This is a genomic window from Pseudomonas sp. ICMP 460 (assembly GCF_002723595.1).
Taxonomy (GTDB): domain Bacteria; phylum Pseudomonadota; class Gammaproteobacteria; order Pseudomonadales; family Pseudomonadaceae; genus Aquipseudomonas; species Aquipseudomonas kitaguniensis.
In genome coordinates this window covers 172,610-228,740 of the sequence record NZ_LKBR01000057.1, presented here as the reverse complement: position 1 = coordinate 228,740, position 56,131 = coordinate 172,610, and the positions used below count along the sequence as shown (strand labels likewise).

The window sequence follows — 56,131 nt, the reverse complement described above, 5'->3', positions numbered from 1 at the left end:
GCTTTTTTCTCAAACCGCGCTAGAACTTCTGCCCACATCGATTTCGTTCCCCTGACTGGCGTTTTGGGGGATTTTATCAAAGACCTTGAAAGGGCTGGCTTTTACAGCGAGTCACTTTTGAAAGGACCCAAAAGTAACCAAAAGGTCCTCGCCCCACCACTCGGTGCCTCGCTTAGGCTCGGCATGCCCGCCCACAGGCTTGAATCCGTGGGCCGCCGCGATGGGCCATCCTTGGCCCAGCGCGGCTAACCCGGCGTCCTGCCGGGTTACCCACGGATTCAAGCCTGCGTGCGGCCATCGTGGTTTAACGGGGCGCTTCTCAGATCAAAAGCAGATCAAAAGCAAGAGCACGGCGGCCTGAAAGCCGACCTGAGTGGTTGAAGCAGGTCAAGGGCGGGTTTGCATGCACAGCAGATATGCTTTTTTTGCTTTTTTTGCTTTTTGTGGGAGGGGGCTTGCTCCCGATAGCGGTGGATCAGTCACCTGATACAGTGACTGACACTCAGCAATCGGGAGCAAGCCCCCTCCCACAATTGTTTTTGCGCAGTGCTGGTTACACCACCAGCGACAGCAGCATGATAAAGATCAGCGCCACCACCGACAGGATGGTCTCCATCGCCGTCCAGGTCTTGAACGTCTCGGCCACGGTCATGTTGAAGTACTGCTTCACCAGCCAGAAACCGGCATCGTTGACGTGAGACAGGATCAACGAACCCGCGCCCGTGGCCAATACCAGCAGCTCACGGTTGACCCCCGGAATCAAACCCACCACCGGCACCACAATGCCCGCGCCGGTAATCGTCGCCACCGTGGCCGAACCGGTAGCGATACGAATCACCGCCGCCACTAGCCACGCCAGTAAAATCGGGTTGATCTGCGCGTTCACCGCCATGTGGCCGATCACGTCGCCGACGCCGCTGGTGACCAGCATCTGCTTGAAGCCACCGCCGGCACCGATGATCAGGATGATCGCAGCGGTGGGCGCAAGGCTGGCGTCGAGCAACTTGAGGATCTGCTTGGAATGAATGCCCTGGCGATGGCCAAAGGTGTACAGCGACAGCAGCAACGCCAACAGCAATGCGGTGATCGGGTGACCGATCATGTCCATCCAGTTACGTACTACGTGGCCGTCCGGCAGGCCGATGTCGGCGAAGGTTTTCAGCAGCATCAGGAACACCGGCAGCAGCACGGTGATCAAGGTGATGCTAAAGCTCGGCAGGTTTTTGTGTTCCGACTCGCGGGCCAGTTGGTCGACCAGTTCCTGGGACGGGTTGCCTGGAATGTATTTGGCGATAAACGTGCCGAAGATCGGGCCGGCAATAATAGCGGTTGGCAGTGCGACGATCAGGCCGTACAGAATGGTCTTGCCGATGTCTGCGCCAAACACACCGATGGCCAGCAGCGGGCCAGGGTGCGGCGGCACCAGGCCATGCACCGCCGACAGGCCGGCCAGCAGCGGGATACCGATTTTAATCAGCGATACGCCGGTGCGCCGCGCAACGATAAACACCAGCGGGATCAGCAATACAAAGCCGATCTCGAAGAACAACGGAATGCCCACCAGGAACGCGGCGAACATCATGGCCCACTGGACTTTTTCCTTGCCGAAGGCGCGGATCAGGGTCTGCGCGATCTGATCGGCGCCGCCGGATTCGGCCATCATCTTGCCGAGCATCGTGCCCAGCGCGAGGATGATGCCGACAAAGCCGAGCACCCCGCCGAAACCGTCCTGGAAGGCCTTGATGATCTTGTCAACGGGCATGCCCGAGGTCAGGCCAAGAAAGCCGGCCGCAATGATCAGTGCAATGAACGGGTGAACCTTGAACTTGGTGATCAGGACGATCAGCCCGATGATAGTAACCACTGCATCTAGCAGCAGGTAGGACTCGTGGGACATGCCAAACATGGGGGGTCTCTCCTGTTTGTTGTTGTTATTAAAGCGGGTATTCAATTTTTCGCCGGGGATAGCGCTATCTTTTCCGGCAAAAAATTATTTGGATGGTTCAAAACCGTGTTGCTGCCACCAGGCATTGGTTTGCTCAGCGAGCGCCTCGACGCTGTCTTCGCTGGCGTTAAGCGCCAGGGTCAGCGGCTCGCCCACAGGCGATTCCAGGGTGGCGAACTGGCTGTCGATCAGGCTGGCCGGCATAAAATGGCCGGGCCGATGCGACACGCGGTCGGCCGCCACGGCACGGGTCAACTCCAGGAATACAAAGCCCAGGCCCGGCGCAGCTTCACGCAGGTGGTCGCGGTATTTCTTTTTCAGCGCGGAGCAGGTGAGTACCGGGTGTTCACCGGCCTTGAGCGCGCGGCGCAATTCATCGCAGAGGATGTCGAGCCAGCCGGCACGGTCGTCGTCGTTAAGCGGGTGGCCGGCGCTCATCTTTTCGATGTTCGCGGCGGGGTGAAAGCTGTCGCCTTCAATCGCGGTGGCGCCGTTCAGGTGGCACAGGGCTTCGCTGACGCTGGACTTGCCACAGCCGGAAACACCCATGATGACCAGGGCGGTAACAGGTTGACTCATGAAACACCTCAGGACGCAGATAGCGCTACCTTTGCAGGCGGTAAGACGCGTGCAAAAACAGGCTTTTCCCGCGCCGTCTTGTCATTTTTATGGAGTGACGCGTGCATCCTCTCCAATCATTTGAACCGGATCAGGCAACCCAACGTTCAAGTATTTGCAGCCATTTGGAGACAGCGCTACCTTAGTGCCTCGATTTTTGTTTGGCAAGCCGCCTGATGACCTCCAAGAACGATAAAAATACGCGCACTACCGGTCGCCCTACCCTTAATGAAGTCGCCCGCCTGGCCGGCGTCAGCCCAATTACCGCCTCCCGCGCCTTGCGTGGCATCAGCACCGTGGCCACCGAGCTGGTGGAAAAAGTGCAACTGGCCGCCGCCGAACTCAACTACGTGGTCAACCCCGCCGCCCGCGCCCTGGCGTCGGCGCAAAGCCACTCGGTGGTGGTGTTGGTGCCCTCGTTATCCAACCTGCTGTTTATCGAAACCCTCGAAGCTATCCATCAAGTGCTGCGGCCCAAAGGTTTCGAAGTGCTGATCGGCAACTCTCACTATTCGCGCGACGAAGAAGAAAACCTGCTGCGCAACTACATGGCCTACCAGCCACGCGGTTTGCTGCTGACCGGGTTTGACCGCACCGAAAGCGCGCGACGGATGGTCGAAGCGAGCAATGTGCCGTGTGTGTACATGATGGACCTGGACCCCAACGCCGGCGTGAACTGCGTGGGTTTCTCGCAGTTGAATGCGGGTGAGACGGCAGCGGCGCATTTGCTCTCGCGTGGGCGCAAGCGCTTGGCGTATATCGGCGCGCAGCTGGACCAACGCACGCTGCTGCGCGGTGAAGGCTTTCGCCGTGCGCTGCAACACGCCGGCCTGTATGACCCGGCGCTGGAACTGCTGACACCGCGCCCGTCCTCAGTCGGTCTGGGTGGCGAGCTGTTTTTGCAACTGCTGGCCGCCCACCCGGACGTGGACGCGATTTTTTTCGGCAACGACGACCTGGCCCAGGGTGCGCTGCTCGAAGCCATGCGCCACGGCATCAGCGTGCCGGAGCGGGTGGCGGTGCTGGGCTTCAACGATTTGCCGGCGTCAGCATTTATGGTGCCGCGCCTGAGCAGTATCAGCACGCCGCGTGAGGCGATTGGGCGGCGCGCGGCGGAGCATTTGCTGACGATCATGGCAGGCAACAAAATCGCCAGACCGGTGGTAGACATGGGGTTTGAGTTGCAGGTGCGCGAGAGTACTTGAGCCGCTGATTGCCTCGCTCCGCGTGGGAAGGATCAGGCGAGCGTAGGACGCCAGTAGGACGAATCTGACATTACGGTAAACACCTTGCTCCTTTGCCTACGCTTACGTCGGACCCCACCGGCTTTCGCCCTGGGGGGGCGAGCCACTAAGGTTCGCCGGTCGCTGAATTTCTCGGTGATAGGGTGTTAGTTGCCTGACGCTTGGTCAACCTTAGTGCGCGAGCCTCCCCCATGATCACAGAAATTGAAAGCCCGCCAACCACGCTTTTCACAGTCACCCCCGACACAACCACTGAGACGTTGCTGATCAACAGCTACGAAACCGTGTGCTCGGTGCGCACCTTGTTGCTCGACCTGTCTGATGACCTCACCGGAAAACACCGCGATGTGGCCTTGGCGATTCACCAACTGAGCGAGCTGAGCGTATTGCTGGTGGGCCAGGCGATGGACCAGCACACACCACGCCTCTAAAGCGTGTGGATGGTTGCCACACTCTGCCGCGTACGCCGATGCAGGCTCCGTGCTACTGCGTAGTTGTTTTTCGCATTATGTGGTTACAATTAAAAAAGCAGTGATAAGCTCCCAGCGCCAAGCCGCAAGGCCACGCGGTCCGTTCTGGTTTGGTTTGGTTTGAAACGTCCAATGTGCACCTGACCGAAGGTTTCCCATGTCGACACTCACTCCCTCTGCCATGGACGGCATCGACCCAACCCGTGCCGCGCACATCAGCGCGCGCATTGACCGCCTGCCCGCCGTCGCCACCCTCTGGCGCCTGGTGGCATTGCTCTCGATCGGCGGCTTTTTCGAGCTGTATGACCTGTTCCAAACCGCTTACATCAGCCCCGGTTTAATCAGCGACGGGATTTTCCACACCGGCGGCGAGGGCGTATTTGGCTTCTCCGACCAGGCAGCGTTTGCCTCGGCGACCTTCCTCGGCCTGTTCCTCGGCGCCAGCTTGCTCAGCCCGATTGCCGACCGTTTCGGGCGGCGGGCGATTTTTACCTTTGCGTTGATCTGGTACACGATCGCTACGGTGCTGATGGGCATCCAGACGTCCGCGCTGGGCGTTATCTGCATGCGCTTTCTGGTCGGCATCGGCTTGGGTATCGAGCTGGTAACCATCGACGCCTACTTGTCGGAACTGGTGCCCAAGCGCATGCGCAGCTCGGCCTTTGCCTTTGCGTTTTTCATCCAGTTTTTGTCGGTGCCTTCGGTGGCGTTGATGTCGTGGTGGCTGGTGCCCCAAGCGCCCTTCGGGATCTCTGGCTGGCGTTGGGTGGTGCTGAGCAGTGCGGTGTTTGCGCTGTTTATCTGGCAACTGCGCAAGCGCCTGCCGGAATCACCGCGCTGGCTCGCGCAAAAAGGCCGTTTTGATGAAGCCGGGCACATCGTCGACACCTTGGAAGCGCGTTGCCAAAAAGACCATGGCAAGCCCTTGGATGAGCCGGAACCCGAAGCCGTCAGCGTGCACAGCAGCGGCCGTTTTGCCGATATATGGCAACCGCCCTACCGGCGCCGGGCATTGATGCTGATTGTGTTCCATGTGTTCCAGGCCATCGGTTTTTTCGGCTTCGGCAACTGGTTGCCAGCGCTGCTCTCGGGCCAGGGCCTCAGCGTCACCCATAGCTTGATGTACGCGTTTATCATCACCCTCGCCTACCCACTCGGGCCGTTGCTGTTCGTGAAGGTGGCCAACCGCTTTGAAAACAAATGGCAAATCGTCGGCTCGGCCATGGGCTCGATGATTTTCGGCAGCCTGTTCGCCCTGCAAACCACGGCAGTGGGGCTGGTGATTTGCGGGGTGATGATCACCTTTTGCAACGCCTGGCTGAGCTTCAGTTATCACTCATACCAAGGCGAATTGTTCCCGACCAATATCCGCGCGCGGGCGGTGGGGTTTTGCTATTCGTTCAGCCGCTTGTCCACGGTGTTCAGCAGTTTATTGATCGGTTTTATTCTCGAACATCTGGGCACCCCGGGCGTGTTGGCATTTATCGCCAGCAGCATGTTGATCGTGATCATCACCATCAGCTGGTTCGGGCCGCGTACGCGTAACCTGGCGTTGGAAAATATCGCCCACTGACGGCAAGGGTTGGCCGCCTGCGCGACAATAGTTGCCGCGACGGTCACGCCGTCCTCAATAAAACCGGGAGTCTGGCGCCCGGCATGCTATTTGCTCGAACTGTGTTACCGAACATATTCGCAGGTGACCGACCATGCTGGTTAACAACAACACTCAAGCCGTGTCGACGATCGAAAAGCTCAAGCGCTCCGACATGGACCCGGCCAATGCCGCCGCCAGTACGTTGTACAGCGGTGCCGTGCAGGCGGCGCAACAAAGCATCAGCGTGCCGATCGCACAGAAGGACCTGAACAAGGCCGGCGATCGCATCGATGAAGCGTTCGCTAAAACCCGCGTGCAGTTGCAAGCCACGACGGCGGCGGCCACGGCAACCACGGAGGTACCGGCAACCGGTTCGGCCACCAGCACCGCGCGCACCGACTTCAGCGACTACATGAAGCTGTCCCCGGCCGAGCGCATCCGCGAGCAACTGCTCAAGGAACAGGGGTTGACTGAGGTACAAGTGCAGGCAATGCCGCAGGAAAAACAGGACGCGATTGCCAAGCAAGTCGCCGAACGCGTGAAGCAGCAACAAGAACAGCAGGTAGCTGCGAAAACCGCTGACCCACAGGCGCAAGCGCTGAAACAAACACTGGCCGCGCTCTGAACCCGTAGCCGTTGAAGGGTGGCGCCAGACCGGCCACCCTTGCTCAACCAATATTTACAACAGCTTGCCTGGCTGATCCGTTGGGGCGCTGAACATCTGCTTCATCTCGGCCGAAAACGGCACATTCAAGTTCAGCGTCTTGGCCACAATCGGCGACTCGAACCATTTCACGTAGAGTGTTTTGGCTTCCCCTGATGCCATCAAGCCCTTCAGGGTGGTGTCCACCCTACGTTTCAAGCCGGGGTTATTTTTCGGCATGATCAACGCCAGGTGCTCAACCACCAGCACCTCCTGCAGAAACTGATAACGCGCAGGCTCGGCGGCGCTCGCCATCAGCGGGGCAACCACCACTTCATCAAACACCAGGCTATCGGCCTGTTTGTCGACCAACAACTTGAAGCCCTCGGCCAGGTTCCTGGCATGCACTTTTTTAAGGCTCCAGCCTTCGCGCTGTTCAAGCTGCCTAACCACCTCACCCACGGTGGTACCGTCAACAATCACCACGGATCGGCCATTGAGTTGCTGCAAGGTGTCGAGCTTTTCGCCGACCCTGCTGACCACTTTAATCGAGGCGGCGAAAGTTGAAACGCTGAAATCGACCTGCTTCTCACGCTCCAGCGTATGGGTGGTTGAGCCACATTCGAGGTCCACCGCACCGCTGCTGACGGCCGCGATACGGTCTTTGAAACGCAAGGGTTTGAAGCTCAAGGCCAGCTCATCAAGCTTCAAGCTCTGCTTCAGGTCATTGGCGATACGCCGACACAAATCGATGGAATAGCCCACCGGTTCGCCGGCCAGGGCTTGATAAGAGAACGGCAGGGCTTCCGCTGGATAACCGATCACCAATTGTTTGTTTTCGCGGATTTTGTTCAACACCGCATCGTTTGCAACCACGCCAGCCGACAGCATGCATAACGACAGGAATAAGGCACCTTGCAACTTCATAGTTCGTCCCACTCAGTGAAATAACCTGAGTGTTTATACGTAGCGCTTGGGGGGCAGCTCTGTAGGGTTCGTCTGAATGCGTAAACGGGGCGCCAAGGCTCGCTGCCAGGCATTCGTCGACAGCGAGCCGAAGCAAGACTATTGCAGTTGCAAGGTCGAATTGAACTGACTGATCGCATCCACCACGTGCCGAGAACCTTCCTGGATCTCCAGAATCACCTGCCCCGCTTCGTTCGCCAGCTCCACCCCAAGCCCCGTGCGGTTCAGGCTCGACTGCATGCTCGACACCGCGCTCAACGACAGGTCGTGGTTTTTGCGCACCACCTCCACAATCTCGACGGTGGCCAGGCTGGTGCGCGCCGCGAGGCTGCGCACCTCGTCGGCTACCACCGCGAACCCGCGCCCATGCTCGCCTGCCCGCGCCGCTTCGATGGCCGCATTGAGCGCGAGCATATTGGTTTGCTCGGCAATGCCGCGGATGGTCTGCACGATGGTGCCGATGATGTCCGATTGCTTGTTTACCGCGTCGATGCTCTGTGCGGCATGGTTCAGGTCGTGGGAAATTTCTTCGATGATCTGCACCGTTTGCTGCACCACCTCCGAGCCTTTGCGTGCGCAGGCATCGTTTTGCACTGAGGTGGCGTGGGCAGAATCGGCGGCGGTGCGCAACGTAGTGATTTGGTCGGTGATGTCAGTGGCAAATTTCACCACTTTGTACAGGCGCCCACTGGCGTCGAAAATCGGGTTGTAAGACGCTTCCAGAAACAGCGTTTTGCCGTATTTGTTTTTACGTTCGAAACGATGGGAGTGGTATTCACCGCGGTTGAGCGAGGCCCAAAATGCCTTGTAAGCCGGGGATTCGACTTCGCTGCGTGGGCAGAAAATACTGTGGTGTTGGCCAATGATTTCATCCAGTGAGTAATTCACCGTCCTCAGAAAATTCTCGTTGGCGTTGAGAATCTGGCCCTGAGGCGTGAACTCGATCACCGCCATGGAGCGGCTGATGGCGTCGATCAGGCTCTGGTTTTCATGCTCATGGTGAACCCGTGCGGAGATGTCCGAGGCTATTTTGATCACGCTTTGCACGTGGTTGTCGCTGCCCAGCACCGGCAGGTAGCTGGCTTCGAGCCACACTTCCTGGCCGCGCTTGTTCAAGCGCATGAAGGTGCCGCTGAATGCCTCGCCCCGCGCAAGGTCGCGCCACAGCTGGGTGTAGGCCTCGGTGTGGGTGTAAGCCTCGTCGCAAAAGAGCCGATGATGTTTGCCGCGAACCTCGTCCACGCTGTAGCCCATGGCTTTGCAAAAGTTGTCATTGGCGTCGAGTACCACGCCATTGCGGTCGAACTCGATCATCGCCAGGGAGCGGCTGATGGCGGCGAGTTTGGCGTTGGTCTCGGTGAGGGCACAGGAAAAACGTTCGATTTGTTGCAGGTCGGATTTGTGATGGCGGCTAAACATGGTCAGATCACCCTTGATTCCCGGCGCCCGGAAGGCGGATTCCATTCATATTTTGGACAGTGCTGACAAACCTGTAACGGCACACAACATCCGAAACGCTGTATGGGCTGAACGTTATCTACAGTTATGGGTGAGCATAGACAGGCCCATGCGCTATGCAAGACCACTAGTCAGGCGGCTTTTTCAACACTGTGCCGATGGCGGCAGAGGGATACGGGAAGGGTTTTCAAGCGATCAACAGCAACCGGGTGGCCGTTGATGGGTAATCGGTCGCTCAGAGCAGGTGGTTTCTGCTCTGAGCAGTGAGGCGGGAAAATCTTGCAGATGGTTGGGTTCCAACCGTGTTACTCAGTGGCCGAACAGGCCTGTCTCGGCCTTTTTGGTCTTCTTGTCGGCGCGTTTTTCATCGGCGGTCTTTGCCGGTTTTTTCTTCGCGGCTTTCTTTGAATCCATACCTTTGGCCATGATGCATGCTCCACTTGCAGGGGGATGTAGCAGTGGGTATACCACCTATTGCCGGGCAGAAGGCGCTTATAATCTTTGGCCCTTGATAACGCTCGCTTGAAGACCATGCCCGAACTGCACATCGAACCGCTGGCAGAGCCGCTGTGGCCGCTGCTGAACAAGTTTTACCGCAGCCATGATTCGTCAATGAAGGCCATGAAAGGCGGGCGTTTATGGGTGGCTCGCGACAGCCAAATTGTGGCCGGCCTGTGCCTGAGCCCGGTGGTGGGCGGCCAGTGGCTGACCGGGGTGTTTGTCGACCCGGCCTATCGCGGCCAAGGGGTGGCAGCGCGCATGATCACGCAGGCCGCGGCCAGTGTGGACGGTACGCTGTGGCTGTTGTGCCATCCGGACCCTGAAGGTCTGTATCAGCGCATGGGCTTCACGCAGGACACGCTATTACCGCAATCGCTCAGCGAACGGTGGGCGCGCTATAAACGCAACAAGCCAATGATCGCGATGGGCTTAGAGCGTTTAGTAAGGTAGACCTTGGATAATGTGTGATCGGCAGACAGAGCGCGCATGCTAGCCTCGGTGGCACAGCGGCCCACTTTTTGGATGATCATGAAAGCGACCTTTGCAGCTCTGTCCCTCACCGCCCTTCTCGCCCCAATGTTCAGCCAGGCAGCCGACACACCCATAACCGACCAGCACTATGCCAGCGTGCTCGCCGGCAGTTGGCGCGACCCGGCCAACAGCGCGCGCGACGGCTATCGGCATCCGCAGCAGACCTTGCAGTTTTTTGGCTTGCGCGCCCAACAAACGGTCATCGAGATCACCCCCGGTGGCGGCTGGTACAGCGAAGTGCTGGCGCCATTGCTCAAGGATCACGGGCATTACATCGCCGCTGTGCAGGCCGCGAGCAATTCCGAACAAACACTGAAAAAGAAATTCGCCGCCGACCCGGCGCGTTATGCCAAGGCCCACGTGGTTGAGTTCAACCCCAAAGCGCCAGTGTTCGGCAAACCAGCTTCGGCCGACGCCGTGCTGACCTTTCGCAATGTGCATAACTGGGTGGCGGCCGACACTGCAAGCGCCACGTTCACTGCGTTCTACCAGGTGCTGAAACCGGGTGGCGTGTTGGGCGTGGAAGATCATCGTGCCAAAGACGGCGCAGACCTTGCGGCCATAAAAGACAGCGGTTACCTGACCACGGCCCAAGTGGTGAAACTGGCGACCGATGCCGGGTTCACGCTGGCCGCGCAGAGTGAGGTCAACGCCAACCCGAAAGACACCAAAGACTACCCCGCCGGCGTTTGGACGTTGCCGCCGACGTTGACGTTGGGCGAGCAGGACAAGGCCAGGTATGTGGCGATTGGTGAGTCGGACCGGATGACGCTGCGGTTTGTGAAACCGGCTAAATAGAGGGGGCGAATATAAACCTGTGTGGGAGCGGGCTTGCCCGCGATGCAGGCACCTCGGTACATCAGGGTCACCGAGTTGTCTGCATCGCGAGCAAGCCCACTCCCACACAAAGCGCGTTCGCTGGGCAGGCAGTTACTCGTCAGCCGCTGGGTCCATGTCCGGGAACATCACCTCAATAAAGCCGAACTTGCTGAAGTCAGTAATCCGCGACGGGTACAACCGGCCAATCAGGTGATCGCACTCATGCTGCACCACTCGCGCATGGAACCCCTCGGCAACGCGCGTGATCGGCTCGCCCTTGGGGTCAAAACCCTCGTAACGAATCTGCTGATAACGGTCCACGGCACCGCGTAAACCCGGCACCGACAAACACCCTTCAAACCCTTCTTCCAGCACCGGGCTGAGCGGTGTGATCAGCGGGTTGATCAGAATAGTCTGCGGCACTGCCGGGGCGTCCGGGTAGCGCTCACTGCTCTCGAAACCAAAGATCACCAGTTGCAGGTCGACGCCAATTTGCGGTGCGGCCAGGCCGACACCGCCGACGTGCTCCATGGTCTGGAACATATCGTCAATCAACTGCCACAGTTCAGGGCTGTCGAACATTTCCGGCGGAACCGGTGCAGCAATACGCAGCAGGCGCTCATCGCCCATTTTCAGGATTTCACGGATCATCGATCAGACTTCGTCAGTAGTGGGCTTGGTAGGGTCTCGGCCAAGGCCTGAGACGTGCTGTTTTTCATCCGTGTGGGTGTTCTGGTCGAACTCTTTTTCGCCTACATCCTTGCCTTCAGCCGACATGTGTTCGATCACGGCATTCATCTCTGCGCCCAGCAACAGCACGGCGGCAGAAATATAGAAGTACAAGAGCAAGACGATAATCGCGCCGATACTGCCATACATGGCGTTGTAGTCAGCGAAGGTTTTTACGTAATAGCCGAAGCCCAGCGAAGCGACGATCCAAACCACCACGGCCAGCACCGAACCTGGGGTGATAAAGCGAAATTTTTGCTCGACATCGGGCATCACGTAGTACATCAATGCCACGGCAAACATCAGCAAAATCACGATCAATGGCCAGCGCAGGATGGTCCACAAGGTGACCACGAATTCTTGCATGCCGATTTGCCCGGCCAGCCATTCCATCACTTGCGGGCCGAGCACCATCAACGCAGCGGCAGCCAGCAGCATGCCGGCAATGCCGACGGTATAAAAAACCGACAGCGGAAAACGCTTCCAAATCGGCCGACCTTCGACCACGTCGTAAGCGGCGTTCATCGCACTCATCATCAAGCGCACACCCGCCGAAGCGGTCCACAACGCGATGACGATACCCACCGAGAGCAGGCCACCCTTGGATTGCTGCAATTGATCGATGACCGGGTTGACCTGTTCCAGCGCCTGCGGTGGCAGCACTAACTCCGACTGCAGGCGCAGCCAGGTAAAAAAGTCCGGCAGGTGCAAAAACCCGATCAGGGCAATCAAAAACAGCAGGAAAGGAAATAATGAGAACAGCATCTGGTAGGCCAGTGCCGAGGCATAGGTGGGCATCTCGTCATCGAGAAACTCTGTAACGGTGCGCACCAGCACTTTGTGCAGCTTGAGGCCTTGTAACACCGGAAAAATCATAGCGTCTCCTTTCGCCGCAAAAAGGTCGGGTTCATCGGCGACTCAGGGGCCGTTTTCTACACCAAGGTAGCCCATTTAGCGACCTTGAAACAATTTCGAAACTTTAACTGCAACAGATGACACAAAAACGGCCATCGATGGATGGCCGTCGGGCTGCGTGACACCAGCCAGCGATTCAGAATTACTTGGTAGCTTTTTTCACGGCATCTTTGGTATCGCCGACTGCTTTCTGCACTTCGCCTTTCTTTTCCTGAACCACGCCTTCGGCACGCAGTTTGTCGTTACCGGTGACTTTGCCGACACCTTGTTTGATGTTGCCGACAGCTTCGTTCGCTAAGCCTTTTGCCTTGTCAGATGTGCTGCTCATGGTATTTCTCCGAAAGAACAATCTAAGGTTTTTGGTCACTACCTAAAGATTGACCCGAGGCCGTTCAGCAGAGTTTCAATTATTTTTCAGCGGGCATTTCATCGCAAGTAGAAGGTTTGGCTTTATGTTTTGCAGCCAACCCACGAGAATGCGCGGCACATTCAGGCTATAACGCTGAATAACAGATCCCGTAGGAAGGTTATGAAACTCAATAAAGCACAGGCCATCGCTCGCAGAAACCAGGAACTGGGCGGTGCCGTACTCGGCATGAACAATTGCCACTTCACCGACCTGGACCGCAAACGCAATATCTGGTGGTTTGACCTGCCGGTGGGGCGTATTTCGGTTGGCCAATACGAGTGGATTCACTTGTTGATGCACAACGCCGAGTCCGACCAGTTGCTGCACCTGAAGGTGCCGACGGCGTTCCTGCGTGAAAAACTTGAAGGGCTGGTGGTGCGCAATGCAGGCAAGCGCAGCCCGGAAATCACCCTGGAGCTGAGTGCAGACAAGGACTCGTTCCTGAAGGACGTGCGCCCGGCTGGCGCCGGCGTGAGCTTCGCGCACCTGGCCCAGTAGACCCAACTGCAGCGGGCTGATCTTTCCCACGCGAGCTGATCGTTCCCACGCTCTGCGTGGGAACGATCATTGTGGGAGGGGACTGCGCCCTCCCAAAATGGATTGCAGCTTGATCGGCTTACTTTTTCAGGCCGAGCTTTTTGAGCTCTTCATCGCGCAATTCACGACGCAAAATCTTGCCCACGTTAGTCGTCGGCAATGCATCCCGAAATTCCACAACCTTGGGCACTTTGTAGCCGGTGACATTGGCGCGCATGTGCTCCATCACCTGGTCTTTGGTCAGGGTAGCCCCCGGCTTGACCACGATGAAGATCTTGATGTGTTCGCCGGACTTGTCGTCCGGTACACCGATGGCGGCGCACTGCAGCACGCCCGGCAAGGTGGCCAGTACGTCTTCCAGTTCGTTGGGGTAAACGTTGAAACCGGAGACCAGAATCATGTCTTTTTTACGGTCGACGATGCGCATAAAGCCGTCCGGCTGAATGATCGCAATGTCACCCGTTTTCAACCAGCCTTCACTGTCGAGGATCTCGGCGGTGGCCTCTTCGCGCTGCCAGTAGCCCTTCATCACCTGCGGGCCTTTGACGCACAGCTCGCCAATTTCGCCCAACGCCAACTCGACGCCATCGTCGCTGATGACTTTGCACACAGTCGACGGCACCGGAATGCCGATGGTGCCGATTTGAATGTGCTGGATCGGGTTGACCGTCGCCACAGGGCTGGTCTCGGTCATGCCGTAACCTTCGCAAATGCTGCAGCCGGTCACCGCTTTCCAGCGCTCGGCCGCCGCCAATTGCAGCGCCATGCCGCCTGACAGCGTGACTTTCAGCGCAGAGAAATCCAGCTTGCGGAAGCCTTCGTGGTTGCACAGCGCGACAAACAAGGTATTCAGGCCGACAAAGCCGCTGAACTTCCACTTCGACAGTTCCTTGACCATCGCCGGTAAATCGCGAGGGTTGCTGATCAGGACGTTGTGGTTGCCGATCAGCATCATCGCCATGCAATGAAAGGTGAAGGCATAAATGTGGTACAGCGGCAGCGGCGTGATCAATATCTCGCAACCTTCATTAAGGTTGGAGCCCATCAACGCCTTGCATTGCAGCATGTTGGCGACGAGGTTGCGGTGGGTAAGCATCGCGCCCTTGGCAACGCCGGTGGTGCCGCCAGTGTATTGCAACACGGCCACATCATTGCTGGCCGGGCAGGCATCGGTGACCGCTTGGCCATGCCCTTTGGCCAGCACGTCGTTGAACTTGATCGCCTTGGGCAGGTGATAAGCCGGCACCATTTTTTTCACGTACTTGATGACGCTGTTGATCAGCAGGCGCTTGAACGGCGACAACAGGTCGGCGACTTCGGTGACGATCACGTACTTGACGTCGGTTTTGGGCACGACCTTTTCCGCCAGGTGGGCCATGTTGGCCAGGCAGACCAGGGCCTTGGCCCCGGAGTCTTTAAATTGGTGTTCCATTTCCCGCGCGGTGTACAGCGGGTTGGTGTTGACCACGATCAGGCCGGCACGGATGGCGCCGAACACGGCAACCGGGTATTGCAGGACGTTGGGCAGTTGCACGGCGATTCGATCGCCAGGCTTCAAGTCGGTATGCTGTTGCAGGTAGGCGGCGAACGCGCCGGACAATTCGTACAGTTCACCGTAGGTGATTGTCTTGCCCAGGTTGCTGAAAGCCGGTTTGTTGGCGAAGCGCTGGCAGGACTGTTTCAGTACCGCCTGAATATTTGGATACTCGTCTGGATTGATCTGTGCAGCAATCCCGGCGGGGTACTTATCCTTCCAAAAGTCTTCGTTCATGGAAGCCCACTCCTCAGCGACGCGAATTCATCATCGCATTTGATGCGATTATTATTGGTGTATGTTTTTTTAAGTGCGTCCGGCGCGTTAGAGCAGGCCGAGACGTCACAAAGCGCGCCGAGAGTAGCAGCTTTGCCAAGGGCCGCCTAGAGCCAAAAGAGGGCTCTACAGTCATAAACATGACTCAAGAATGTTTAATAGTCACTTTTAGAGCAAAAATTCTATAACGCCAAAAAGACCTCTGGAATGGGCATTTCAGGACGATAAACAGCATTGTGGGAGGGGGCTGCTGCCGGTTGCGCCAGGTCAGTCGATACATCTGGTGACTGTTCCATTGCAATCGGCAGCAAGCCGCCTCCCACAGTTTGATTACATTTCAGATCACGCGATGTCGCGCAGCTCCCGGCGCAGAATTTTGCCCACCGGGGTCATCGGCAACGCGTCGCGCAACACAATATGTTTGGGCACCTTGTAGCCCGTGAAGTTAGCCTTGCAGTACACCTTCAACTCCTCAAGGTTCAGGCCTTGGGCGCGCGCCACCACAAACAGCTTCACCGCCTCCCCAGTGCGTTCATCCGGCACGCCGATCACCGCGCAATTGGCCACGGCCGGGTGGGCCATCATCACTTCTTCGATTTCGTTGGGGTACACGTTGAAACCCGAGACGATGATCAAGTCCTTCTTGCGGTCGACGATGCGTACAAAGCCGTCATCATCGATCACCGCAATGTCGCCGGTCTTGAGCCAGCCCTCGGCATCCAGCGCCTCGGCAGTCGCGGCGAGTTGCTGCCAGTAGCCCTTCATGACTTGCGGGCCTTTGATGCACAATTCGCCGCGTTCGCCCAAGGGCAACTCGACGCCTTGATCATCAATCACCTTCATTGCCGTGGCTGGCACCGGAATCCCCACGGTGCCCAGGCGCGATTTATTGCCGTACGGGTTGGTGCTGGCCACCGGTGAAGTTTCGGTCAGGCCGTAGCCCTCGCTGATCGCACAGCCGGTGACCTGCTCCCAGCGCTCGGCGACGGCCTTGATCAGCGCCGTACCGCCGGAGTTGGTGAGCTTCAGATGGGAGAAGTCCAGGTGCTTGAAGTCCGGGTGGTCCATTAACGCCACAAACAAGGTGTTCAACCCGAGCAGCCCGGTAAAACGCCACTTTTTCAGTTCCTTGATAAAGCCGCCAATGTCGCGAGGGTTGGTGATCAGCACGTTATGGTTGCCGGACACCATCATGCACATGCAATGCGCGGTGAATGCATAGATGTGATAAAGCGGCAGCGGCGCGATCATCACCTCCTGCCCTTCCTTGATCAGCGGGTGGCCGTGCTCGTCGGTCTGCGACATGCAGGCGCGCACCTGTTGCATGTTCGCCACCAGGTTGCCGTGGGTCAGCATCGCGCCCTTGGCCAGGCCGGTGGTGCCGCCGGTGTATTGCAGCACGGCGATGTCGTCCAGGGTCATCGGGTGGCGAGTCACACCCAGCCCGGCGCCCATGCGCAACGCGCGCTTGAACGATACGGCGCGTGGCAACGTGTAGGCCGGGACCATCTTTTTAACCTTGTCGACCACGGTGTTGATCAGCCAGCCTTTGGCGGCGGGCATCAAGTCGCCCATTCTGGCTTCGATCAGATAGTCGATCTCGGTGTCGGCGCACACTTCCTGCACGCGCGAACCGAACAGGTTGAGGTAGACCAGCGCGCGCACGCCGGCATCCTTGAACTGGTGGCGCATCTCGCGCGGGGTGTACAGCGGGTTGGTGTTGACCACGATCAACCCGGCGCGCAGTGCGCCAAACACGGCAATCGGGTAATGCAGCACGTTGGGCATCTGCACGGCGATGCGCTCGCCGGGCTTGAGGTCGGTGTGGTGTTGCAGGTAGGCGGCGAACGCCGCGCTCTGGCGATCAAGCTCGGCGTACGTCAGGGTGATGCCCATGTTGCTGAACGCCGGACGGTCGGCAAACGCCTTGCAAGAGCGCTCGAAGACTTCGATCACCGATGTGTAGGCGGTGAGGTCGATGTGGCTGGGAACGCCCGCCGCGCGTTTGTCATTCCAGAAGTCAGGTTGCATTATTCTTATCCTCTTACCTGAGTGTGTCCGGCCGCTGCAGCGATAAAAGTGTGCTGCCAAAAAAGCGGAGCTCTTGGGGACGGTAGCAGTTATGGCCAACCAGGCAATACAGGAAACAGCCTCATTTATTGCGTGAATCTTCCTACAACGGCTTGCACTGATCAGGCGCGTCTCATGCGCTGAGCTATACACTGCAATCCCCCTGAGCAAAGGAGCCGCCATGCACCACAGCACCTTCTGGCTGACCGCGAATGACCACAGCCGCCTGTACGTCAATCAATGGCTGCCCGATGGCCCGCCCAAGGCCCTGGTGATGCTGTGCCACGGCATGGCCGAGCACAGCGGGCGCTACGCGCGCCTGGCCCAAGCGTTGTGCAACGCAGGTTACGGCGTGTATGCAGCTGACCAGCGCGGTCACGGCCGCACCGCCGACGAAGGCACGCTGGGGTTGTACGCCGAACACGATGGCTGGCACACAGTCGTCGGCGACCTCGCCAGCCTCAACCAACACATTGGCCAACAGCAGCCGGGGCTGCCGATCATTTTGTTGGGCCACAGCATGGGCAGCTATATCGCCCAAGCCTACTTGTTGCACCACAGCGCCAGCCTGAATGGGACAATTCTCAGCGGTTCGAATTTCCAGCCGGTGGCGCTGTACCGCGCGGCGCGGCTGATTGCGCGCCTTGAACGTATGCGCCAGGGCCTGCGTGGGCGCAGTGGCTTGATCGACTTTCTGTCATTTGGCTCGTTCAACAAAACGTTCAAGCCAAACCGCACCGCGTTTGATTGGCTCAGCCGCGACCCGAGCGAGGTGGATAAGTACATCAACGACCCGCTCTGCGGGTTTCGCTGCACCAATCAGCTGTGGGTCGACCTGTTGGGTGGCTTGCAGCAAATCAGCAAAGCGTCCAATCTCGCGCAGATTGATCCGGGCCTGCCGATTCTGGTGATCGGCGGTGAATGTGATCCGGTGAGTGAGGGCAAGCGTCTCAAAAGCCTGGCCCATGCGCTGCGTGAGGCCGGCTGCCAGAACGTGCAATTAAATGTCTACCCGCAGGCGCGTCACGAAGTGTTCAACGAAACCAACCGCGATGAAGTCACAGCGGATGTGCTGAGCTGGCTCGACCAGGCCCTTGCGTTGCGCACGCCGGCCCGCTGTGAATGACTTCTCGTTTAAAATACGCCGCTTAAATCAGTCAATTAAATTACCGATTAGCCACAGGATGCACCTTTAGATGACTCAGGTTAGCAACACCCCGTACGAAGCCCTCGAAGTCGGCCAGACCGCCAGCTACACCAAGACTGTCGAAGAGCGCGATATCCAGCTGTTCGCTGCGATGTCCGGCGACCACAACCCAGTGCACCTGGATGCCGAGTACGCCAAGGCGACCATGTTCAAGGAGCGTATCGCCCACGGCATGTTCAGCGGCGCCCTGATCAGCGCGGCGGTTGCCTGCGAGCTGCCTGGGCCGGGCACCATCTACATCGGCCAGCAGATGAGCTTTCAAAAGCCGGTGAAAATCGGCGACACCCTGACCGTGCGTCTGGAAATCCTCGAAAAGCTGCCCAAGTTTCGCGTGCGCATCGCCACCCGCGTATTCAACCAGCGCGACGAGCTGGTAGTAGACGGCGAGGCGGAAATTCTGGCGCCGCGTAAGCAGCAGGTTGTGACGCTGACCGAGCTGCCGCCAATCAGCATCGGCTGATTGCAGAACAAAGCGGGAGGGAGCTGGCTGCCGATTGCGATCTATCAACCACCGAATACAGTGGCGGATAGATTGCTATCGGGAGCAAGCACCCTCCCACATTTGCGCTGCTGGCTAATGCAAAAAAAGTGGGAGGGGGTTTCCCCCCCTCCCACTTTTTGTTACAGCGCAGGGCTTACGACTGAGCGCGAGCCTGGTTACGCAGGGCTTTTACCTGGTCGTGGTTGCGTTGTGCGCCGTGGAACTGACGCTCAACCAAATCACGAATGCCCAGCAGGTTGTGCTTGTTGATCTTCTCGATGGCTTCTTTGTAAGCCTTCAGTGCGTGGTCTTCACCGCGCTCTGCTTCGTTCAATACCGCTTCTTCGTCTTTGCCGGTCACCATCGACTTCACGTCGACCCAGCCGCGGTGCAGAGCGCCGGCAACACTGCCGGAATCTTCCGGGTCACCGCCCAAGGCTTTTACAGCAGTTTTCAATTCAGCAGCGGCGGTTGCGCAGTCAGCTGAACGCTTGGCGAACAGTGCTTTGAGTTCTGGATGCTTGATGTCTTCAGCACACTCTTGGAAGCCTTTCTGGCCGTCGATGCTGGTTTCGATCAGGTCGTTCAGTACGGAGATCGATTCTTTGTTGATGTCGGTCATTTTTCAATTCCTTATGTGGGTTGAGAAAGCTTGCATGAATGATTGCAGCCCTCGTGCCAGCTTTTGAAAAACTATTTTAATTATAAATTTCAATAACTTACGATTATTTGAACCATCTGTATGTGCGTTTTTTGCATGATCTGTCATTTGGCCTTCATGCAGAATGCCTGTATTTTCGAACACCTCGCCTCAACCGCACGAAGCCCATGAACCCCGAAAAACTCGAACTGCTGATCACCCGCCAAATGCCCTTCGGCAAGTACAAGGGAAGGATCATCGCCGACCTGCCAGGCCCGTACCTGAATTGGTTTGCCCGTGAAGGTTTCCCGCACGGCGAACTGGGCGGCCTGCTGGCGTTGATGCAGGAAATCGATAGCAACGGCCTGTCCGAACTGCTTGAACCGCTGCGCCTAAAACACGCTAAACCCGCACCCCGCCATTGAGTGAGAGCCCCGCCATGCCAAGGAATGCTGATAACGAAAGTCACTGGCAAGCCATCGCCGGGCGCTACGAACTGGAGCCCGGGCCGATCAATCTGGAAAACGGCTATTTCGGGCGCATGAGCCGTGCGGTGCAAGCGCAGTACCTGGAGCACGTGGCGTTTATCAACCGCAGCAACGCGGTGTATGTACGCCAGCGCTTCGAACAAGGCGAAAACCTCGAGATTCGCCGCCAACTGGCCGAGTTGATCAATGTCGACCCCGCATCGGTGGCCTTCACCCGCAACGCCACTGAGGCGTTGCAATCACTGATCCGCAACTACAACCGCCTGCTGCCGGGCGACCAGGTGCTGATCAGTGACCTGGAGTACGACACGGTCAAAGGCGCCATGCGTTGGCTGGCAGGTGCGCGCGGGGTGGAAGTGATCGAGGTGTGCCACACGCACCCGGCGAGTTTCGACAGCCTGGTGCAGACCTATCGTGATGCGTTCGTGCGGCACCCGCGCCTCAAGCTGATGGCGCTGACCCATGTTACGCACCGCACCGGCCTGGTGATGCCGGTTGAGGCGATTGCCAGGGCAGCGCGTGAACATGGCGTGGACGTGATACTCGACGGCGCGCATGCGTTGGGCCAGATCGAGTTCAACCTCACCCAATTGGGCATTCAGTTCGCTGGCTTTAACCTGCATAAATGGATTGGCGCGCCGCTGACCCTGGGTTTTATGTACATCGCCCCGGAGCGCTTGGCCGACATCGACCCGGACATGGGCGAGTTTCACTACCCCGCCACCGACGTGCGTGCACGCACGTCTTACAGCACGCCGAATTTTCCGGCACTGATGACCTTGCCTCGGGTGTTTGAAGAGCATCGCGCGTTGGGCGGCTCGGCGGCCAAAGGCGCGCGGGTCAATTATTTGCGCAATCTGTGGGTGAGCCAGGTGCAGTCATTGCCAGGCATTGAAGTGCTGACCCCGGACGACCCGCGACTCTATTGCGGGATCACTGCGTTCAAGTTTATCGGGCGCGATCAGCAAGCGATGGCAGACCAGTTGCTCAACAAGTACGCGCTGTTTACCACGACGCGCATGGGCGCCGCGTTCGGCAGTTGTATCCGGGTGACGCCGGGCCTGGTGACATCGGCAGCAGACATGGGTGTGCTGGTCAACGCAATCACCGAGCTGAGCACCGATTAACTGTGGGAGCGGGCTTGCTCGCGATGCAGGCACCTCTATTTGCCAGGCACACCGCGTTGAGGCCATCGGGAGCAAGCCCCTCCTATAAAACTACAAATAACCTGTTGTTTTTGAGTGCATATCCGTTATTGAGGTTATGGCTTATATCGGTTCCGCTCTTACAGCGGGTCACTTTTGAAAAGCGCAAAAGTAACCAAAACGCTCTTGCCCCACCACTCGGCACCTCGCTTAGGCTCGGTGTGCCCTCCCTCCGATATTACGAAGCGGGCCGCCGCGACGGGGCGTCCCTGCCCCGTCGCGGCTAAACCGGCGTCCTGCCGGTTTACCCGCTCCGTAATATCTGCGTTCGGCCATCGTGGTTTAACGGGGCGCTTCCAGATCAAGATCACAATCAAAGGCAGGCGGCCCGAAAGCCGACCCAATCTCCCACGCTGAATGCGGTCAAATGTGGGAGATTCCATGGCTGAAAAAGCTGGACGCAGAGCGTCCTTAGCGGCATTACCACGCAGAGCGTGGGAACGATCATCTACGCCGACCCAATCTCCCAAGCAGAATGTGGTCAAACTGTGGGAGGGGGCTTGCTCCCGATGGCGGTGTGTCAGATAAATATTTTTCAACTGACACACTGCTATCGGGAGCAAGCCCCCTCCCACAAAACCAAAAAAAAGCAGATCTGCTATTTATGCAAAACCCGCCCTTGATCTGCTTCAACCACTCAGGTCGGCTTTCAGGCCGCCGTGCTTTATGCAAAACCCGCCCTTGATCTGCTTCAACCACTCAGGTCGGCTTTCAGGCCGCCGTGCTTTTGCTTTTGATCTGCTTTTGATCTAAGAAGCGCCCCGTTAAACCACGATGGCCGCACGCAGGCTTGAATCCGTGGGTAACCCGGCAGGACGCCGGGTTAGCCGCGCTGGGCCAAGGATGGCCCATCGCGGCGGCCCACGGATTCAAGCCTGCGGGCGGGCACACCGAGCCTAAGCGAGGTGCCGAGTGGTGGGGCAAGAGCGTTTTGGTTACTTTTGCGCTGTTCAAAAGTGACTCGCTGTAAGAGCGAAACCGATACAAGCCATCACCCAAATCCGAGTGGTGGGGCAAGAGCGTTTTGGTTACTTTTGCGCTGTTCAAAAGTGACTCGCTGTAAGAGCGAAACCGATACAAGCCATCACCCAAATAACGGATATGTACCCAACCTGAACAACACCCCAAGCCCGCTTGCTGCGCGACAGCGCTACATCAAAGATGCAGTGGGCCCTCCCACAGTTGGATGCATGTGAAGCCCAAGGTTTTCTGCAGGCAAAAAAAAGCGGCGCACCGACCAAGTGCACCGCAAAAATGCCGTTAAGCACAGCAACAACGATTCGGTGAATCAGATCAATCCAGCAGCGCCAGCGCCTGCGCGGTGACTTCCTGAATGCGTGCCCAGTCGCCGTTCTTGACCCACTCAGGGTCGAGCATCCAGCTACCGCCTACGCACATCACGTTTTTCAACGCCATGTACTGCTTGATGTTGGCCGGGCCAACACCGCCGGTTGGGCAGAATTTAACTTCGCCAAACGGGCCGCCGAGGGCTTTGATCGCCGCGACGCCGCCGCTGACTTCAGCCGGGAACAGCTTGAAGCGGCGATAACCCAGGCCGTAGCCTTCCATGATGCCGGAGGCATTGCTGATGCCCGGCAACAACGGAATCGGGCTGTGCACCGAGGCTTCCAGCAGGTCGCGGGTGATGCCGGGGGTGACGATAAATTGCGAGCCGGCGACCTCGGCCGCTTCGAGCATATGGCGGTCGAGCACGGTGCCGGCGCCTGTGCAGAGCTCCGGGCGTTGCTCACGCAGCACCTGAATGGCCTTGAGGCCGAACTCGGAACGCAGGGTCACTTCCAATGCGGTCAAACCACCGGCTGCCAAAGCATCGGCCAGCGGCAGGATGTCCTGTTCGCGGGCGATGGTGATGACCGGCAGGATCCGCGCCTTGGCGCAGAGGCTGTCGATCAGGGCAACTTTATCCGCCATGGACACGGTAGTTTGAGGGCTTTTCATAGCGGCTGATCCTTGGCTCATGGGCACCAGTAAATCTCTAATGTAGGTTGCAAAAACGCGCGAATCGGCATGGCAGCAATGTCATCACTGGCCAGCGCGGCGCTCAAGGTGGTCAACTTCGAGCTGCCGGAAATCGACAGCACGGTGTAATGCGCGGTGGCCAGCAACGCGCGACTCATGGTCAAGCGCTGATGCGGCACGGTCGGCGCCAGCATTGGCCAGCAACGGCGAGTACCGTCAGCCTGCAGGGCTTCGTTCAGGTTCGGGCTGTTGGGGAACAGCGACGCCGTGTGGCCGTCATCGCCCATGCCGAGCACCAGCACATCAATGCCCGGCAGCTCTGCCAATTGGCGATCAGCCAGTTCGGCGGCGTCTTCAAGGTTCGCGGCAACGTTGTACAGGCTCAAAAACCTGGCCTTGGCCGCTGGGCCTTGCAGCAGGTATTTCTTCAACAGGCCAGCGTTGCTGTCGGCGTGTTCCACCGGCACCCAACGCTCGTCGGCCAGGGTGATGGTGACTTTGGACCAGTCCAGGCCTTGTTTGGCCAGGTTCTGGAAGAACGCCACGGGGCTGCGGCCACCGGACACCACCAACGTCGCCTCACCACGCGCACTGATGGCCGCGCGCAGTTGCTCGGCCACGTCATTGGCCAAGCCGTCCGCGAGCAATGCGGGCGTACGGTACTCATGAGCGCTGACGCCCTGAGGCAGTTTCAATTCAGATATCGCCATACCACGACCTCCCATCCCGCGTGATCAGTGCTATCGAGCTCATCGGCCCCCAGGAACCCGCCGCATACGGCTTGGGCGCATCACCGGATTTTTTCCACCCGGCGATCAACTGGTCACACCACTTCCACGCGGCTTCGATTTCATCTTTGCGAACAAACAGGTTCTGATTGCCGCGCATTACTTCCAGCAACAACCGCTCGTAGGCATCGGGAATCCGCGCGCTGCGATAGGTGTCGGAAAAATTCAGTTGCAACGGCCCGCTGCGCAGTTGCATGCCCTTGTCCAGGCCCTGCTCCTTGGTCATCACGCGCAATGAAATACCTTCGTCCGGCTGCAGGCGGATGATCAGCTTGTTGCTGATCTGCAAGCGCTGCTCCGGGGCGAAAATATAGTGCGACGGTTCCTTGAAGTGGATAACGATCTGCGACAGCTTTTGCGGCATGCGCTTGCCGGTACGCAAGTAAAACGGCACACCGGCCCAGCGCCAGTTGCGAATATCGGCACGCAGGGCAACGAAGGTTTCGGTGTCGCTCTGGGTGTTGGAATTCTCTTCTTCGAGATAACCCGGCACCGCCTTGCCGGCGCTGTAACCCGCGATGTATTGGCCGCGCACCACTTGGGTGGTCAGGCCGTCCGGGCTGATCGGCGCCAGGGCCTTGAGCACCTTGACCTTCTCGTCACGAATGCTGTCGGCGGACAAGTCAGCCGGCGGGTCCATGGCGATCAAGCAAAGCAGTTGCAGCAGGTGGTTCTGGATCATGTCGCGCAGTTGGCCGGCCTTGTCGAAGTAACCCCAGCGCCCCTCGATGCCTACTTGCTCGGCCACGGTAATTTCAACGTGGGAGATGTAGTTCTGGTTCCACTGGGTTTCGAACAGGCTGTTGGCAAAACGCAGCGCGATCAGGTTCTGGACGGTCTCTTTGCCCAAGTAGTGGTCGATGCGGTAGGTGCGGTTTTCCGGAAAAAACTGCGCCACGGCGTCGTTGACCTTGCGCGACGACTCCAGGTCCGAACCGATGGGTTTTTCGAGGACCACACGGGTGTTCTCGGCCAAGCCGACCTTGGACAGGTTTTCGCAGATCGCGCCATACACCGCCGCCGGGGTGGCGAAGTAGGCAATCAGACGCTGCTCGGTGCCGGCGATTTCAGCCAGGGCCACATAGTCGTCAGCCTTCAAGAAGTCGACATGCACGTAGGTCAGGCGCGCCAAAAACCGCTGGGCGATGCCTTCGTCGAGTTGCTTGCCGACATAATTGCGCAATTCTTTTTCGATATGCGCCATGTGCTGCTGCTCGGAACCGGCTTCACGGGCCAGGGCCAGGATGCGCGTGTCGTCGTGCAGGAGCCCGGCGCCATCAAGTTGATAGAGGGCAGGAAATAACTTGCGAAGCGCCAGATCACCCAACGCGCCAAACAGGGCAAAGGTGCAGGGTTCTACGGTTATCGAAGGCATGATGTTTGTTCTTTTATCAAGTTAAGCTACAAATACCTTTTTTCAAGGCATCACTCAAGGGAAAATGTAGTAATAACCACAACATATTCCCGAATTACGCATTGCGAGTGGTGGTGTTCAGCTACCCTCAGTAGGATAGGCCACCGCAAAAGGCCACTCATCGATTAGTTGCCACCTTTTATTTGCATCGTCGCCCGAAGGAAGACTGAATGGACCGCGTGCGAAATCTTCTGGAACAGATCCGGAACCGCCTCGAAGAACTCAACAAGGCTGAGCGTAAAGTTGCTGAAGTCATCCTGCTCAACCCGCAGCAGGCCACACGCTTCTCGATCGCCGCCCTCGCCCAAGCCGCCTCGGTCAGTGAACCGACGGTCAACCGCTTCTGCCGTTCGTTCGGCGTCAGCGGTTACCCTGAACTTAAATTGCAGCTGGCGCAAAGTTTGGCCAGTGGTGCGGCGTATGTCAGCCGCGCCGTTGAGGCCGATGATAACCCCGAGGCCTACACCCAGAAAATTTTTGGCAGCGCGATTGCCTCGCTCGACAGCGCCTGCCAGGCGCTGGACCCTGCCCTGATCAGCAAAGCCGTAGACTTGTTGATTCAGGCGCGGCAGATCCACTTCTTCGGCCTCGGCGCTTCGGCACCGGTGGCGATGGATGCGCTGCACAAGTTCTTCCGCTTCAACCTGGCCGTCACCGCGCATGCCGACGTGCTGATGCAGCGCATGCTCGCCTCGGTGGCCCACACGGGCGAGTTGTTCGTGATTATTTCCTACACCGGGCGCACCCGCGAGCTGGTGGAAGTGGCGCGTATTGCGCGGGAAAACGGTGCTTCGGTGCTGGGCGTGACCGCCGAGAACTCGCCGCTGGCCAAAGCCAGTACGGTGAGCCTGAATATTCCGCTGCCGGAAGACACCGACATCTACATGCCGATGACCTCGCGAATCATCCAGCTGACGGTGCTGGATGTGTTGGCGACGGGCATGACATTGCGCCGTGGCGTGGATTTCCAGCCACATTTGCGCAAGATCAAAGAGAGCTTGAATGACAGCCGGTATCCGGTGGGGGATGAGTTTAACTAGGCCTGAAGGTGTCGTGATGGTACTGGCCTCATCGCGAGCAAGCCCGCTCCCACAGTTGACGGTATTCCACGCGGGGACTCGGTCAAAATGTGGGAGCGGGCTTGCTCGCGATGGGGCCATCAGCCACCCTGCTAAACCCCAGCCCTGGCCTGCAAACTCAAATGCGCCCTCTCCCCCGGCGCCAGGCTGGCGCCCGCCATCGCCGACTCCACGCACACAAACCCCGACGCCTCATTGAAGCTCACGCCGAGCAACGGCTGCCGGCCGGGGTGCCACACCACGGTGTCGGCGCTGTTGCCGGTGTCGATGCACAGTTCGCGCTGCCAGGCGTGATCTTTGAGGTGCAATTCACCGTCGTGCTGAAACACCCGCTGGCACCCGCCGTCCACGCGCAACTCGCCTTCCTGCTGGCAAACCTGGCGATTGAGCTGGTCATAACCGTGCGCGCCATCAAGCCCAGACAGCGCTACCTCACCGACGTTGCCAATTCGCCAATAGGCGTGCAAAGCATGGCTCAGTTGGCACGGCAGTTCGTCCTGATGCTCGGTGCACAGGCGCAATTCCAGGGTTTCGCCCAAGTGCGCGTGCAGGTCGACCTGCCAGTCGCACAGTTGCAACTGCCAGTGCAGGCGCACGCCGTCGTCCGCGGTGCTGCTGTCGAGCAGTTTCCAGTCGATCAAACGCGCCCAGCCATGCGATGGCCACGCGTTTTCGCACGGATGGCGCCCATACCACGGCCAGCACACCGGCACACCGCCACGAATGGCGCCGACTTGTGGCCATTTGGCTGCGCACCACAGCCAGGGCTTTTGACCTCGCGGCTGGAAGTGCAGCAACTGCGCGCCCTGGCGACTGAACACCGCCTGGCACAGTGGATGGTCGATCACCAACACGTCACGCATCTGAAAGCGCTCCCAAGCGAACACCGGTTGCTCGCGCAGGGACTTGAAAAAGCGTTGCAGCGGATGCTCATGCATGTGCCACGGTCCTGAATATCGTCACAGTGCAACGCAAAAAAAGCGGGTAGCCATGGCTACCCGCAAAATGCGCACAGAGAGAAGGAGCTTATCGCAACAGCGTTAGAACTGAGACTGAATTTTCAGGCCCGCTACCAGCGCGTTGTCGACTTTGTCGACGCCGCCCGGGTGGGTCACGTATTGCAGGTTAGGGCGCACGGTCAGCCAGTTGGTAACGTGGAAGCCGTAGTTGACTTCATAGTTGTATTCGGTGGAACGCAGTGGCGAGAAACCGGCTTGGCTGTAATCGGTAAACCCACCCGCATCGTTGGACAACTCGGCGTTCTTTCTCACGTCATCGTTGACGTGCAAACGCGCAGCGCCGATGCCGACGTCATCTTTTGGACGAGCATCGAATGGGCCTTTGTACACCAGCATCAGCGACTGATAGTTGTCGACGAGGTTGGTTTCCTTGTCGTGGAACGTAGCGTTGGCAGCGATGTTCAGGCCGCGCGAAGCGTCGCCGTTATGCGTGGTGAGTTGCTGCTGTGCAACGAACCAGTAGCCTTTTTTGCTGCTGTGGGTACGGTAAGCCTGACCTGTGGTGGCAGCGTCGTTGCCGTTGACGTCTTCACGTACGTCGGAAGCGTCGGCGGCGCTTTTGTAGTAACCCACACGGTATTCGCCCGGCAGGTTGTTAACCTTCGGCGACCAGACCAATTCCACCGGAATCACGGTGCCCTTGGTGCCGCTACCGCTGAGCTTGAAGCCGTTGCCGTGCTCCAGCTGCGATGGGTTCTGGTTGTAGGCACCGATTTGCGCATACAGCTCAGGCGTGATGTTGTACTTCACGCGGATAGCCGCCTGGCTGACTGGCCAGTTGTACCAGGTGTTTACATAGTTACCGACCTGCGAACCGCAGAACGACAGGTTCTGGAAGTCGCACGGGAAGGTGTTGAAGTCTTCGCCTTCACCGAAGTAACCGAGTTTCACGTCCAGCTTGTTGTCGAACATCTGGTGCTGAATCCAGAACTGCGTCAGACGCACCATGTGGCCTCGGCCATACACTTCTTGAGACGAACTCAAGGTGCCGGCACGCGGGTCACCAATACGGTCATTGGAAATGTTCTGGCCATTACGATTGGTCAGCTGGATCTTGGCCTGGGTGTTATCCCAGCCCCACAGCTTTTGCAGGTCCAGTGCTACGCCCAGACCGAACTGGTCGGCGTAACGGGCAGTTTTGTCGTTGTTGAAGCCACCGTGCAGGTTGCCGCCAACTTCGCCCACGTAGTCAGCCTTGATGTCGATACCTTGCTCGATCAGCTTGGTACGCTCGCCGCCCCAATCGCCGGTCATCCACTTGGAATCAGCGCTGAATGCATCGGCCGCCATCGCATTGGCGGACAGTACAAGGGCGGCGGCTGCTGACAGTTGGCAGATCAGCCGGGTATTGTTCTGGTGCTTTTTCATCCCTACATCCTCGTCTTTATTGTTATTAAACTGTTTTTATCTAACGCGGTTTACTTTTTTTCAATTAAAACAACAACTTATTCGTTTTTACAGCGCTGTGACGCCATCGCGGGCAAGCCCGGCGACTTCAGGCACAGCCAAAGCAGCGACTGTGCCGAGGCGCTCGCCGGTTTTGGCATCGAACAGCAATACCTTGGCCGGGTCGAACTGCAGGGTCAGGGTCTCGCCAACCTGCGGTGCAACATCCGGCGCCAACCGGCAGCACACCTTGGTGTCGTTGAGCTGCACGAACACCAGCGTGTCCGGGCCGGTCGGTTCAGTGACCTGAACTTCGGCGCGGATACTCGACGAACCATTGCCCTCGCCTGTCGCCAGCACGATTTGCTCCGGGCGCAGGCCCAGGATCACATCGCGGTCTTCAAGGCCGGCGTCGTTCATGCTCAGCGGCAACTCACAACGGGCCTGGCCGCTGTCGAGCACGGCCACCAGGCGAGCGTCCTTGCGTTGCAGGCGCAGAGGAATGAAGTTCATCGGTGGTGAACCGATAAAGCTTGCCACAAAAAGGTTGGCCGGGTCGTTGTAAATCTCTTTCGGCGTACCAAATTGCTGAATGATGCCGTCCTTCATTACCGCAACTTTGTCGCCCAGCGTCATCGCTTCGATCTGGTCGTGGGTGACGTAGACGGTGGTGGTTTTCAGGCGCTGGTGCATCAACTTCATTTCGGTGCGCATCTCAACGCGCAATTTGGCGTCGAGGTTGGACAACGGTTCGTCGAACAGGTAGATCTTCGGTCGACGCGCCAAGGCACGGCCCATGGCCACACGCTGTTGCTGGCCGCCGGAAAGTTGGCCCGGCTTGCGGTTAAGCAGGTGTTCGATTTGCAAAAGCTTGGCCACACGCGCGACTTCGGCGTCGATGTCGGACTGGCTCATCTTGCGAATTTTGAGGCCGAACTCGATGTTCTCGCGCACGCTCATGGTCGGGTACAGCGCGTAGGACTGGAACACCATGGCGATGTCACGGTCCTTGGGGCTCATGCCGCTGACGTCCTGATCACCGATCATGATGGCGCCGCCAGTGATGGTTTCAAGCCCGGCGATGCAGTTCATCAGCGTGGATTTGCCGCACCCCGAAGGGCCCACCAAAATCAGGAATTCGCCTTCTTTGATCGACAGTTCGATGTTCTTCAAGGTGTCGGGCAGGCCGGCGCCATAGGTCTTGTTTACATTGCGAAGTTCAAGCGTAGCCATGATTACCCCTTGACCGCGCCGGCCGTAAGGCCGCGCACGAAATACTTGCCTGCGATCACATAGACCAGCAGGGTCGGCAGCCCGGCGATCATCGCCGCCGCCATGTCCACGTTATATTCCTTGGCCCCGGTGCTGGTGTTGACCAGGTTGTTCAGCGCCACCGTAATCGGCTGCGAGTCACCACTGGAGAACACCACACCGAACAGGAAGTCGTTCCAGATCTGAGTGAACTGCCAGATCAGGCAGACCATGATGATCGGCGTCGACATCGGCAGGATGATCAGACGGAAGATGGTGAAAAAACCGGCGCCGTCGAGGCGCGCGGCTTTGATCAGCGCATCCGGAATGCTGACGTAGTAGTTACGGAAGAACAGCGTGGTGAACGCCAGGCCGTAGACCACATGGATAAACACCAAGCCGGTGGTGGTGCTGGCCAGGCCCATCTTGCCGAGGGTGAACGACGCCGGCAGCAGCACGGTCTGGAACGGCAGGAAGCAACCGAACAAGAGCAAACCGAAGAACAACTGCGAACCCCGGAAGCGCCAGAACGACAGCACGTAGCCGTTCAGCGCACCGATGGCGGTGGAAATCAGCACCGCCGGAACGGTGATCTTGATCGAGTTCCAGAAGTAACCATCAACCGTGGCCCAGGCCTTGACCCAGCCAATGCCGGTGACCACGGTCGGCCAGCTCAGCAAGTTGCCGGTGCTGATGTCTTCCGGGGACTTGAAGCTGGTCAGCAACATCACCACCAGCGGTATCAGGTACAGCAGCACCGCGAGGATCAGCACCACGTAGATCGCGATGCGGCTCAGGCTGATGGCCGGTTTAGCGAGACTAGTCATTACGCTTGGTCCTCAGCTCGGAGTACAGGTAAGGCACGATTATCGCGAGGATCGCGCCGAGCATCAGGATTGCACTGGCCGAGCCCATGCCCATCTGGCCACGACTGAAGGTGAACGAGTACATGAACATCGCAGGCAAATCGGACGAGTAGCCCGGACCGCCGGCGGTCATTGCCGCTACCAGGTCGAAGCTCTTGATGGCGATGTGCGCGAGGATCATCACCGCACTGAAGAACACCGGGCGCAGGCTTGGCAGCACCACGCTCCAATAGATGCGCGGCAGGCTGGCGCCGTCGATCTGCGCGGCACGAATGATCGATTGATCAACACCGCGCAGGCCCGCGAGGAACATCGCCATGATAAAACCGGAGGCTTGCCATACAGCGGCAATCACCAGGCAGTAGACCACGCGGTCCGGGTCGATCAGCCAGTCGAGACGGAAGCCTTCCCAGCCCCAGTCACGCAAGAGTTTGTCCAGGCCCATGCCCGGGTTGAGCAGCCATTTCCAGGCCGTACCGGTCACGATCATCGAGAGCGCCATCGGGTACAGGTAAATGGTGCGGATGAAGCCTTCGCGGCGGATTTTCTGGTCGAGGAAAATCGCCAGCGTCACGCCGATCACCAAGGTGATGCCGATAAACATGCCGCCGAAAACCGCCAGGTTCTTGCTCGCCACCCACCACCGATCGTTGTCGAACAACCGCTGGTATTGCGCAAGCCCCGCCCATTTGTAACTTGGCAGAAACGTCGACGTGGTGAACGACAGAACGAACGTCCACAGGATGTAGCCGTAAAAGCCCACCAGAACGATGAACATGCTGGGCGCCAGCACCAATTTAGGTAGCCAGCGCTGCAATGCATCTAACGGCGAGGCCTTGCTGAACACAGCAACAGAACTCATGGGAAAATCCAACAAAAGAAATAGGGGTTGGGGCGGTTGCAAGCTACAAGCTACAAGCTTCAAGCTTCAAGCTACAAGCTAGAAGCTGCAAGCCAGAAGCCATACAGCACACCGCTTCTAACTTGCAGCTTGCAGCTTGAAACTTGCAGCTTAAGGCTGCCCCTTATTATTTTGCCGACTTGATCGCAGCGCCGAGTTTCTTGGCGGTGTCGGCCGGGTCGGCTTTCGGGTCGTTCATGAAGTTGGTCACAACGTCAAAGAACGCGCCTTGTACTGCCAGCGTAGTGGCCATGTTGTGCGCCATGCTCGGCTGCAGGCCGCCGGTCTTGGCGTCTGCCAGGAAGTCTTTGGCAGCGGTCTGGGCGCAGGAGTCGAAGCCGTACGAGTCCATTTTGTTCAACATGTCGATCCGAACCGGGATCGAGCCTTTGTTGATGCTGAAGACTTTCTGGAAGTTTTCACCCAGCACGACTTTGGCAATATCTTGCTGGCCGGCAGCGGTGCCTTTGTCTTTCTGCTTGAACACCGCCAGGGAGTCGATGTTGTAAGTGAAGGCTTTGTCGGTGCCCGGGAAGGCTACGCACTCGTAGTCTTTGCCGGCGACTTTTTTGGCGGCGGTCCATTCGGACTTGGCCCAGTCACCCATGATCTGCATGCCGGCCTTGCCATTGATGACTTTGCCTGCTTCAAGGTTCCAGTCCTGGCCCTTGCCGTCGACGTCCATGTAGGTCGCGACTTTTTTCAGCTCGGTCAGCGACTTGACCATTTCCGGGCCGGTCAGCGCAGCATTATCCAGGTCAACCAGGGCTTTTTTGTAGCCCTCTGCACCCATCACTGACAGTACGACGGCTTCAAATACAGTGCTGTCCTGCCAAGGCTGGCCACCGTGCGCGAGCGCAATGAAGCCTGCGGCCTTGAGCTTGTCGCCGGCTGCGTAGAATTCTTCGAGGGTGGTCGGGTTCTTGGTGATACCGGCTTTTTTGAAGACTTCCGGGTTGATCCACAGCCAGTTCACGCGGTGGATGTTGACCGGTACGGCAACGTAGTCACCGTCATACTTCACAGTATCCGAGACTTTTTTGTCGAGCAGGGAGTCCCACTTTTCTTCTTTGGCGACGTCTTTGAGCACGTCAGTGTCGAGCAAGCCAGTCGACGCCCATTCCTGAATGTCCGGGCCTTTGATCTGGGCGACGCCTGGCGGATTGCCGGCGACCGCGCGGCTTTTCAGCACGGTCATGGCAGTGGCGCCACCGCCACCTGCGACGGCACCGTCTTTCCAGACGAAGCCATCTTTTTCAACTTGAGCCTTCAGTACATCTACCGCCGCTTTTTCACCGCCGGAGGTCCACCAATGCACAACTTCAACCGTCCCTTTCGAGTCGGCGGCAAACACACTGAGGGGAGCTAACGAGGCAATGGAAATAGCAACGGCGAGGCGATTAATCGCGTTCATCTGAATACCTTTTCTTGTTGTTATGCATGCAAGTCTAGAGCTTGCGCTGCACGGAGTTTAAACAGGGATTTTCAAGGCGCAGGTAACAAAGGGACGTACAAATGTCACCACTTGGTGACATAAAGCCCCCGGCCCAAAGCGCTGGTCATGCTGGGTGCCAGGGGCAGTGCAGGCAGCACTACCGCTTGCCAGGCATGGTACAGGTCGGGCTTGCCGCCCCAGATTTTGCTGCTGGGCTGGTTATGCGGGCTGAGTTCGTGATGCCAACTGCCATCGACACGGTCGATAAAGTGGCTGTCGCAAAATTCCCAGAAACGCCGATACCAGGTTTCGTAATGCAACTCGCCCGTGCGCTTGAGCAACGCCTGGGCCGCAGCGCCCGCTTCGGCGTGGGTCCAATGCAGGCGCTCACGCACCACCGGGCGATGGTTCCAGTCCAGGGTGTAGACAATGCCGGGGGCACCGTCCACGGCCCATGCGTATTCGCAGGCGCTGGCAAACAAGCCCTTGGCGTCGGTTACCAGCCAGTCCGGCGTGGCCAGCCCGGCTTGCAGGCGCGCGGCCTCCAGGTGCAACACCAGCCGCGCCCATTCAAAACCGTGGCCGGGGGTGATGCCGTAGGGGCGGAAGCCATCGGCGGGGTTGTCTTCGTTGTAGCCGAGCAAGGGTTTCCACTGTGCGTCGAAATGCTCGATGACACTGTACTGATTAGCCACGGCGTGGGTATGGATGACGCGCTCGACAATACGTAACGCGCGGTCCAGCCAACGCGTGTCGGCGGTGACATCGGCCAGCGCCAGAAAGGCTTCGGTGGCGTGCATGTTGCTGTTGGCGCCGCGATAGGCTTCGACGTGGGTCCAGTCTTGGGCAAACGATTCGAGCATTGCGCCCTCCTCCTCGCTCCAGAAGAACTGGTCGATGATATGCACGGCGTCGTTCAACAGGTTCTGCGCACCGGGCGCACCCGCCACCACCGCTGAGCTGGCGGCCAGCGCCACGAACGCGTGCAGGTAGGCAGCCTTGCCCCGGTTGCCGTCGACGGCGTGGGGCGCGGCGAACCAGCCACCGTGTTCGCTATCGCGCAAAGGACCATTGAGGGCAGCCACACCGTGTTCAACCAGCTCGGCATAACCTGGCAACCCCATGGCATGGGCCATGGCGAAACTGTGGGTCATGCGCGCGGTGTTCATGGTTTCGGCGTGGGCATCGGCCGGCAGTTGGCCTTTATCGTTCAGGTTACCGAACCCGTCGGGCAGTCGCGAGGCTTTGGCGAATGACAAGAGGCGCTGGCCTTCGGCGGCGAGCCAGGTGTGATGGGCAGGAGCGTTGAGCCAGCTGCTGGCGGGCAGCGGTTGCATGGTCATGGGTGGCCCTTATTATTTTTTGTGGGATGACCTGAGTCTAAACAAGGGCGCGGCGGCGGCATGTAACGAAGCACAAGGCAAATGTCACCGACCGGTGACACTCCCCAAAGGCGGCCCTGCTTATCAACTGCGTGATCGTTCCCAAGCTCTGCGTGGGAACGCTCAATCTTATCTTGCAGGCGAGTTGAGCTGCTGCTGCAGGTTCTGCACCTGGCTCTGCAAAGTGGTGATATTGCGGGTGGTCTGGATGCGGAACACGTCGAATTCTTTATTGGTCGGCGCATCGCTATTAATCGACGGGTTTTCCTGCGCGCTCTTGAGCACTACAAGGTCTTGTTCCAGACGGGCGATGGCGGCGCTCGGGTTGCCCTGCTTTTTAAGGGCGGCAACGTCGGCGGACAATTCCTTGACCTCGGCATCACGCTTGGCCACATCACCCTGCGCGGCCTTGAGGCTGGCGACGGCTTCGGTCAGTGCCTGAACCTGGCCTTGCAGCTTGCTGTTGGCGTTCGACAGCTCGGTGGTACCGGTGGCCATTTGCGCCAGGCGCTGATCCAATGCGGTGGCTTGACCGGCTACGCCGACTTGCTGCTTGCCCTGCTCCTGCAACTGGGTTTCCAACTGCTGGATTTGCTGCTTGAGCGCTTCGCTGCCGTTGTTCACGCTGGCCTGACTGGCCACCACCTTGCCGGAAATATCCTGCAGGCGCCCAGCCGCTTCTTCGCTGATGCGCGCAAAGCTCTCTTGGGTGGCAACCAATTGCTGGCCCATCAGGGAGATCTGCTGGAAGCTCCACCAGGCCAGGCCCACAAAGGCGATCAGCAGCGCGCCGACCAATGCCCACAGCGGGCCGGTGCTGGCACTCTTGACCTTGACCACTTTGGTATTGCGCGAGCGCACGGACGTAGCAGGGGTCGGCTCGAAATCATCATCGTCCCCGTGGTCGGCCCGCAGGCTGGGAACGTTGTCGAAATCGTCTTTAGCATCGTTACGCATGAATCAACCCTGAATCGGTGAGATGGCTAGCTGAAAAATCGAGCGCCGGCAGTATAAACCGCGTCGGCACTGCACTGATCGACTCGGAACCCGGAATTCGGTTCCCGATGTGTTGCTGGTTGTGAGCTTACTTAAGCCCCGGTTCCTGGGCTTTCCACCAACTGCAAAACTCGTCGAGGGCGGTCCACAGGCTGACCTTGGGCTCGTAGTCGAGATAATGCCTGGCCCGACTGATGTCGAGGGTGAAATCTTTGTTCATGACCTGCATGCCCAACCGCGACAACGCCGGCTCCGGCCGCCCTGGCCACATCGCGCAGAATGCCTCGTTCAACGCCGCCACACTGTAGGACAAACCGTAAGACCGGTAGCGGGTGACCTGTGGCAGGGCCATTTGTCGCATCACGTAGTTGACCACATCCCACACCGGCACCGGCGTGCCGTTGCTGATGTTGTAGGCCTTGCCCAACGCCGAGCCGGGCGCCAACAAACTGCTGAGCAACGCTTCGTTGAGGTTGTGCACGCTGGTGAAGTCGACCTTGTTAAGGCCGTCGCCAACAATCGCCAGACGGTTTTTGCGCTGCATTTTCAGCAACCGCGGGAAAATACTCATGTCGCCGGCGCCGGTCACAAAGCGTGGGCGCAAGGCGAGTACTTCAAGGCCGAATTCCTGCGCGCCAAATACCTTCTGCTCCGCCAGGTATTTGGTCGCGGCATAGGGATGCTTGAAGCGCTTGGGCACTTGTTCTTCAGTCAGCCCAAGGTGGTCGCGCCCGTCAAAGTAGATCGACGGCGACGACAGGTGCACCAAACGCCCGACGCGCTGTTTGAGGCACGCTTCAACCACGTTTTCGGTAACCAGCACATTGCCCTGATGGAAGTCCTGGTACTTGCCCCACAGCCCGACGGCGCCGGCGCAATGCACCACGGCTTCGACGTCACGGCACAGCTCGCGCGCCAGGCCTGCATCGTTCAAATCACCCTGGATAAACTCGGCGCCGCGCCGTACCAAGTGCTCCACACCTTCGGCGCGCCGCCCGTTGACCCGCACGTCCAGGCCCTGCTCCAGGGCGAAACGCGCAAAGCGCCCGCCGATGAAGCCGCTTGCGCCGGTGACCAGAATCTTCATGTAGCCTCCTACGAATGCAGCCTCTAGCGTCAAGCTTCAAGCTACAAGTTAAAAACGGTCCGCAAGCTTTTCTCTTGCAGCTTGCAGCTTGACGCTTGTTACTGCTGATAGGGCACCAACCACTGGCCACATGCCTGGGCCAGATGCTCGGTGAGCAAGCCCAACAACTGCCCGCCACTGCGCCAATGATGCCAGTACAGCGGCACATCGATGGGCTTATCGGGTAATAATTCGACTAAAACGCCTTTTTCCAGCTGGTCGCGCACCTGCAATTCGGGGACTAACCCCCAGCCCAGGCCCGCTTCCGTCAACCGAATAAAGCCTTCGGACGATGGGCATAAATGGTGCTCAAAACCACCCTCCACGCCCAGAGATGCCAGGTAACGGTGTTGCAGAAAGTCATCCGGGCCGAACACCAGCGCCGGCGTGCGCGCCAGTTGGTCGGCACGCACGCCTTCAGGGAAATGTCGCGCAACAAAGGCTGGGCTGGCCATTGCCCGATAGCGCATGGCGCCGAGCAACAGGCTGCGCGCGCCAGCCACCGGGCGCTCACTGGCGCAGATACACGCCGCCACTTCACCGGCGCGCATGCGCTTGAGGCCGACGGTTTGGTCTTCGACCACCAGGTCGAGCAACAGGTGTTGCTCGGCGCAAAAACCGCTGACGGCCGCCGCCCACCACGTGGCGAGGCTGTCGGCATTTATTGCGATGCGCAGGCGTTCGGGCATGCCCTCGGCGTCCAGCGCCGGCACCAGGCTTTGCAGGTCGCGTTCAAGCAACCGCACTTGTTGCACATGGTTAAGCAGGCGGCGGCCAATCTCGGTGGGCGCAGGCGGCGCAGCGCGCACCAGCACCGGTTGGCCGATGCGCGCTTCCAGCAACTTGATGCGTTGAGAAATCGCCGACTGCGACACCCCCAGTACCTGCGCACCGCGTTCGAAACCGGCTTGTTCCACGACCGCCGCCAAGGCAGAAAGCAATTTATAGTCGAACATCAGTTTCTCTAATGAGCGATCAGCAATATTTGTTTTTCTTATACAGCTTGGCGCCAGAGAATGACCAGCACTGATTCTCTCCACTCACAAGGAACGCTCACATGGCTGGCGAAACTACCTTGGCGACGCTGTTGCGCAGCATGCGCCCACAGCTTAACGACGGCGATTACGTGTTCTGCACCCTGCCCGACGCCTGCATCCCGGCAGGTTGCGAGGTCATCGGCAGCTTTCGCGAGCAGGAAGGTTTGACCCTGATCGTTGAACGTCAACAGGCGCAACAAGCCGGTTTGAGCTTCGATTACATCGCGGCGTGGATCACCCTGAATGTGCATTCCGCCCTTGAAGCCGTTGGCCTGACGGCAGCCTTCTCCAGCGCGCTGGGCAACGCCGGTATCAGTTGCAACGTGATTGCCGGTTTTTATCACGACCACCTGTTTGTCGGCCGCGCCGATGCCGAGCGCGCCATGCACGTGTTACGCCAATTGGCAGCGCACGCGGAGTAATACCTATGTGGCAGAGCTACGTGAACGGGCTTTTAGTCGCCCTTGGCCTGATCATGGCGATCGGCACCCAGAACGCCTTTGTGCTGGCGCAAAGCCTGCGCCGTGAACATCATTTGTCGGTGGCGGCACTGTGCATCGTGTGTGACGTGATACTGGTGGCTGCCGGGGTATTTGGCCTTGCGACGGCGCTGGCGCACAACCCGCTGCTGCTGGCGATTGCGCGCTGGGGCGGCGCGGCGTTCCTGTTGTGGTATGGCACGTTGGCGTTGCGCCGCGCGTTTTCGCGGCAGAGCCTGGAGCAAGGCGGCGCCCTCAAGGTGCGCTCGTTACGCGCCGTTTTGCTCAGCGCATTGGCGGTCACCTTGCTCAACCCCCACGTGTACCTCGACACCGTGTTGCTGATCGGTTCGCTGGGCGCTCAACAAACCGAGCCCGGTGCCTACGTTGCGGGCGCCGCCAGCGCTTCGTTCCTGTGGTTCGCCACGCTGGCACTCGGCGCGGCATGGCTGGCACCCTGGCTGGCGCGCCCGGCTACGTGGCGTTTGCTCGACCTTTTGGTCGCCGTGATGATGTTCAGCGTGGCCTACCAATTGATCAGTGCGTGAGGAATATTCCAAAACGCTCTGGAACCTCTATCCCACACAGTTGTTGCGTGGTTTTGCCGCACCCCCGGTGCTATGATCCGGACCCTGCGCCGCAAAGAGTACAAACTCCCCGGCGCTTGTTTGGCCGCCCGTGATCGGCCTTGCGCTCACCGCAACTGACCTGATTAGGAGAATCATCATGGCTTTCGAATTGCCGCCGCTGCCCTACGCACACGATGCCCTGCAGCCGCACATTTCCAAGGAAACCCTGGAATTCCACCACGACAAGCACCACAACACCTACGTCGTGAACCTGAACAACCTGGTGCCAGGCACCGAGTTCGAAGGCAAGACCCTGGAAGAAATCGTCAAGTCTTCTTCGGGCGGCATCTTCAACAACGCCGCTCAAGTCTGGAACCACACTTTTTACTGGAACTGCCTGGCACCAAACGCTGGCGGCCAACCTACCGGCGCCTTGGCTGAAGCCATCAACGCAGCCTTCGGTTCGTTCGACAAGTTCAAGGAAGAGTTCACCAAGACTTCGGTCGGCACCTTCGGTTCCGGTTGGGGCTGGCTGGTGAAAAAAGCCGACGGTTCCCTGGCCCTGGCCAGCACCATCGGCGCCGGCAACCCGCTGACCAGTGGCGACACCCCGCTGCTGACCTGCGACGTCTGGGAACATGCTTACTACATCGACTACCGCAACGTGCGTCCGAAGTATGTAGAAGCGTTCTGGAACCTGGTCAACTGGAAGTTCGTGGCTGAGCAGTTCGAAGGCAAAACCTTCACTGCCTAAGCATTGCTTGCAGTAGAAAAAGCCCGGCTATTTTGCCGGGCTTTTTTATGCGCAATGAATAAAGGCCAGGGCCTCGGAACTCGGCGAGCGAATTGAGCCACCTAGTCAGCGTGAGGAATTTGCCTCTCTTACCTGTCGGAGAAATTACAATGTCCATTGCCGCAATAACCGGACTCGCCTCAGCCGCTCTCCCTGTCGTTGGCGAAGCATTCAAAGCCGTCACCGAGATCGCTAAAACGGTCGGTGAGATAGCCAAGTCGCAAACGGCTGGCAAAACGGGTAATAAAGACGGTGGAGGAGATCAAAAAAAGATGGCGCACGAGAATTCGCATAGTCAAGAAAAATACTCTATGCAGACTTCGCACAGTCACGACAAACAAGCTATGCAGGATTCGCACAGTCACAACCAACAAAACATACAGTTTTCGGCCCAGTTAGCACTGGAGAGCCGTTCGGTGACCTTTCACAGCTGATAAACGCGTAACAGTGCGCGCCCGCGCAATTGCCTCAGGCAGGCGGACGCCAGTCCGCCTCGCTGCTGCGCCATCGTAACCCCGTCGATTCCTTGTCAAACCAGCCGACGCCTGAATGTTCCTTTGACTGCCATCACGAGATTGCCAATACTCATGGCATATTGAGGCTACCCGCATGGAACAAGGAATGACCCTTTGAAGCTGGAACTCAAAAACAGCTTGTCGGTGAAGTTGCTACGGGTTGTGCTGCTGTCGGCATTTATCGTCGGCGTGGCGTTGAGCGTGGCGCAAATCGTCTTCGATGCCTACAAGACGCGCCAGGCGGTGGCGGCTGACGCACAGCGTATTCTCGACATGTTTCGTGACCCCTCTACACAGGCCGTCTACAGCCTGGACCGCGAGATGGGCATGCAGGTAATCGAAGGTCTGTTTCAAGATGACGCCGTGCGCATTGCCTCAATTGGCCACCCCAACGAAACCATGCTTGCGGAAAAAAACCGCGCCTTGCAACAATCCTCCACCCGTTGGCTGACCGACCTGATTCTTGGCCAGGAGCGCACCTTCACCACTTCACTGGTCGGCAAAGGCCCCTACAGTGAGTATTACGGCGACCTGAGCATCACGCTGGACACCGCCACCTACGGCGAAGGCTTTCTTGTAAATTCAGTGATCATTTTTATTTCCGGCGTGCTGCGCGCCCTGGCCCTGGGTTTGGTGCTGTACCTGGTCTACCACTGGCTGCTGACCAAACCGTTGTCGCGGATTATCGAGCACTTGACCTCGATCAATCCGGACCGGCCCAGCGAACACAAGATCCCGCAGATCAAGGGCCACGAACGCAACGAGCTGGGGCTGTGGATAACTACCGCCAACCAGTTGCTCGAATCGATCGAGCGCAACACCCACTTGCGTCACGAAGCCGAATCCAGCCTGTTGCGCATGGGCCAGTACGATTATCTGACCGGCCTGCCGAATCGCCAGAAGCTGCAAGAGCAACTGGACAAGATTTTGATCGATGCCGGACGCAGGCAACGCCGTGTCGCGGTGTTATGCGTGGGGCTGGATGACTTCAAAAGCGTCAATGAACAGTTCAACTACCAGGCTGGCGACAAATTGCTGTTGGCCCTGGCCGACCGCCTGCGCGCCCACAGCGCGCGGCTGGGCACCCTCGCTCGCTTGGGCGGCGACCAGTTTGCGCTGGTACAGGCCGACATCGACCAACCTTACGAAGCGGCAGAACTGGCGCAAAGCATCCTCGATGACCTGGAATCTGAATTCGCCCTGGAGCACGAACAGATTCGCCTGCGTGCCACCATCGGCATCACGCTCTTCCCCGAAGACGGCGACAGTACCGAGAAGCTGCTGCAAAAAGCCGAACAAACCATGACGCTGGCCAAGAGCCGCTCACGCAACCGCTATCAGTTCTATATCGCCAGCGTCGACAGTGAAATGCGCCGCCGCCGCGAACTGGAAAAAGACCTGCGCGAAGCCCTCGGCCGCGACCAGTTCTACCTGGTTTACCAGCCGCAAATCAGCTACCGCGATCACCGTGTGGTCGGCGTGGAAGCACTGATCCGCTGGCAGCACCCGGAGCACGGCCTGGTGCCGCCAGACTTGTTCATCCCGCTGGCGGAACAGAACGGTACGATTATCCCGATTGGCGAATGGGTACTCGACCAGGCGTGCCGGCAGTTGCGCGAATGGCATGACCAGGGTTTCACCACCCTGCGCATGGCCGTCAACCTGTCCACCGTACAATTGCACCACGCCGAGTTGCCGCGGGTGGTCAACAACCTGATGCAGATCTACCGCCTGCCGCCGCGCAGCCTTGAACTGGAAGTCACCGAAACCGGCCTGATGGAAGACATCAGCACCGCCGCCCAGCACCTGCTGAGCCTGCGTCGTTCCGGGGCGTTGATAGCAATTGACGACTTCGGCACCGGCTATTCGTCCCTGAGTTACCTGAAAAGCTTGCCGCTGGACAAGATCAAAATCGACAAGAGCTTCGTCCAGGACCTGCTCGACGACGACGATGACGCAACCATCGTGCGCGCCATCATCCAACTCGGTAAAAGCCTGGGCATGCAGGTGATCGCCGAGGGCGTGGAAACGGCCGAGCAAGAGGCCTATATCATTTCCGAAGGCTGCCATGAGGGTCAGGGCTATCACTACAGCAAACCCCTGCCAGCCAGGGAGTTGGCGGCTTATTTGAAACTGGCGGAGCGTAATAACGCGGCGATTCTCTGATCGGGCGAAACAATACTAAATATTTCCCTCGTTTAAACCTTTACACAAAATGCAAATCTTTCGCATTATGTCGCAGTTTTTGCGCTCCCACGCGCGCCCTATCAACAACCGAAGCAGGATGTTCGCCATGATTCGTATGCCCCTGGCCACCGCCAGTCTGCTGGCCATTGCCATTTCTCTCGCCGGCTGCGGCGAAGGTAAAGACAAAGCCGCCGCGCCTCAGGCGCCGACCCCGGCTGCCAGCACTGCCGCACCAGCGGCTGCCACGCCTGCCGGCCAAGTCGACGAAGCGGCGGCAAAGGCCGTGGTCGCGCATTACGCTGATATGGTGTTTGCGGTGTACAGCGATGCCGAATCCACCGCGAAAACCCTGCAAACCGCGATCGATACATTCCTCGCCAACCCGAACGACGACACCCTGAAAGCGGCCCGCACCGCTTGGGTCGCCGCGCGCGTGCCGTACCTGCAGAGCGAAGTGTTCCGTTTCGGCAACACCATCATCGACGACTGGGAAGGCCAGGTGAACGCATGGCCGCTGGACGAAGGCCTGATCGACTACGTCGACAAATCCTACGAGCACGCCTTGGGTAACCCAGGCGCTACAGCCAATATCATCGCCAACACCGAAATTCAGGTCGGCGAAGACAAGGTCGACGTTAAGGAAATCACCCCGGAAAAACTCGCCAGCCTGAATGAGCTGGGCGGCTCCGAAGCCAACGTCGCCACCGGCTACCACGCCATCGAATTCCTGCTCTGGGGCCAAGACCTCAACGGCACCGGCCCTGGCGCAGGCAACCGCCCGGCGTCGGACTACCTGACCGGCGACGGTGCAACCGGCGGCCACAACGAGCGCCGCCGTACCTATCTGCGCTCGGTGACTCAACTGCTGGTCAGCGACCTGGAAGAAATGGTCGGCAACTGGAAACCTGATGTCGAAGACAACTACCGCGCCACGCTGGAGGCAGAACCTGCCACCGACGGCCTGCGCAAAATGTTGTTCGGCATGGGCAGCCTGTCCCTCGGCGAACTGGCCGGTGAGCGCATGAAGGTTTCCCTGGAAGCCAACTCGCCGGAAGACGAGCAGGATTGCTTCAGCGATAACACGCACAACTCGCACTTCTATGATGCCAAGGGTATTCGTAACGTTTACCTGGGCGAGTACACCCGCACCGACGGCACCAAAATGACGGGCGCAAGCTTGTCGTCGCTGGTGGCCAAGGCTGACCCGGCGGCTGATACCGCGTTGAAAGCCGATCTTGCCGCCACCGAAGCGAAGATTCAGGTGATGGTTGACCACGCCAACAAGGGTGAGCATTACGACCAACTGATTGCCGCCGGCAATGACGCGGGCAATCAGATCGTGCGCGATGCGATTGCGGCGCTGGTCAAGCAAACCGGTTCGATTGAGACGGCTGCGGGTAAGTTGGGGATCAGTGACTTGAACCCGGATAGCGCTGATCACGAGTTCTGATCCGGCGCTGTGAAATCATGTGGGAGCGGGCTTGCTCGCGATGCAGACACCCCGGTACAACAGGCATACCGGGTTGAAGCCATCGCGAGCAAGCCCGCTCCCACATTTGCTTGCATTCGGTTTTAGAGATTGGGTCGGCATTCCTGGACAGGTAGAATGGCGCCTCCACCCCGACCACCCGAGCACACTTCATGGCGTTGCCGACCCTACGCATCATCGGTTTCATCATCGGCATCTTCCTGATCACGCTGGCGATCGCCATGGTCATCCCAATGGCCACCCTGGTGATCTTCGAACGCACCGCCGACTTGCCGTCGTTTCTGTGGGCCAGCCTGATCACCTTTCTCGCGGGCCTGGCGCTGGTCATCCCCGGCCGCCCCGAACACGTTCACCTTCGCCCGCGCGACATGTACTTGCTGACCGTCACCAGTTGGCTGGTCGTGTGCATCTTCGCCGCGCTGCCGTTTTTACTGACCCAGCACATCAGCTACACCGACTCATTCTTTGAAAGCATGTCCGGCATCACCGCCACCGGTTCCACCGTGTTGAGCGGATTGGACAGCATGTCCCCCGGCATATTGATATGGCGCTCACTGCTGCATTGGCTCGGCGGTATCGGCTTTATCGGCATGGCCGTCGCGATTCTGCCGCTGCTGCGTATTGGCGGCATGCGCCTGTTTCAAACCGAATCCTCGGACCGCTCGGAAAAAGTCATGCCCCGCTCACACATGGTGGCGCGCCTGATTGTGGCAGCGTATGTGGGCATCACCATTCTGGGCAGCCTGGCGTTCTGGTGGGCCGGAATGGGCCTGTTCGACGCGATCAATCACGCGATGTCGGCGATTTCCACCGGTGGTTTTTCCACCTCCGATGAATCCCTGGCCCACTGGAAACAACCGGCAGTGCACTGGGTGGCGGTGGTCGTGATGATTCTCGGCAGCTTGCCGTTCACCTTGTATGTGGCCACCTTGCGCGGTAACCGCCAGGCGCTGCTCAAGGATCAACAGGTGCAAGGCCTGCTCGGTTTGCTGCTGGTGACCTGGCTGGTACTCGGCACCTGGTACTGGTGGACCACCAATTTGCCCTGGCTGGAAGCGTTGCGCCATGTGGCGGTGAACGTCACTTCAGTGGTCACCACTACCGGCTTTGCACTCGGGGACTACAGCATCTGGGGCAACTTCTCACTGATGTTGTTCTTCTACCTGGGCTTCGTCGGCGGCTGTTCGGGCTCTACCGCGGGCGGGATCAAGATTTTCCGGTTCCAGGTCGCCTACATCTTGCTCAAGGCCAACTTGAACCAACTGATTCACCCACGCGCGGTGATCAAGCAGAAGTACAACGGCCACCGGCTCGACGAAGAAATCGTACGCTCGATTCTGACGTTTTCGTTCTTCTTCGCCATCACCATCTGCGCCATCGCGCTGGCCCTGTCGTTGCTCGGCCTGGACTGGATGACCGCCTTGACCGGCGCCGCCAGCACCGTGTCGGGCGTGGGCCCGGGCTTGGGCGAAACCATCGGCCCGGCGGGCAACTTCTCCAGCCTGCCGGATGCGGCCAAATGGATCTTGTCATTCGGCATGCTGTTGGGGCGGTTGGAGATCATTACGGTCTTTGTGCTGTGTATTCCGGCGTTCTGGCGTCACTGACCGTCAACGCCACCAGCAACCGCGCCCGGTACTCGCCGGGCGTGGCATCGAACCAGCGGCGAAACGCGCGGAAGAAGTTGCTCGGGTCGGCAAAGCCCAACAGGTAGGCAATTTCCAGCAAGGTCATGCTCGGCTGCGCCAGGTATTGCTCGGCGAGTTCGCGGCGAGTGTCGTCGAGCAGCGTCTGAAAACTCGTGCCCTCCTCCTGCAAGCGCCGCTGCAAGGTGCGCTGCGAAAGGTGCAGGGTCTGCGCAACCACTTCGCGCTTGGGTTCGCCCTGAGGCAACAGACGGCACAACACCTGACGCGCTTTGTGGGTGACGCGGCTCTCGGAAAACCGCGCGAGGTATTCGCCGGCGAACCGATCATGCAACAGTGCCATCGCCTCGTTGGCCGTGGGCAGCGGAGCCTCCATGTCCGCCCGCTCGAAAATCAGCGCGTCGTACGCTGCATTGAATTCAAGCGGCGCGTGGAAGGCCAGTTTGTAGGGCGAAAGGTCCGCTGGTTGCTCGCCTTGCAACACCACCTTGCGCGGTTGCAAGGTGCGCCCGGTAAGCCAGCCGCACAGCGCCAATGCACTGGCCAGCGAGGCTTCGGCGCTTTGCCGGGTCGGCGGCAAGTGATCACCGTGCACTGTCAGAATCAGCGCATAGCCGTCGGGTAACAGTCGAAAACTCAAGTCGGCGCTTTCGGCGATGATCCGCTGGTAGCGCACCAGACGCCTGAAGCCTTCAGCCAAGGTGTTGCTCGACATCAGCGCATAACCGGCCACGTGAAACGACGCCGGGCGCACCACCTTGCCCATGTTCAACCCAATTGCCGGGTTGCCCGACAGCTCGACTGCCCGTTGCCACAGCCGCGTCATGGAGTCCTGCGCAAAACGCGCGTCAGGGTCACTGAGGGCGGCGTAGTCCAGGCCCAGTTGCTTGAACAAGACGCGGCAGTCGAGGCCATCCATTTCCAACGCCTTGACTATCCCCATCGCCCAGCTTGCAGAAGTTGTTCGTTCGCTCATGGCGTCTTCTTAATAAAGCAGGCTTAAAAACAGTAGCCAGGAAGGCAAGGATACTAAAGTGGCATCTATTGTCACTGGCTGTTACCACTGATCACTCTAGACTCAAATAAGCTACCCACCGTACACGCGCTGGGCAGCACCACCCACCGAGGGCCCGCAACCGTGGAAAACGTCAAACAATTCAACAGCTTCGCCGAGTTCTACGTTTACTACCTGAGCGAACACAGCAACAGCACGTGCCGGCGCCTGCATTTTATCGGCACTACATTGGTGATTGGTATTGCGGCCTATGCCATCGGCAGAGGCTCGCTGGCCCTGCTGATTGCCCTGCCCATTGCCGGTTACAGCTTTGCCTGGATCGGCCACTTCTTCTTCGAAAAGAATCGCCCGGCGACCTTTCAGCACCCGTTCTACAGTTTGCTCGGCGATTTTGTGATGTACCGCGACATGATTCTGGGCAAGGTGCCGTTCTAGGCGTGTGACCTCTTGTCACTTGCTAAAAAATAAAGGTTCCCGCAATCGTCGATATAAAAGTCTTTTTGTCATTTACAGTGCTGTATCCTGCCAAGGCTTTTTAAGAGCGCGGACACACCTGCGATTCAACACAGACCTTGCGAGGAGCGACGACTATGCACGAGATACCTAATCTCCCCTTCCCAAGCCTGCACCCAGCTGAGCAGCCAACACCGCAGCAGGCCAGCCCACAACAGCAGCCTGAGGCCAAAGAAGCAAAACCAGTCGACAGCGAAAGCCGCGACTGACGCCGTACCAGACCGTGTGGAAAGCGCAACAATGAGCGCTTTCCACACTGCCTGAATCATCTGAGAAACCCGCCATGACCGATAACTCCTCCAACACCCCAGCCAACCCCCCCGACGCCGCAGTACTGGATGCAGCCTTGCAGATGGTCGACGTCTGGAACCGCCTCAGCGCAGACAAACAGGCCGTGCTGCTCAAGCGCTTCGGCACCCAGGAAAACGCATTGGCGGCCCTGGTAACCACGCAAATGTTGACGCCTGCTCAGGCCTGATCTGAAGTTTTTGATTTTTTGCCGCCCCGCCTGGCCAAAGCGCCGGTATCATTAGCAGCCTATCTTTACCCGCTGCTACAGTGAAACTCTCCCATGCCAGATACCCAGCGCCCCATGGCGGTTACGCTGCAAGTCGTTTCCATCGTGCTGTTCACCTTTATCGGTTACCTGAACATCGGCATTCCCTTGGCCGTGTTGCCGGGTTACGTGCACAGTGAACTGGGCTATGGCGCGGTTATCGCGGGCCTGGTGATCAGTGTGCAATACCTGGCCACCCTGCTCAGCCGCCCGTATGCGGGCAAAATCATCGACACCCTCGGCAGCAAGCGCGCGGTGCTGATCGGCTTGGTGGGCTGCGGCCTGAGTGGCGTGTTCATGCTGCTCGCGGCGTGGTTTTCCAGCCTGCCGGCGATCAGCCTGGCCAGCCTGTTGATCGGGCGGCTGGTACTGGGCAGCGCGGAAAGCCTGGTGGGCTCGGGCGCCATCGGCTGGGGCATCGGTCGGGTGGGTGCGGCCAATACGGCCAAGGTCATCTCGTGGAACGGCATCGCCAGTTACGGCGCGCTGGCCGTGGGTGCCCCGCTTGGGGTCGTGCTGGTCAGCCATTTCGGCCTGTGGAGCATGGGCGTCAGCATTATTTTGCTGGCGGTGCTGGGCGTGCTGCTGGCCTGGAACAAAGAGCCAGCGCCGATTGTGAGCGGCGTGCGCCTGCCGTTCATGAACGTGCTGGGCCGTGTGTTACCCCACGGCTGCGCGTTGGCGTTGGGCTCGATCGGCTTTGGCACCATCGCCACGTTTATCACCCTGTATTACACCACCCAGCACTGGGATAACGCGGTGTGGGCACTGAGCCTGTTCGGCGCCAGCTTTATCGGCGCGCGGTTGTTGTTCGGCAACTTGATCAACCGTATCGGCGGCTTTCGCGTGGCGATTGCCTGCCTGTCGGTAGAGATTCTCGGCTTGCTGCTGCTGTGGCTGGCGCCGGATGCGCACCTGGCCTTGGCTGGGGCTGCGTTAAGCGGCTTCGGTTTTTCGCTGGTGTTCCCGGCGCTGGGGGTCGAGGCCGTCAACCTGGTGCCGGCCTCCAGCCGTGGTTCGGCGGTGGGGGCTTATTCGCTGTTTATCGATTTGTCGCTGGGCATCACTGGCCCGCTCGCCGGCGCGGTGGCGGCAGGCTTCGGCTTTGCGTCGATCTTCCTGTTTGCCGCCCTCGCCGCTGCAGGTGGCTTGCTGCTGAGTGTGTACCTGTACCGGCAAGCGCCCAAAGCTCGCGAAGCACGTGACGCTTAGAAGTCGACCTTGCCGCGCCCGGCCTTGATGCTGCCGCGCTTGGTTTTGGATTCCAGCCGACGCTTTTTCGAACCCAGCGTGGGTTTGGTCGGGCGGCGCTTTTTCTCGACCTTGGTCGCGCTGAGGATCAACTCCACCAGGCGCTCCAGGGCATCCGCGCGGTTCTGCTCCTGCGTGCGGTATTGCTGGGCTTTGAGCACCAGCACGCCCTCGCTGGTGATACGGCTATCGCGCAGCGCCAGCAACCGCTCCTTGTAAAACTCCGGCAACGACGACGCCGGAATATCAAAACGCAGGTGCACGGCGCTCGACACCTTGTTGACGTTCTGCCCACCCGCGCCTTGGGCGCGAATCGCGGTCAACTCGATCTCGGCATCGGCCAGGTGCACGTTGTTGGAAATAACCAGCATCAATCAAAAACCTTAGGCAACGGACAAGCCCAACTCGGACAACAACATCGACGCCTGGACTTTGGAGATTACGGCGCCTTTGAACAGTTTGGCATCATTAAGCCTAAAGCCGCTCAAATCCGCACCGCGCAGGTCGGCACCGGCAAAGTTGGCGCCATTGATGCGCGCGTGGGCGAGGCTGCAGTCGATCAATTCAGCTTTTCGAAAATCGGCATCCGACAAGTCGCTGTCGGAGAAATCCAGATTATTCAGCACGGTTCGGGCAAACGACAGGCCCGACAAAAACGCACTGTTGAGGCGGGTTTCGCTGAAGCTCAGCCCCAGGGACGCGCAGTGGGTAAAGTTGGCGCCGGTCAGCTTGCAGTGGGCAAAACTTGCCTGGGACAGTTTGCTGCGCTGCCAACGGGTATTGTTCAGGTCGCAACTGTTGAACTGCGCCTCCAACAGGTTCGCCGCCTCGAAGATGGCATGGGCCGCGCGGCAACTGGTCCATTGAGTGCCTTCAAGGCGCGAGCCCAGAAAAGAGCTCTGCACCAGGATGCAACGCTCGAACACCCAGTGGTCCAGCGCCATGCGCGACAGGTCCGCCCCGCTCAGGTCCACGCCGATCAGGCGCAACGGCCCGCTGTGCCGGTCGATCAAATCTTCCAGTTCATCGCGCTGCAAGCTGCCGCCATCAATATCGGTGTGCTGCATGGGGCCTCCGGGCAGGGAATGGATTAAAACCAGGCGCAAGTCTAACCCGCCAGCGGCCACAAAAAACCCGGCAAGGTGCCGGGTTTTCTTTAGGCCAGGCAGTTTACTTCAACGCTGTACTCGCCGCGGTCTGCGTCGCGCCAGCCGTGCGCTTGCTCTTGATGAAGTAGCACAGCGCCATAAACGCCACCCACAGCGGGATCGCGTACACCGACACGCGAATCCCCGGCGTCATCAGCATGATCACCAGAATAAACGCCACGAAGGCCAGGCAGAGGTAGTTGCCGTACGGGTACCACAGCGCCTTGAACAGCGGCACCTGAGCGCTGCGGTTCATGTGCTGGCGGAACTTGAAGTGCGAAAAACTGATCATCGCCCAGTTGATCACCAGTGTGGCCACCACCAACGACATCAACAGTTCCAGCGCATGTTGCGGGATCAGGTAGTTCATCAACACGGCCACCAGAGTGATCGCCGCCGAGGCGAGAATCGAACGCACCGGCACGCCGCGCCTGTCGATTTTCGCCAATGCCTTGGGCGCATCGCCCTGTTCCGCCATGCCCAGCAGCATGCGGCTGTTGCAGTAGGTGCCGCTGTTGTACACCGACAGCGCCGCGGTCAGCACCACGAAGTTGAGGATATGCGCGGCAGTGTTACTGCCGAGCATCGAGAACACCTGCACAAACGGGCTGGCGCTGTAGGCATCGCCCGAAGCGTTAAGGCTCGCCAGCAGGCTGTCCCACGGCGTCAGCGACAACAGCACCACCAGCGCGCCGATGTAGAAAATCAGGATGCGGTAGATCACCTGGTTGATGGCTTTGGGGATCACCGTGCGCGGCTGATCGGCTTCAGCGGCGGTAAAGCCGAGCATTTCCAGGCCGCCGAACGAGAACATGATGATTGCCATGGCCATCACCAGCCCGCCGACGCCATGCGGGAAAAAGCCACCGTGTTCCCACAAGTTGCTGACCGAGGCTTGCGGGCCGCCGCTGCCACTGACCAGCAAGTAACTGCCCAGCGCGATCATGCCCACAATGGCCACGACCTTGATAATGGCGAACCAGAATTCGGCTTCACCGAACACTTTGACGTTGGCTAGGTTGATCAGGTTGATCAACATAAAAAACGCCGCCGCCGACACCCAGGTCGGAATCTCGGGCCACCAGTAGTGCACGTATTTGCCGACGGCGGTGAGTTCCGACATGCCCACCAGGATGTACAGAATCCAACAGTTCCAGCCCGACAGGAAGCCGGCGAAACCGCCCCAGTATTTGTGGGCAAAGTGGCTGAAGGAACCGGCGACCGGTTCTTCGACGATCATTTCGCCAAGCTGGCGCATGATCATAAAAGCGATAAAGCCGCAGATCGCGTAACCCAGAATCATCGACGGGCCGGCGGATTTGAGCACCCCGGCCGAGCCGAGGAACAGGCCCGTGCCGATGGCGCCACCGAGGGCGATCAACTGGATATGACGATTTTTCAGGCCGCGTTTCAGCTCGCCTGAAGAGGAATGGGGTTCACTCATGAATAGGGTCTCACGCAAGGTTTGATGATGTTGAATGCACGTTGCTGACTTGAATCCCGACTCAAGCAGCGCCGTTCAAACCCCAGCGCAGGCACCTGGAGTACAGCGTATTGCTAACGGTCATGCGTCACCTGTTTGTTTTTATCTGTGACGAAATCGAACCCGTCCGGCGCGTGGCCGGGCGGAGTGATCAGGGTCGGTAAACCCTGGGTCTTGGCCTTTTGCGGGGTACGCAGCAGGCGGTCACAGTAAAACGCGGCGCAATTGTACACCGCTCGACAGCTTCAAGCCGCTGCCGCGAAGCGCCCGTGACAATCTGTCAGATATTCCTTACGGCGCGGCAATGCTCAATGACACCCTGGCAAAAGCGTAAACACATCGTTACACGCCGTAAAATCCACGTTACACGCGGCTTGATCTGTCAGCCAACGTAAAATTGTCGGTAAGAAAATTCTGATCAATCGGTTCAGCCAGTCCGCTGTTTCTGTTGAAAAAATACCCAGCTCAAAAAAACAGAACAAAAAATTCAAATGAGACCGTGTCAATAAAATTTTTGCATTTCGAAACACTCTCACCTAGGTTAATTCACTTGCTCAGCGAAGCCCGCTGGCAAGCCGTTCTCAAACAACGTCCTCTAGGAGATACACCATGAAAGCACTGGAAAACGACCTGGAAACCGAACTGCAACTCGACGATTGGTTTGAAGCGCCGACCCATGAGGCCGCCGTTGAAATGATGCAAGCCGATGCCGTTGTGCCATTCGGCACGGCGATGTGGCCTTTCTAACACCCGGCAGGTAACCGGCAGGTGCTGTGCACGGCACCTGCCACCTTACCCAAGGCACACAAGGACACACGTCATGGACAAGGCCCGCGCCGTCGAACACTTTCTTTACTACCTCGCTCACCACCCCGCCCTGCAAGGCTTGAACTGCCCCACCGTGCTACTCGGCCATACCGAACGTTATGACGCCATTGCCCAGGCGATCACCCAAGGCAGTGCCGCCCGTTTCAACTTCCAGGTGCAGCGCCTGGACCTGACGCCCAGTGAAACCCTGGCCCAGACCATCGAAGCCTGCGACCTGTACCTGTTTCTGTACGACTCCTCGACCTTGCCCAACCCACGGGCGGAAGGCCCCGACTTCATCCGTGCCCTGCAGGGCGTGATGGCTGAACACTGGAAAAAATCCCTGCTGTTCAAAGATTACGGCGACTACTTCTACGACACCTTCAGCGTCGAGCCGCAGCGCATTGCCGACCTCAACGCTACGCTGATCCGGCACATGTCCCAGGCCAACATGCTGAGCTTTACCGACAAGCACGGTTCACGCCTGGAAGCGCCGCTGAGCAGCATCAAGAAGTGGACCAATATCAACGGCGTCGGCAACCACGACTTGGCGCCCGGCGAGATCGCCACCCACAGCGAGGCCATCAACGGCCAAGTGCGGTTTGTCGGCACGTTTCTCAGCACCATCCCCTTCGCGCGTAAATACGGCGTGCTGCAATCACCGCTGGAGCTGTGGATCGAGAACTCGACGATTTGCGGCGTAGCCAGCGATGTGCCGGGGCTGGCGGATGACTTCAACAAATACCTCAACGCCAACCCGTCCAACCGCCGCGTCGAAGAGCTGGGTATTGGCACCAATGAAGGGGTCAAGGACCTGTACGCGCGTAATGCCGGGTTTGAAGAGCGCCATTGCGGCTTGCACCTGGGCTTGGGCGGCGGGCAAAAGGGCAGCCATCACCTGGACCTGATCTTTGCCAGTGGCGTGTTGGCGCTGGATGACAAGCCGGTGTTTGACGGGACGTTTGCGTTCTAAACAACTGACTTGAAACACTGCAAATTCAAAGGTGGAAGGGGGCTTGCTCCCTCCCACTTTCCAAGTGCATTGCACAAAAAAAAACGCCAACCCGCGAGAGTTGACGCTTTTACTTGCAGCTTGCAGCTAAAAACTCACCGCTGCCTTCAAGGCTTCTTTCGACCAAAACCCGGGCGCTGACCGGAACCGGCCGGTGCGCCACGGCGCTTGCCCGACGGCTCATCGGCGACCAGTTTCAGGCCTGGACGCTTTTTTGGCGCCGGCTTGGCTGGGCGTTTGGTGCTGGCGTTGTCGGCCGGGCGATCGGACGACGGCGTACCGCGGCCAGCTTCACCACGGTTGCCACGACCAGCGGCTGGCGCTTCACCACGCGCAGGACGCGGAGTGCGTGGCGCACGCTCGCCTTCCTGACGCGACGGCGCGGTTGGGCGACGCTCGCCTTCGATGTGCGGCTCACGCGAGATGCGGCCACCGGTAGCCGGCGCATTCAGCGCCGGGCGCAGGGTGCGCGCAACGCGCTCGGTACGCGCTACTGGTCGCGACGATTTACGCTGCATACGCTCAAGCTTGTCTTTGCTCTTGGCGTTCATCTGCGGCATGGCAACAGGCGTCAGGCCAACTTCGGCACTGAGGATGTCGACTTCGTACTGGCTCATTTCGCGCCAGCGGCCCATCGGCAGGTCGGAGTTCAAGAACACCGGGCCGAAACGCACGCGCTTCAGGCGGCTGACCACCAGGCCCTGGGATTCCCACAGGCGACGGACTTCGCGGTTACGGCCTTCCATCACCACGCAGTGGTACCAATGGTTAAAACCTTCGCCGCCTGGCGCCTGCTTGATGTCGGTGAATTTGGCGGGGCCGTCTTCCAGCACCACGCCCGCCTTGAGGCGTTCGATCATCTCGTCATCAACTTCACCCCGTACACGCACCGCGTATTCACGGTCCATCTCGTAAGACGGGTGCATCAGGCGGTTGGCCAGCTCACCGTCGGTGGTGAACATCAGCAAGCCGGTGGTGTTGATGTCGAGGCGGCCAATGTTGATCCAGCGGCCTTCTTTGGGCTTGGGCATCTTGTCGAACACGGTCGGACGGCCTTCTGGGTCGTCACGGGTGCAGATCTCGCCATCGGGCTTGTTGTACATGATGACGCGGCGCACCGATTCGGCGGCCTCTTCACGCTTGATGACCTTGCCATCAATGGTGATTGCATCGTGCAGGTCGACGCGTTGGCCGAGGGTGGCTTCAACGCCGTTGACCTTGATGCGCTTCTGGGTGATCCAGGCTTCGACGTCGCGGCGTGAGCCCACGCCGATACGCGCCAGCACCTTTTGCAGTTTTTCGCCTGCTGGGCCGATTTCCTGGCTGTCGTTCTGGTCTTTGTCGTTCATCTTAAGCACCTCCCGGTGGGTCGAGTCAGGCATGGCCTGAAGAGTGTTGAAAGCGGGGCTTTGGGCGAATACGTCGCCAAAGGGTCGCGAATCATACGCGCATGACGCGCGTTGCGCATCACAGACTAGCCGATAAACACAGCGTCATTTGCTTTTCCGCCGACCGGTGGCATCCAGCGCCAACAGCCGCAGTTCGGCTTCGGCCAGCACCGCGCGCTTGTCGACCTTGTCGAGTTTCTTCCAGGCGCGGATTTCGCGCTTGCTGCGGCCACAGCCGACACAGATGTCGTCGCTGAATTTGCAGATGCTGATGCAAGGGTCTTTGGTGGAACTCATGCTTTCTCCCTGACAATGCACATCAAAGGTGGGAGGCGGTGGCCGCTGGACGGGTTTAATCCTCGAACCCGCGGCGCTCGTTTTCAATAGCTTCGGCCAGCGCGCGGGCTTCGTCTTCTTCGTCACTCAACGGCGGTTGTTCCAGAGCGGCGACGGCAGCCAAGAGTTTCTCGCGGGCTTGGGCAACACCCAGAATGTCTTCCTAGGGCTCGGCGACCTGTTCAACTTCGACTTCAGGCTCAACCTCAACGTTCAGCTGGGTTTCGGATTCGGTTTCGGGTTCGGCGGCGCCGTCACGCAGCAAATCATCAAAGTCAGTCTTGAGGCCCAACTCCATGTCGTCCAGCTCAAGCAGCAAGGTATGGAAACTGGTTTCGTCCTTCGGCGCTTCCGGCTCGGCGCTGGCGTCGGCGAGTTCTTGCAGGCTGGCGGGCACCGGCGCGTCGTCAAAGTCGAGCACCGGGTCGGGTTCCATCTCGCGCAGTTCGGCCAAGGGCGGCAGGTCGTCGAGGTTTTTCAGGTTGAAGTGGTCGAGGAACACTTTGGTGGTGGCGAACATCGCCGGCTTGCCGGGCACGTCGCGGTAACCGACGATGCGAATCCACTCGCGCTCCAGCAGGGTTTTGACGATGTGGCTGTTGACCGCCACGCCACGCACATCTTCGATCTCGCCCCGGGTGATCGGCTGGCGATATGCGATCAGCGCCATGGTCTCGAGCATCGCTCGCGAATAGCGCTGCGGGCGCTCTTCCCACAAGCGGCCGACCCACGGCGAAAACTTCTCACGGATCTGCAGACGGTAGCCTGACGCCACTTCACGCAGCTCAAAGGCGCGGCCGTCGCAGGATTTGCGCAAGATCTCCAAGGCCTTTTTGAACACGGGCGGCTCGGGGCGCTCGGCCTCTTCAAAGAGTTCGAACAGGCGCTCCAGAGATTGCGGTTTACCCGAGGCCAGAAGAAAGGCCTCCAGCAACGGGGCCAATTCGCGGGGTTCAGTCAAATTCATCGATTCAGCTCTTTATTCGGCTCGCGCCCGCACGTGG

The 56,131-nt window shown here is 58.9% G+C and carries 54 protein-coding genes and 3 pseudogenes (1 of these 57 only partly in view); 25 read left to right on the top strand and 32 right to left on the bottom strand.

Annotated features, from left to right (window positions below):
• Positions 1–249, top strand: a 249-nt coding sequence (locus AO240_RS28765; protein ID WP_218244401.1) for a hypothetical protein, incomplete at its 5' end; no start/stop codon positions are given.
• A 304-nt stretch (positions 250–553) separates the two neighbouring features.
• Here AO240_RS28765 and AO240_RS24925 read toward each other — a convergent pair.
• Together AO240_RS24925 and AO240_RS24920 are read right to left on the bottom strand one after the other, a co-directional pair.
• Complete coding sequence (locus tag AO240_RS24925; protein WP_099240068.1) at positions 554–1,906, bottom strand: GntP family permease; 1,353 nt, start codon at positions 1,904–1,906, stop codon at positions 554–556.
• 84 nt (positions 1,907–1,990) lie between these two features.
• Positions 1,991–2,524 (bottom strand): gluconokinase, encoded by a 534-nt coding sequence (locus AO240_RS24920; RefSeq protein WP_099240066.1) that lies wholly within the window; start codon positions 2,522–2,524, stop codon positions 1,991–1,993.
• A 212-nt stretch (positions 2,525–2,736) separates the two neighbouring features.
• Here AO240_RS24920 and AO240_RS24915 point away from each other — a divergent pair, with 212 nt between their 5' ends.
• The 4 genes from AO240_RS24915 (at position 2,737) to AO240_RS24900 (ending at position 6,496) form a co-directional block, all read left to right on the top strand.
• Positions 2,737–3,768: a LacI family DNA-binding transcriptional regulator gene (locus tag AO240_RS24915; RefSeq protein ID WP_177445865.1), complete on the top strand. Its 1,032-nt coding sequence runs from the start codon at positions 2,737–2,739 to the stop codon at positions 3,766–3,768.
• A 230-nt stretch (positions 3,769–3,998) separates the two neighbouring features.
• Entirely contained in the window at positions 3,999–4,238 is a 240-nt protein-coding gene (locus tag AO240_RS24910; protein WP_099240060.1) for a DUF6124 family protein, read from the top strand.
• A 196-nt stretch (positions 4,239–4,434) separates the two neighbouring features.
• The gene (locus AO240_RS24905) at positions 4,435–5,850 is read left to right on the top strand and encodes an MFS transporter (protein ID WP_099240058.1); all 1,416 of its coding nucleotides are present in this window, start codon (positions 4,435–4,437) and stop codon (positions 5,848–5,850) included.
• A gap of 133 nt (positions 5,851–5,983) precedes the next feature.
• Positions 5,984–6,496 carry a hypothetical protein gene (locus AO240_RS24900; RefSeq protein WP_099240056.1) on the top strand — a complete coding sequence of 171 codons (513 nt, stop codon included), beginning with the start codon at positions 5,984–5,986 and terminating at the stop codon, positions 6,494–6,496.
• Positions 6,497–6,550: 54 nt separating this feature from the next.
• Here the strand turns inward: AO240_RS24900 and AO240_RS24895 are convergent, their stop codons facing one another.
• The 3 genes and pseudogenes from AO240_RS24895 to AO240_RS29445 all read right to left on the bottom strand — a co-directional run.
• Entirely contained in the window at positions 6,551–7,441 is an 891-nt protein-coding gene (locus AO240_RS24895; protein ID WP_099240054.1) for an amino acid ABC transporter substrate-binding protein, read from the bottom strand.
• 138 nt (positions 7,442–7,579) lie between these two features.
• A pseudogene (locus tag AO240_RS29450) lies at positions 7,580–8,002 on the bottom strand (methyl-accepting chemotaxis protein); the annotation flags it as partial.
• A gap of 120 nt (positions 8,003–8,122) precedes the next feature.
• Positions 8,123–8,899 (bottom strand): annotated as a pseudogene (locus AO240_RS29445) (PAS domain-containing protein); the annotation flags it as partial.
• Between the two features lie 570 nt (positions 8,900–9,469).
• Here AO240_RS29445 and AO240_RS24885 point away from each other — a divergent pair.
• Both AO240_RS24885 and AO240_RS24880 read left to right on the top strand, forming a co-directional pair.
• Positions 9,470–9,889 (top strand): GNAT family N-acetyltransferase, encoded by a 420-nt coding sequence (locus tag AO240_RS24885; protein WP_099240050.1) that lies wholly within the window; start codon positions 9,470–9,472, stop codon positions 9,887–9,889.
• Positions 9,890–9,967: 78 nt separating this feature from the next.
• Positions 9,968–10,768, top strand: a complete 801-nt coding sequence (locus AO240_RS24880; protein WP_099240048.1) for a class I SAM-dependent methyltransferase — start codon at positions 9,968–9,970, stop codon at positions 10,766–10,768.
• Between the two features lie 132 nt (positions 10,769–10,900).
• Here AO240_RS24880 and def read toward each other — a convergent pair whose 3' ends face one another.
• The 3 genes from def to AO240_RS24865 all read right to left on the bottom strand — a co-directional run bounded on the left by def (position 10,901) and on the right by AO240_RS24865 (position 12,761).
• Positions 10,901–11,440, bottom strand: a complete 540-nt coding sequence (gene def, locus AO240_RS24875) for a peptide deformylase (RefSeq protein WP_058414421.1) — start codon at positions 11,438–11,440, stop codon at positions 10,901–10,903.
• 3 nt (positions 11,441–11,443) lie between these two features.
• Positions 11,444–12,394, bottom strand: a complete 951-nt coding sequence (locus AO240_RS24870) for a YihY/virulence factor BrkB family protein (RefSeq protein WP_099240046.1) — start codon at positions 12,392–12,394, stop codon at positions 11,444–11,446.
• Between the two features lie 181 nt (positions 12,395–12,575).
• Complete coding sequence (locus tag AO240_RS24865; protein WP_058414423.1) at positions 12,576–12,761, bottom strand: CsbD family protein; 186 nt, start codon at positions 12,759–12,761, stop codon at positions 12,576–12,578.
• Positions 12,762–12,962: 201 nt separating this feature from the next.
• Here AO240_RS24865 and AO240_RS24860 point away from each other — a divergent pair, with 201 nt between their 5' ends.
• Entirely contained in the window at positions 12,963–13,340 is a 378-nt protein-coding gene (locus AO240_RS24860) for a hypothetical protein (protein ID WP_058414424.1), read from the top strand.
• Positions 13,341–13,458: 118 nt separating this feature from the next.
• Here the strand turns inward: AO240_RS24860 and fadD1 are convergent, their stop codons facing one another.
• Positions 13,459–15,150: a long-chain-fatty-acid--CoA ligase FadD1 gene (fadD1, locus tag AO240_RS24855; RefSeq protein ID WP_099240044.1), complete on the bottom strand. Its 1,692-nt coding sequence runs from the start codon at positions 15,148–15,150 to the stop codon at positions 13,459–13,461.
• 381 nt (positions 15,151–15,531) lie between these two features.
• The gene (gene fadD2 / locus AO240_RS24850; protein WP_099240042.1) at positions 15,532–17,220 is read right to left on the bottom strand and encodes a long-chain-fatty-acid--CoA ligase FadD2; all 1,689 of its coding nucleotides are present in this window, start codon (positions 17,218–17,220) and stop codon (positions 15,532–15,534) included.
• Positions 17,221–17,440: 220 nt separating this feature from the next.
• Between fadD2 and AO240_RS24845 the strand changes: the two genes are divergently transcribed.
• Together AO240_RS24845 and AO240_RS24840 are read left to right on the top strand one after the other, a co-directional pair.
• Positions 17,441–18,385 carry an alpha/beta hydrolase gene (locus AO240_RS24845; RefSeq protein WP_099240040.1) on the top strand — a complete coding sequence of 315 codons (945 nt, stop codon included), beginning with the start codon at positions 17,441–17,443 and terminating at the stop codon, positions 18,383–18,385.
• Between the two features lie 70 nt (positions 18,386–18,455).
• Complete coding sequence (locus AO240_RS24840) at positions 18,456–18,926, top strand: MaoC family dehydratase (RefSeq protein WP_058414428.1); 471 nt, start codon at positions 18,456–18,458, stop codon at positions 18,924–18,926.
• 175 nt (positions 18,927–19,101) lie between these two features.
• On the opposite strand, the gene AO240_RS24835 is transcribed toward AO240_RS24840, so the two are convergent.
• The gene (locus AO240_RS24835; protein WP_058414429.1) at positions 19,102–19,569 is read right to left on the bottom strand and encodes a PA2169 family four-helix-bundle protein; all 468 of its coding nucleotides are present in this window, start codon (positions 19,567–19,569) and stop codon (positions 19,102–19,104) included.
• A gap of 206 nt (positions 19,570–19,775) precedes the next feature.
• Here AO240_RS24835 and AO240_RS24830 point away from each other — a divergent pair, with 206 nt between their 5' ends.
• Positions 19,776–20,012 carry a DUF3820 family protein gene (locus AO240_RS24830; protein ID WP_099240038.1) on the top strand — a complete coding sequence of 79 codons (237 nt, stop codon included), beginning with the start codon at positions 19,776–19,778 and terminating at the stop codon, positions 20,010–20,012.
• Between the two features lie 14 nt (positions 20,013–20,026).
• On the top strand, positions 20,027–21,202 hold the full coding sequence (locus tag AO240_RS24825; RefSeq protein ID WP_099240036.1) for an aminotransferase class V-fold PLP-dependent enzyme: 1,176 nt from the start codon (positions 20,027–20,029) through the stop codon (positions 21,200–21,202).
• Positions 21,203–22,573: 1,371 nt separating this feature from the next.
• Here the strand turns inward: AO240_RS24825 and AO240_RS24810 are convergent.
• From AO240_RS24810 to zwf, 3 genes are read right to left on the bottom strand one after another with little or no spacing between them, the layout of a single operon-like run.
• The gene (locus AO240_RS24810; RefSeq protein WP_099240032.1) at positions 22,574–23,239 is read right to left on the bottom strand and encodes a bifunctional 4-hydroxy-2-oxoglutarate aldolase/2-dehydro-3-deoxy-phosphogluconate aldolase; all 666 of its coding nucleotides are present in this window, start codon (positions 23,237–23,239) and stop codon (positions 22,574–22,576) included.
• Between the two features lie 17 nt (positions 23,240–23,256).
• The gene (pgl, locus tag AO240_RS24805) at positions 23,257–23,970 is read right to left on the bottom strand and encodes a 6-phosphogluconolactonase (protein ID WP_058414433.1); all 714 of its coding nucleotides are present in this window, start codon (positions 23,968–23,970) and stop codon (positions 23,257–23,259) included.
• On the bottom strand, positions 23,957–25,423 hold the full coding sequence (gene zwf / locus AO240_RS24800) for a glucose-6-phosphate dehydrogenase (protein WP_058414434.1): 1,467 nt from the start codon (positions 25,421–25,423) through the stop codon (positions 23,957–23,959). Before zwf ends, pgl begins: the two co-directional genes overlap by 14 nt.
• Before the next feature lie 218 nt (positions 25,424–25,641).
• Here zwf and AO240_RS24795 point away from each other — a divergent pair, with 218 nt between their 5' ends.
• On the top strand, positions 25,642–26,502 hold the full coding sequence (locus AO240_RS24795; protein WP_172979352.1) for a MurR/RpiR family transcriptional regulator: 861 nt from the start codon (positions 25,642–25,644) through the stop codon (positions 26,500–26,502).
• A gap of 131 nt (positions 26,503–26,633) precedes the next feature.
• On the opposite strand, the gene AO240_RS24790 is transcribed toward AO240_RS24795, so the two are convergent.
• From AO240_RS24790 to AO240_RS24745, 10 genes are all read right to left on the bottom strand, one after another.
• The gene (locus tag AO240_RS24790) at positions 26,634–27,479 is read right to left on the bottom strand and encodes a D-hexose-6-phosphate mutarotase (RefSeq protein WP_099240030.1); all 846 of its coding nucleotides are present in this window, start codon (positions 27,477–27,479) and stop codon (positions 26,634–26,636) included.
• A 102-nt stretch (positions 27,480–27,581) separates the two neighbouring features.
• A complete protein-coding gene (locus tag AO240_RS24785; RefSeq protein ID WP_099240028.1) occupies positions 27,582–28,928 on the bottom strand; it encodes a carbohydrate porin in 1,347 nt (448 codons plus the stop codon).
• 87 nt (positions 28,929–29,015) lie between these two features.
• Positions 29,016–30,179, bottom strand: a complete 1,164-nt coding sequence (locus AO240_RS24780; RefSeq protein WP_099240026.1) for an ABC transporter ATP-binding protein — start codon at positions 30,177–30,179, stop codon at positions 29,016–29,018.
• A gap of 2 nt (positions 30,180–30,181) precedes the next feature.
• A complete protein-coding gene (locus tag AO240_RS24775; protein ID WP_099240024.1) occupies positions 30,182–31,024 on the bottom strand; it encodes a carbohydrate ABC transporter permease in 843 nt (280 codons plus the stop codon).
• The gene (locus AO240_RS24770; protein WP_058414440.1) at positions 31,017–31,925 is read right to left on the bottom strand and encodes a carbohydrate ABC transporter permease; all 909 of its coding nucleotides are present in this window, start codon (positions 31,923–31,925) and stop codon (positions 31,017–31,019) included. Before AO240_RS24770 ends, AO240_RS24775 begins: the two co-directional genes overlap by 8 nt.
• 166 nt (positions 31,926–32,091) lie before the next feature.
• Complete coding sequence (locus AO240_RS24765) at positions 32,092–33,378, bottom strand: ABC transporter substrate-binding protein (RefSeq protein WP_058414441.1); 1,287 nt, start codon at positions 33,376–33,378, stop codon at positions 32,092–32,094.
• Positions 33,379–33,482: 104 nt separating this feature from the next.
• Entirely contained in the window at positions 33,483–34,742 is a 1,260-nt protein-coding gene (locus tag AO240_RS24760) for an AGE family epimerase/isomerase (RefSeq protein ID WP_099240022.1), read from the bottom strand.
• 168 nt (positions 34,743–34,910) lie between these two features.
• Entirely contained in the window at positions 34,911–35,738 is an 828-nt protein-coding gene (locus tag AO240_RS24755) for an ATPase (RefSeq protein ID WP_099240020.1), read from the bottom strand.
• 127 nt (positions 35,739–35,865) lie between these two features.
• Positions 35,866–36,864 (bottom strand): NAD(P)-dependent oxidoreductase, encoded by a 999-nt coding sequence (locus AO240_RS24750; protein WP_099240018.1) that lies wholly within the window; start codon positions 36,862–36,864, stop codon positions 35,866–35,868.
• A 98-nt stretch (positions 36,865–36,962) separates the two neighbouring features.
• The gene (locus AO240_RS24745; RefSeq protein WP_099240016.1) at positions 36,963–37,859 is read right to left on the bottom strand and encodes a LysR family transcriptional regulator ArgP; all 897 of its coding nucleotides are present in this window, start codon (positions 37,857–37,859) and stop codon (positions 36,963–36,965) included.
• Positions 37,860–37,960: 101 nt separating this feature from the next.
• On the opposite strand from AO240_RS24745, the gene AO240_RS24740 reads away from it, so the two are divergent.
• From AO240_RS24740 to AO240_RS24705, 7 genes are all read left to right on the top strand, one after another.
• On the top strand, positions 37,961–38,362 hold the full coding sequence (locus tag AO240_RS24740) for an ACT domain-containing protein (protein ID WP_099240014.1): 402 nt from the start codon (positions 37,961–37,963) through the stop codon (positions 38,360–38,362).
• Positions 38,363–38,367: 5 nt separating this feature from the next.
• Positions 38,368–38,967, top strand: coding sequence for a LysE/ArgO family amino acid transporter (locus AO240_RS24735; RefSeq protein WP_099240012.1), 600 nt, complete (start codon positions 38,368–38,370; stop codon positions 38,965–38,967).
• Positions 38,968–39,145: 178 nt separating this feature from the next.
• The gene (locus AO240_RS24730) at positions 39,146–39,742 is read left to right on the top strand and encodes a superoxide dismutase (RefSeq protein WP_017125974.1); all 597 of its coding nucleotides are present in this window, start codon (positions 39,146–39,148) and stop codon (positions 39,740–39,742) included.
• 149 nt (positions 39,743–39,891) lie between these two features.
• Positions 39,892–40,215, top strand: a complete 324-nt coding sequence (locus AO240_RS24725) for a hypothetical protein (RefSeq protein WP_099240010.1) — start codon at positions 39,892–39,894, stop codon at positions 40,213–40,215.
• Positions 40,216–40,410: 195 nt separating this feature from the next.
• Entirely contained in the window at positions 40,411–42,462 is a 2,052-nt protein-coding gene (locus AO240_RS24720) for a bifunctional diguanylate cyclase/phosphodiesterase (RefSeq protein ID WP_099240008.1), read from the top strand.
• A gap of 127 nt (positions 42,463–42,589) precedes the next feature.
• Positions 42,590–43,933 (top strand): imelysin family protein, encoded by a 1,344-nt coding sequence (locus tag AO240_RS24715; RefSeq protein ID WP_099240006.1) that lies wholly within the window; start codon positions 42,590–42,592, stop codon positions 43,931–43,933.
• Between the two features lie 191 nt (positions 43,934–44,124).
• On the top strand, positions 44,125–45,579 hold the full coding sequence (locus AO240_RS24705; protein WP_058412437.1) for a TrkH family potassium uptake protein: 1,455 nt from the start codon (positions 44,125–44,127) through the stop codon (positions 45,577–45,579).
• On the opposite strand, the gene AO240_RS24700 is transcribed toward AO240_RS24705, so the two are convergent.
• Entirely contained in the window at positions 45,536–46,594 is a 1,059-nt protein-coding gene (locus tag AO240_RS24700; RefSeq protein WP_099240004.1) for an AraC family transcriptional regulator, read from the bottom strand. The two genes, AO240_RS24705 and AO240_RS24700, sit on opposite strands and share 44 nt — an antisense overlap.
• 162 nt (positions 46,595–46,756) lie before the next feature.
• Here AO240_RS24700 and AO240_RS24695 point away from each other — a divergent pair, with 162 nt between their 5' ends.
• The 3 genes from AO240_RS24695 to AO240_RS24685 all read left to right on the top strand — a co-directional run bounded on the left by AO240_RS24695 (position 46,757) and on the right by AO240_RS24685 (position 48,914).
• Complete coding sequence (locus AO240_RS24695) at positions 46,757–47,068, top strand: DUF962 domain-containing protein (RefSeq protein ID WP_099240002.1); 312 nt, start codon at positions 46,757–46,759, stop codon at positions 47,066–47,068.
• Between the two features lie 361 nt (positions 47,069–47,429).
• The gene (locus tag AO240_RS24690) at positions 47,430–47,624 is read left to right on the top strand and encodes a hypothetical protein (RefSeq protein WP_099240000.1); all 195 of its coding nucleotides are present in this window, start codon (positions 47,430–47,432) and stop codon (positions 47,622–47,624) included.
• A 93-nt stretch (positions 47,625–47,717) separates the two neighbouring features.
• Positions 47,718–48,914, top strand: a complete 1,197-nt coding sequence (locus tag AO240_RS24685; protein ID WP_099239998.1) for an MFS transporter — start codon at positions 47,718–47,720, stop codon at positions 48,912–48,914.
• Here AO240_RS24685 and arfB read toward each other — a convergent pair.
• From arfB to AO240_RS24670, 3 genes are all read right to left on the bottom strand, one after another.
• Complete coding sequence (arfB, locus tag AO240_RS24680; RefSeq protein WP_099239996.1) at positions 48,911–49,324, bottom strand: alternative ribosome rescue aminoacyl-tRNA hydrolase ArfB; 414 nt, start codon at positions 49,322–49,324, stop codon at positions 48,911–48,913. The genes AO240_RS24685 and arfB overlap by 4 nt on opposite strands.
• Positions 49,325–49,336: 12 nt before the next feature.
• Complete coding sequence (locus AO240_RS24675) at positions 49,337–50,020, bottom strand: pentapeptide repeat-containing protein (protein ID WP_099239994.1); 684 nt, start codon at positions 50,018–50,020, stop codon at positions 49,337–49,339.
• Positions 50,021–50,123: 103 nt separating this feature from the next.
• A complete protein-coding gene (locus tag AO240_RS24670) occupies positions 50,124–51,545 on the bottom strand; it encodes an amino acid permease (protein WP_099239992.1) in 1,422 nt (473 codons plus the stop codon).
• A gap of 648 nt (positions 51,546–52,193) precedes the next feature.
• On the opposite strand from AO240_RS24670, the gene AO240_RS28700 reads away from it, so the two are divergent.
• Positions 52,194–52,331, top strand: a complete 138-nt coding sequence (locus AO240_RS28700) for a hypothetical protein (RefSeq protein ID WP_058412444.1) — start codon at positions 52,194–52,196, stop codon at positions 52,329–52,331.
• A gap of 73 nt (positions 52,332–52,404) precedes the next feature.
• A complete protein-coding gene (locus tag AO240_RS24665) occupies positions 52,405–53,364 on the top strand; it encodes a hypothetical protein (protein ID WP_058412445.1) in 960 nt (319 codons plus the stop codon).
• Between the two features lie 146 nt (positions 53,365–53,510).
• Here the strand turns inward: AO240_RS24665 and rluB are convergent, their stop codons facing one another.
• From rluB to AO240_RS24645, 4 genes and pseudogenes are all read right to left on the bottom strand, one after another.
• Entirely contained in the window at positions 53,511–54,752 is a 1,242-nt protein-coding gene (gene rluB / locus AO240_RS24660) for a 23S rRNA pseudouridine(2605) synthase RluB (RefSeq protein WP_058412446.1), read from the bottom strand.
• 144 nt (positions 54,753–54,896) lie between these two features.
• Positions 54,897–55,088 (bottom strand): DUF1289 domain-containing protein, encoded by a 192-nt coding sequence (locus AO240_RS24655; protein ID WP_058412447.1) that lies wholly within the window; start codon positions 55,086–55,088, stop codon positions 54,897–54,899.
• Between the two features lie 55 nt (positions 55,089–55,143).
• Positions 55,144–56,094, bottom strand: a pseudogene (gene scpB / locus AO240_RS24650) (SMC-Scp complex subunit ScpB).
• Positions 56,095–56,106: 12 nt separating this feature from the next.
• Positions 56,107–56,131, bottom strand: partial view of a ScpA family protein gene (locus tag AO240_RS24645; protein WP_172979353.1) — the 3' portion only. 734 nt of this gene lie beyond the right edge of the window; 25 of the gene's 759 nt are visible here — the last part of the coding sequence; the start codon falls outside the window, past its right edge — the gene reads right to left on this strand; it ends in the stop codon at positions 56,107–56,109.

Excerpts from the sequence above, each read along its gene's own strand:
- AO240_RS24925 (WP_099240068.1), bottom strand. The coding sequence starts at position 1,906 with ATGTTTGGCATGTCCCACGAGTCCTACCTGCTGCTAGATGCAGTGGTT.
- AO240_RS24920 (WP_099240066.1), bottom strand. The coding sequence starts at position 2,524 with ATGAGTCAACCTGTTACCGCCCTGGTCATCATGGGTGTTTCCGGCTGT.
- AO240_RS24910 (WP_099240060.1), top strand. The coding sequence starts at position 3,999 with ATGATCACAGAAATTGAAAGCCCGCCAACCACGCTTTTCACAGTCACC.
- AO240_RS24905 (WP_099240058.1), top strand. The coding sequence starts at position 4,435 with ATGTCGACACTCACTCCCTCTGCCATGGACGGCATCGACCCAACCCGT.
- AO240_RS24900 (WP_099240056.1), top strand. The coding sequence starts at position 5,984 with ATGCTGGTTAACAACAACACTCAAGCCGTGTCGACGATCGAAAAGCTC.
- AO240_RS24895 (WP_099240054.1), bottom strand. The coding sequence starts at position 7,441 with ATGAAGTTGCAAGGTGCCTTATTCCTGTCGTTATGCATGCTGTCGGCT.
- AO240_RS24885 (WP_099240050.1), top strand. The coding sequence starts at position 9,470 with ATGCCCGAACTGCACATCGAACCGCTGGCAGAGCCGCTGTGGCCGCTG.
- AO240_RS24880 (WP_099240048.1), top strand. The coding sequence starts at position 9,968 with ATGAAAGCGACCTTTGCAGCTCTGTCCCTCACCGCCCTTCTCGCCCCA.
- def (WP_058414421.1), bottom strand. The coding sequence starts at position 11,440 with ATGATCCGTGAAATCCTGAAAATGGGCGATGAGCGCCTGCTGCGTATT.
- AO240_RS24870 (WP_099240046.1), bottom strand. The coding sequence starts at position 12,394 with ATGATTTTTCCGGTGTTACAAGGCCTCAAGCTGCACAAAGTGCTGGTG.
- AO240_RS24865 (WP_058414423.1), bottom strand. The coding sequence starts at position 12,761 with ATGAGCAGCACATCTGACAAGGCAAAAGGCTTAGCGAACGAAGCTGTC.
- AO240_RS24860 (WP_058414424.1), top strand. The coding sequence starts at position 12,963 with ATGAAACTCAATAAAGCACAGGCCATCGCTCGCAGAAACCAGGAACTG.
- fadD1 (WP_099240044.1), bottom strand. The coding sequence starts at position 15,150 with ATGAACGAAGACTTTTGGAAGGATAAGTACCCCGCCGGGATTGCTGCA.
- fadD2 (WP_099240042.1), bottom strand. The coding sequence starts at position 17,220 with ATGCAACCTGACTTCTGGAATGACAAACGCGCGGCGGGCGTTCCCAGC.
- AO240_RS24845 (WP_099240040.1), top strand. The coding sequence starts at position 17,441 with ATGCACCACAGCACCTTCTGGCTGACCGCGAATGACCACAGCCGCCTG.
- AO240_RS24840 (WP_058414428.1), top strand. The coding sequence starts at position 18,456 with ATGACTCAGGTTAGCAACACCCCGTACGAAGCCCTCGAAGTCGGCCAG.
- AO240_RS24835 (WP_058414429.1), bottom strand. The coding sequence starts at position 19,569 with ATGACCGACATCAACAAAGAATCGATCTCCGTACTGAACGACCTGATC.
- AO240_RS24830 (WP_099240038.1), top strand. The coding sequence starts at position 19,776 with ATGAACCCCGAAAAACTCGAACTGCTGATCACCCGCCAAATGCCCTTC.
- AO240_RS24825 (WP_099240036.1), top strand. The coding sequence starts at position 20,027 with ATGCCAAGGAATGCTGATAACGAAAGTCACTGGCAAGCCATCGCCGGG.
- AO240_RS24810 (WP_099240032.1), bottom strand. The coding sequence starts at position 23,239 with ATGAAAAGCCCTCAAACTACCGTGTCCATGGCGGATAAAGTTGCCCTG.
- pgl (WP_058414433.1), bottom strand. The coding sequence starts at position 23,970 with ATGGCGATATCTGAATTGAAACTGCCTCAGGGCGTCAGCGCTCATGAG.
- zwf (WP_058414434.1), bottom strand. The coding sequence starts at position 25,423 with ATGCCTTCGATAACCGTAGAACCCTGCACCTTTGCCCTGTTTGGCGCG.
- AO240_RS24790 (WP_099240030.1), bottom strand. The coding sequence starts at position 27,479 with ATGCATGAGCATCCGCTGCAACGCTTTTTCAAGTCCCTGCGCGAGCAA.
- AO240_RS24785 (WP_099240028.1), bottom strand. The coding sequence starts at position 28,928 with ATGAAAAAGCACCAGAACAATACCCGGCTGATCTGCCAACTGTCAGCA.
- AO240_RS24780 (WP_099240026.1), bottom strand. The coding sequence starts at position 30,179 with ATGGCTACGCTTGAACTTCGCAATGTAAACAAGACCTATGGCGCCGGC.
- AO240_RS24775 (WP_099240024.1), bottom strand. The coding sequence starts at position 31,024 with ATGACTAGTCTCGCTAAACCGGCCATCAGCCTGAGCCGCATCGCGATC.
- AO240_RS24770 (WP_058414440.1), bottom strand. The coding sequence starts at position 31,925 with ATGAGTTCTGTTGCTGTGTTCAGCAAGGCCTCGCCGTTAGATGCATTG.
- AO240_RS24765 (WP_058414441.1), bottom strand. The coding sequence starts at position 33,378 with ATGAACGCGATTAATCGCCTCGCCGTTGCTATTTCCATTGCCTCGTTA.
- AO240_RS24760 (WP_099240022.1), bottom strand. The coding sequence starts at position 34,742 with ATGACCATGCAACCGCTGCCCGCCAGCAGCTGGCTCAACGCTCCTGCC.
- AO240_RS24755 (WP_099240020.1), bottom strand. The coding sequence starts at position 35,738 with ATGCGTAACGATGCTAAAGACGATTTCGACAACGTTCCCAGCCTGCGG.
- AO240_RS24750 (WP_099240018.1), bottom strand. The coding sequence starts at position 36,864 with ATGAAGATTCTGGTCACCGGCGCAAGCGGCTTCATCGGCGGGCGCTTT.
- AO240_RS24745 (WP_099240016.1), bottom strand. The coding sequence starts at position 37,859 with ATGTTCGACTATAAATTGCTTTCTGCCTTGGCGGCGGTCGTGGAACAA.
- AO240_RS24740 (WP_099240014.1), top strand. The coding sequence starts at position 37,961 with ATGGCTGGCGAAACTACCTTGGCGACGCTGTTGCGCAGCATGCGCCCA.
- AO240_RS24735 (WP_099240012.1), top strand. The coding sequence starts at position 38,368 with ATGTGGCAGAGCTACGTGAACGGGCTTTTAGTCGCCCTTGGCCTGATC.
- AO240_RS24730 (WP_017125974.1), top strand. The coding sequence starts at position 39,146 with ATGGCTTTCGAATTGCCGCCGCTGCCCTACGCACACGATGCCCTGCAG.
- AO240_RS24725 (WP_099240010.1), top strand. The coding sequence starts at position 39,892 with ATGTCCATTGCCGCAATAACCGGACTCGCCTCAGCCGCTCTCCCTGTC.
- AO240_RS24715 (WP_099240006.1), top strand. The coding sequence starts at position 42,590 with ATGATTCGTATGCCCCTGGCCACCGCCAGTCTGCTGGCCATTGCCATT.
- AO240_RS24705 (WP_058412437.1), top strand. The coding sequence starts at position 44,125 with ATGGCGTTGCCGACCCTACGCATCATCGGTTTCATCATCGGCATCTTC.
- AO240_RS24700 (WP_099240004.1), bottom strand. The coding sequence starts at position 46,594 with ATGAGCGAACGAACAACTTCTGCAAGCTGGGCGATGGGGATAGTCAAG.
- AO240_RS24690 (WP_099240000.1), top strand. The coding sequence starts at position 47,430 with ATGACCGATAACTCCTCCAACACCCCAGCCAACCCCCCCGACGCCGCA.
- AO240_RS24685 (WP_099239998.1), top strand. The coding sequence starts at position 47,718 with ATGCCAGATACCCAGCGCCCCATGGCGGTTACGCTGCAAGTCGTTTCC.
- arfB (WP_099239996.1), bottom strand. The coding sequence starts at position 49,324 with ATGCTGGTTATTTCCAACAACGTGCACCTGGCCGATGCCGAGATCGAG.
- AO240_RS24675 (WP_099239994.1), bottom strand. The coding sequence starts at position 50,020 with ATGCAGCACACCGATATTGATGGCGGCAGCTTGCAGCGCGATGAACTG.
- AO240_RS24670 (WP_099239992.1), bottom strand. The coding sequence starts at position 51,545 with ATGAGTGAACCCCATTCCTCTTCAGGCGAGCTGAAACGCGGCCTGAAA.
- AO240_RS28700 (WP_058412444.1), top strand. The coding sequence starts at position 52,194 with ATGAAAGCACTGGAAAACGACCTGGAAACCGAACTGCAACTCGACGAT.
- AO240_RS24665 (WP_058412445.1), top strand. The coding sequence starts at position 52,405 with ATGGACAAGGCCCGCGCCGTCGAACACTTTCTTTACTACCTCGCTCAC.
- rluB (WP_058412446.1), bottom strand. The coding sequence starts at position 54,752 with ATGAACGACAAAGACCAGAACGACAGCCAGGAAATCGGCCCAGCAGGC.
- AO240_RS24655 (WP_058412447.1), bottom strand. The coding sequence starts at position 55,088 with ATGAGTTCCACCAAAGACCCTTGCATCAGCATCTGCAAATTCAGCGAC.